The 57,671-nt window shown below is 29.5% G+C and carries 70 protein-coding genes and 1 other annotated feature (2 of these 71 cut by a window edge); of the genes, 68 read left to right on the forward strand and 2 right to left on the reverse strand.

Annotation, left to right across the window (positions count from 1 at the left end; all coding sequences use genetic code 11):
• The 7 genes from G594_RS0105370 to G594_RS0105400 form a co-directional block, all read left to right on the forward strand.
• A protein-coding gene (locus G594_RS0105370; protein ID WP_027097638.1) for an AEC family transporter crosses the window boundary here: on the forward strand, window positions 1-7 show its final stretch. Its footprint begins 902 nt before the window's first position; only the last 7 of its 909 coding nucleotides appear in the window; its start codon lies off the left edge, out of view; the stop codon is at window positions 5-7.
• A gap of 56 nt (window positions 8-63) precedes the next feature.
• Window positions 64-600, forward strand: coding sequence for a nitroreductase family protein (locus tag G594_RS0105375; protein ID WP_027097639.1), 537 nt, complete (start codon window positions 64-66; stop codon window positions 598-600).
• A 72-nt stretch (window positions 601-672) separates the two neighbouring features.
• A complete protein-coding gene (locus tag G594_RS0105380) occupies window positions 673-1,320 on the forward strand; it encodes a cyclodeaminase/cyclohydrolase family protein (RefSeq protein ID WP_027097640.1) in 648 nt (215 codons plus the stop codon).
• Window positions 1,321-1,470: 150 nt separating this feature from the next.
• Window positions 1,471-1,709 (forward strand) — a binding site (T-box leader).
• A 41-nt stretch (window positions 1,710-1,750) separates the two neighbouring features.
• Window positions 1,751-2,410, forward strand: a complete 660-nt coding sequence (locus G594_RS0105385; protein ID WP_027097641.1) for an amino acid ABC transporter permease — start codon at window positions 1,751-1,753, stop codon at window positions 2,408-2,410.
• The gene (locus G594_RS0105390) at window positions 2,391-3,068 is read left to right on the forward strand and encodes an amino acid ABC transporter permease (RefSeq protein ID WP_034865920.1); all 678 of its coding nucleotides are present in this window, start codon (window positions 2,391-2,393) and stop codon (window positions 3,066-3,068) included. Before G594_RS0105385 ends, G594_RS0105390 begins: the two co-directional genes overlap by 20 nt.
• 13 nt (window positions 3,069-3,081) lie before the next feature.
• On the forward strand, window positions 3,082-3,819 hold the full coding sequence (locus G594_RS0105395) for an amino acid ABC transporter ATP-binding protein (protein ID WP_027097643.1): 738 nt from the start codon (window positions 3,082-3,084) through the stop codon (window positions 3,817-3,819).
• Between the two features lie 15 nt (window positions 3,820-3,834).
• Window positions 3,835-4,668 (forward strand): cysteine ABC transporter substrate-binding protein, encoded by an 834-nt coding sequence (locus G594_RS0105400; protein WP_027097644.1) that lies wholly within the window; start codon window positions 3,835-3,837, stop codon window positions 4,666-4,668.
• A 102-nt stretch (window positions 4,669-4,770) separates the two neighbouring features.
• Here G594_RS0105400 and pdaA read toward each other — a convergent pair whose 3' ends face one another.
• Window positions 4,771-5,553, reverse strand: coding sequence for a delta-lactam-biosynthetic de-N-acetylase (gene pdaA / locus G594_RS0105405; protein WP_027097645.1), 783 nt, complete (start codon window positions 5,551-5,553; stop codon window positions 4,771-4,773).
• 122 nt (window positions 5,554-5,675) lie between these two features.
• Here pdaA and G594_RS0105410 point away from each other — a divergent pair, with 122 nt between their 5' ends.
• From G594_RS0105410 to G594_RS0105520, 23 genes are all read left to right on the forward strand, one after another.
• A complete protein-coding gene (locus G594_RS0105410; RefSeq protein ID WP_027097646.1) occupies window positions 5,676-5,999 on the forward strand; it encodes a PadR family transcriptional regulator in 324 nt (107 codons plus the stop codon).
• Window positions 5,989-7,323, forward strand: coding sequence for a DUF2812 domain-containing protein (locus tag G594_RS19540; protein ID WP_051195912.1), 1,335 nt, complete (start codon window positions 5,989-5,991; stop codon window positions 7,321-7,323). The genes G594_RS0105410 and G594_RS19540 overlap by 11 nt, the downstream gene beginning before the upstream one ends.
• 280 nt (window positions 7,324-7,603) lie before the next feature.
• The gene (ychF, locus tag G594_RS0105420) at window positions 7,604-8,701 is read left to right on the forward strand and encodes a redox-regulated ATPase YchF (protein WP_027097647.1); all 1,098 of its coding nucleotides are present in this window, start codon (window positions 7,604-7,606) and stop codon (window positions 8,699-8,701) included.
• Between the two features lie 198 nt (window positions 8,702-8,899).
• Window positions 8,900-9,328: a division/cell wall cluster transcriptional repressor MraZ gene (gene mraZ, locus G594_RS0105425; RefSeq protein ID WP_027097648.1), complete on the forward strand. Its 429-nt coding sequence runs from the start codon at window positions 8,900-8,902 to the stop codon at window positions 9,326-9,328.
• A gap of 12 nt (window positions 9,329-9,340) precedes the next feature.
• Window positions 9,341-10,273: a 16S rRNA (cytosine(1402)-N(4))-methyltransferase RsmH gene (gene rsmH / locus G594_RS0105430; protein WP_027097649.1), complete on the forward strand. Its 933-nt coding sequence runs from the start codon at window positions 9,341-9,343 to the stop codon at window positions 10,271-10,273.
• Between the two features lie 34 nt (window positions 10,274-10,307).
• Window positions 10,308-10,805: a hypothetical protein gene (locus tag G594_RS0105435; protein ID WP_027097650.1), complete on the forward strand. Its 498-nt coding sequence runs from the start codon at window positions 10,308-10,310 to the stop codon at window positions 10,803-10,805.
• Between the two features lie 63 nt (window positions 10,806-10,868).
• Entirely contained in the window at window positions 10,869-13,088 is a 2,220-nt protein-coding gene (locus G594_RS0105440; protein WP_027097651.1) for a stage V sporulation protein D, read from the forward strand.
• A 40-nt stretch (window positions 13,089-13,128) separates the two neighbouring features.
• On the forward strand, window positions 13,129-14,586 hold the full coding sequence (locus tag G594_RS0105445) for a UDP-N-acetylmuramoyl-L-alanyl-D-glutamate--2,6-diaminopimelate ligase (protein WP_027097652.1): 1,458 nt from the start codon (window positions 13,129-13,131) through the stop codon (window positions 14,584-14,586).
• Between the two features lie 92 nt (window positions 14,587-14,678).
• Window positions 14,679-16,043 (forward strand): UDP-N-acetylmuramoyl-tripeptide--D-alanyl-D-alanine ligase, encoded by a 1,365-nt coding sequence (locus G594_RS0105450; protein ID WP_027097653.1) that lies wholly within the window; start codon window positions 14,679-14,681, stop codon window positions 16,041-16,043.
• Between the two features lie 36 nt (window positions 16,044-16,079).
• On the forward strand, window positions 16,080-17,054 hold the full coding sequence (mraY, locus tag G594_RS0105455) for a phospho-N-acetylmuramoyl-pentapeptide-transferase (RefSeq protein ID WP_027097654.1): 975 nt from the start codon (window positions 16,080-16,082) through the stop codon (window positions 17,052-17,054).
• Between the two features lie 25 nt (window positions 17,055-17,079).
• Window positions 17,080-18,201, forward strand: coding sequence for a stage V sporulation protein E (gene spoVE, locus G594_RS0105460; protein WP_027097655.1), 1,122 nt, complete (start codon window positions 17,080-17,082; stop codon window positions 18,199-18,201).
• Window positions 18,202-18,467: 266 nt separating this feature from the next.
• Window positions 18,468-19,214 carry a cell division protein FtsQ/DivIB gene (locus tag G594_RS0105465; protein ID WP_034865923.1) on the forward strand — a complete coding sequence of 249 codons (747 nt, stop codon included), beginning with the start codon at window positions 18,468-18,470 and terminating at the stop codon, window positions 19,212-19,214.
• A gap of 11 nt (window positions 19,215-19,225) precedes the next feature.
• The gene (locus tag G594_RS0105470) at window positions 19,226-19,954 is read left to right on the forward strand and encodes a DUF881 domain-containing protein (protein ID WP_027097657.1); all 729 of its coding nucleotides are present in this window, start codon (window positions 19,226-19,228) and stop codon (window positions 19,952-19,954) included.
• A gap of 13 nt (window positions 19,955-19,967) precedes the next feature.
• Window positions 19,968-20,309, forward strand: a complete 342-nt coding sequence (locus G594_RS0105475) for a small basic family protein (RefSeq protein WP_027097658.1) — start codon at window positions 19,968-19,970, stop codon at window positions 20,307-20,309.
• 9 nt (window positions 20,310-20,318) lie between these two features.
• The gene (locus G594_RS0105480) at window positions 20,319-21,047 is read left to right on the forward strand and encodes a DUF881 domain-containing protein (protein ID WP_027097659.1); all 729 of its coding nucleotides are present in this window, start codon (window positions 20,319-20,321) and stop codon (window positions 21,045-21,047) included.
• A 91-nt stretch (window positions 21,048-21,138) separates the two neighbouring features.
• A complete protein-coding gene (locus G594_RS0105485) occupies window positions 21,139-21,813 on the forward strand; it encodes a YggS family pyridoxal phosphate-dependent enzyme (RefSeq protein ID WP_027097660.1) in 675 nt (224 codons plus the stop codon).
• The gene (locus G594_RS0105490; protein WP_027097661.1) at window positions 21,814-22,272 is read left to right on the forward strand and encodes a cell division protein SepF; all 459 of its coding nucleotides are present in this window, start codon (window positions 21,814-21,816) and stop codon (window positions 22,270-22,272) included.
• 9 nt (window positions 22,273-22,281) lie between these two features.
• The gene (locus tag G594_RS0105495; RefSeq protein WP_027097662.1) at window positions 22,282-22,542 is read left to right on the forward strand and encodes a YggT family protein; all 261 of its coding nucleotides are present in this window, start codon (window positions 22,282-22,284) and stop codon (window positions 22,540-22,542) included.
• Window positions 22,543-22,544: 2 nt separating this feature from the next.
• Window positions 22,545-23,312: a YlmH family RNA-binding protein gene (locus tag G594_RS0105500; protein ID WP_027097663.1), complete on the forward strand. Its 768-nt coding sequence runs from the start codon at window positions 22,545-22,547 to the stop codon at window positions 23,310-23,312.
• Window positions 23,313-23,327: 15 nt separating this feature from the next.
• A complete protein-coding gene (locus G594_RS0105505) occupies window positions 23,328-23,933 on the forward strand; it encodes a DivIVA domain-containing protein (protein ID WP_027097664.1) in 606 nt (201 codons plus the stop codon).
• Window positions 23,934-24,046: 113 nt separating this feature from the next.
• Complete coding sequence (locus G594_RS0105510; protein ID WP_027097665.1) at window positions 24,047-24,964, forward strand: RluA family pseudouridine synthase; 918 nt, start codon at window positions 24,047-24,049, stop codon at window positions 24,962-24,964.
• Window positions 24,965-24,976: 12 nt separating this feature from the next.
• Window positions 24,977-25,513, forward strand: coding sequence for a bifunctional pyr operon transcriptional regulator/uracil phosphoribosyltransferase PyrR (gene pyrR, locus G594_RS0105515; RefSeq protein WP_027097666.1), 537 nt, complete (start codon window positions 24,977-24,979; stop codon window positions 25,511-25,513).
• A gap of 12 nt (window positions 25,514-25,525) precedes the next feature.
• Complete coding sequence (locus G594_RS0105520; protein ID WP_027097667.1) at window positions 25,526-26,695, forward strand: THUMP domain-containing class I SAM-dependent RNA methyltransferase; 1,170 nt, start codon at window positions 25,526-25,528, stop codon at window positions 26,693-26,695.
• A gap of 33 nt (window positions 26,696-26,728) precedes the next feature.
• On the opposite strand, the gene G594_RS0105525 is transcribed toward G594_RS0105520, so the two are convergent.
• Window positions 26,729-28,471: an Rqc2 family fibronectin-binding protein gene (locus tag G594_RS0105525; RefSeq protein WP_027097668.1), complete on the reverse strand. Its 1,743-nt coding sequence runs from the start codon at window positions 28,469-28,471 to the stop codon at window positions 26,729-26,731.
• Window positions 28,472-28,718: 247 nt separating this feature from the next.
• Here G594_RS0105525 and G594_RS0105530 point away from each other — a divergent pair, with 247 nt between their 5' ends.
• From G594_RS0105530 to G594_RS0105715, 38 genes are all read left to right on the forward strand, one after another.
• Window positions 28,719-29,723 carry a hypothetical protein gene (locus G594_RS0105530; RefSeq protein WP_027097669.1) on the forward strand — a complete coding sequence of 335 codons (1,005 nt, stop codon included), beginning with the start codon at window positions 28,719-28,721 and terminating at the stop codon, window positions 29,721-29,723.
• Window positions 29,724-29,762: 39 nt separating this feature from the next.
• Window positions 29,763-31,175: a GspE/PulE family protein gene (locus G594_RS0105535; RefSeq protein WP_081663570.1), complete on the forward strand. Its 1,413-nt coding sequence runs from the start codon at window positions 29,763-29,765 to the stop codon at window positions 31,173-31,175.
• A complete protein-coding gene (locus G594_RS0105540) occupies window positions 31,165-32,196 on the forward strand; it encodes a type II secretion system F family protein (RefSeq protein ID WP_027097671.1) in 1,032 nt (343 codons plus the stop codon). The genes G594_RS0105535 and G594_RS0105540 overlap by 11 nt, the downstream gene beginning before the upstream one ends.
• Window positions 32,197-32,661 (forward strand): type II secretion system protein, encoded by a 465-nt coding sequence (locus G594_RS18400; RefSeq protein ID WP_034865928.1) that lies wholly within the window; start codon window positions 32,197-32,199, stop codon window positions 32,659-32,661.
• Entirely contained in the window at window positions 32,654-33,061 is a 408-nt protein-coding gene (locus G594_RS0105550) for a type II secretion system protein (RefSeq protein ID WP_034865929.1), read from the forward strand. Before G594_RS18400 ends, G594_RS0105550 begins: the two co-directional genes overlap by 8 nt.
• A gap of 47 nt (window positions 33,062-33,108) precedes the next feature.
• Window positions 33,109-33,510, forward strand: coding sequence for a hypothetical protein (locus tag G594_RS0105555; protein WP_027097673.1), 402 nt, complete (start codon window positions 33,109-33,111; stop codon window positions 33,508-33,510).
• Window positions 33,501-33,884, forward strand: a complete 384-nt coding sequence (locus G594_RS0105560; protein ID WP_027097674.1) for a hypothetical protein — start codon at window positions 33,501-33,503, stop codon at window positions 33,882-33,884. Before G594_RS0105555 ends, G594_RS0105560 begins: the two co-directional genes overlap by 10 nt.
• Window positions 33,885-33,898: 14 nt before the next feature.
• Window positions 33,899-34,540 carry a hypothetical protein gene (locus G594_RS0105565; protein WP_027097675.1) on the forward strand — a complete coding sequence of 214 codons (642 nt, stop codon included), beginning with the start codon at window positions 33,899-33,901 and terminating at the stop codon, window positions 34,538-34,540.
• Window positions 34,518-34,916, forward strand: coding sequence for a hypothetical protein (locus G594_RS0105570; protein WP_027097676.1), 399 nt, complete (start codon window positions 34,518-34,520; stop codon window positions 34,914-34,916). The genes G594_RS0105565 and G594_RS0105570 overlap by 23 nt, the downstream gene beginning before the upstream one ends.
• 4 nt (window positions 34,917-34,920) lie before the next feature.
• Window positions 34,921-35,265, forward strand: coding sequence for a hypothetical protein (locus G594_RS0105575; protein ID WP_027097677.1), 345 nt, complete (start codon window positions 34,921-34,923; stop codon window positions 35,263-35,265).
• Between the two features lie 160 nt (window positions 35,266-35,425).
• Complete coding sequence (efp, locus tag G594_RS0105580) at window positions 35,426-35,983, forward strand: elongation factor P (protein WP_027097678.1); 558 nt, start codon at window positions 35,426-35,428, stop codon at window positions 35,981-35,983.
• Between the two features lie 76 nt (window positions 35,984-36,059).
• Window positions 36,060-36,422, forward strand: coding sequence for a CD1247 N-terminal domain-containing protein (locus G594_RS0105585; RefSeq protein WP_027097679.1), 363 nt, complete (start codon window positions 36,060-36,062; stop codon window positions 36,420-36,422).
• 228 nt (window positions 36,423-36,650) lie between these two features.
• Complete coding sequence (gene spoIIIAA, locus G594_RS0105590) at window positions 36,651-37,565, forward strand: stage III sporulation protein AA (protein ID WP_465038229.1); 915 nt, start codon at window positions 36,651-36,653, stop codon at window positions 37,563-37,565.
• Window positions 37,547-38,065, forward strand: a complete 519-nt coding sequence (spoIIIAB, locus tag G594_RS0105595) for a stage III sporulation protein SpoIIIAB (protein ID WP_027097681.1) — start codon at window positions 37,547-37,549, stop codon at window positions 38,063-38,065. The genes spoIIIAA and spoIIIAB overlap by 19 nt, the downstream gene beginning before the upstream one ends.
• A gap of 15 nt (window positions 38,066-38,080) precedes the next feature.
• Window positions 38,081-38,278: a stage III sporulation protein AC gene (gene spoIIIAC / locus G594_RS0105600; protein ID WP_027097682.1), complete on the forward strand. Its 198-nt coding sequence runs from the start codon at window positions 38,081-38,083 to the stop codon at window positions 38,276-38,278.
• An 11-nt stretch (window positions 38,279-38,289) separates the two neighbouring features.
• Window positions 38,290-38,673 carry a stage III sporulation protein AD gene (gene spoIIIAD, locus G594_RS0105605; protein WP_027097683.1) on the forward strand — a complete coding sequence of 128 codons (384 nt, stop codon included), beginning with the start codon at window positions 38,290-38,292 and terminating at the stop codon, window positions 38,671-38,673.
• Between the two features lie 8 nt (window positions 38,674-38,681).
• Window positions 38,682-39,893, forward strand: coding sequence for a stage III sporulation protein AE (gene spoIIIAE, locus G594_RS0105610; protein ID WP_027097684.1), 1,212 nt, complete (start codon window positions 38,682-38,684; stop codon window positions 39,891-39,893).
• A 3-nt stretch (window positions 39,894-39,896) separates the two neighbouring features.
• Window positions 39,897-40,463, forward strand: coding sequence for a stage III sporulation protein AF (gene spoIIIAF, locus G594_RS0105615; protein WP_027097685.1), 567 nt, complete (start codon window positions 39,897-39,899; stop codon window positions 40,461-40,463).
• Between the two features lie 15 nt (window positions 40,464-40,478).
• Entirely contained in the window at window positions 40,479-41,066 is a 588-nt protein-coding gene (locus G594_RS0105620) for a stage III sporulation protein AG (RefSeq protein ID WP_027097686.1), read from the forward strand.
• Window positions 41,067-41,104: 38 nt separating this feature from the next.
• Window positions 41,105-41,626 carry a SpoIIIAH-like family protein gene (locus G594_RS0105625; RefSeq protein ID WP_027097687.1) on the forward strand — a complete coding sequence of 174 codons (522 nt, stop codon included), beginning with the start codon at window positions 41,105-41,107 and terminating at the stop codon, window positions 41,624-41,626.
• An 84-nt stretch (window positions 41,627-41,710) separates the two neighbouring features.
• Complete coding sequence (locus G594_RS0105630) at window positions 41,711-42,094, forward strand: Asp23/Gls24 family envelope stress response protein (RefSeq protein ID WP_027097688.1); 384 nt, start codon at window positions 41,711-41,713, stop codon at window positions 42,092-42,094.
• A gap of 70 nt (window positions 42,095-42,164) precedes the next feature.
• Entirely contained in the window at window positions 42,165-42,467 is a 303-nt protein-coding gene (locus tag G594_RS0105635) for a Dabb family protein (RefSeq protein WP_027097689.1), read from the forward strand.
• Window positions 42,468-42,479: 12 nt separating this feature from the next.
• Window positions 42,480-43,136: an HD domain-containing protein gene (locus G594_RS0105640; protein ID WP_027097690.1), complete on the forward strand. Its 657-nt coding sequence runs from the start codon at window positions 42,480-42,482 to the stop codon at window positions 43,134-43,136.
• Window positions 43,137-43,198: 62 nt separating this feature from the next.
• Window positions 43,199-43,708, forward strand: a complete 510-nt coding sequence (locus G594_RS0105645) for a DUF4825 domain-containing protein (RefSeq protein WP_027097691.1) — start codon at window positions 43,199-43,201, stop codon at window positions 43,706-43,708.
• Between the two features lie 193 nt (window positions 43,709-43,901).
• Window positions 43,902-44,354: a GNAT family N-acetyltransferase gene (locus G594_RS0105650; protein WP_027097692.1), complete on the forward strand. Its 453-nt coding sequence runs from the start codon at window positions 43,902-43,904 to the stop codon at window positions 44,352-44,354.
• Window positions 44,355-44,536: 182 nt separating this feature from the next.
• The gene (gene nusB, locus G594_RS0105655; protein ID WP_027097693.1) at window positions 44,537-44,941 is read left to right on the forward strand and encodes a transcription antitermination factor NusB; all 405 of its coding nucleotides are present in this window, start codon (window positions 44,537-44,539) and stop codon (window positions 44,939-44,941) included.
• Between the two features lie 11 nt (window positions 44,942-44,952).
• Window positions 44,953-45,801: a bifunctional methylenetetrahydrofolate dehydrogenase/methenyltetrahydrofolate cyclohydrolase gene (locus tag G594_RS0105660; RefSeq protein ID WP_027097694.1), complete on the forward strand. Its 849-nt coding sequence runs from the start codon at window positions 44,953-44,955 to the stop codon at window positions 45,799-45,801.
• Entirely contained in the window at window positions 45,791-46,987 is a 1,197-nt protein-coding gene (xseA, locus tag G594_RS0105665; RefSeq protein WP_027097695.1) for an exodeoxyribonuclease VII large subunit, read from the forward strand. Before G594_RS0105660 ends, xseA begins: the two co-directional genes overlap by 11 nt.
• Window positions 46,988-46,995: 8 nt before the next feature.
• Window positions 46,996-47,211: an exodeoxyribonuclease VII small subunit gene (locus tag G594_RS0105670; RefSeq protein WP_027097696.1), complete on the forward strand. Its 216-nt coding sequence runs from the start codon at window positions 46,996-46,998 to the stop codon at window positions 47,209-47,211.
• Window positions 47,207-48,079, forward strand: coding sequence for a polyprenyl synthetase family protein (locus tag G594_RS0105675; RefSeq protein WP_027097697.1), 873 nt, complete (start codon window positions 47,207-47,209; stop codon window positions 48,077-48,079). The genes G594_RS0105670 and G594_RS0105675 overlap by 5 nt, the downstream gene beginning before the upstream one ends.
• A gap of 18 nt (window positions 48,080-48,097) precedes the next feature.
• Window positions 48,098-49,954 carry a 1-deoxy-D-xylulose-5-phosphate synthase gene (dxs, locus tag G594_RS0105680; RefSeq protein ID WP_027097698.1) on the forward strand — a complete coding sequence of 619 codons (1,857 nt, stop codon included), beginning with the start codon at window positions 48,098-48,100 and terminating at the stop codon, window positions 49,952-49,954.
• A 15-nt stretch (window positions 49,955-49,969) separates the two neighbouring features.
• A complete protein-coding gene (locus G594_RS0105685; protein ID WP_027097699.1) occupies window positions 49,970-50,779 on the forward strand; it encodes a TlyA family RNA methyltransferase in 810 nt (269 codons plus the stop codon).
• Between the two features lie 17 nt (window positions 50,780-50,796).
• On the forward strand, window positions 50,797-51,636 hold the full coding sequence (locus G594_RS0105690; RefSeq protein ID WP_027097700.1) for an NAD(+)/NADH kinase: 840 nt from the start codon (window positions 50,797-50,799) through the stop codon (window positions 51,634-51,636).
• A 14-nt stretch (window positions 51,637-51,650) separates the two neighbouring features.
• On the forward strand, window positions 51,651-52,100 hold the full coding sequence (locus G594_RS0105695; protein ID WP_027097701.1) for an arginine repressor: 450 nt from the start codon (window positions 51,651-51,653) through the stop codon (window positions 52,098-52,100).
• Between the two features lie 21 nt (window positions 52,101-52,121).
• A complete protein-coding gene (gene recN, locus G594_RS0105700; RefSeq protein ID WP_027097702.1) occupies window positions 52,122-53,816 on the forward strand; it encodes a DNA repair protein RecN in 1,695 nt (564 codons plus the stop codon).
• 250 nt (window positions 53,817-54,066) lie between these two features.
• Window positions 54,067-55,257 carry a SpoIVB peptidase gene (spoIVB, locus tag G594_RS0105705; protein WP_027097703.1) on the forward strand — a complete coding sequence of 397 codons (1,191 nt, stop codon included), beginning with the start codon at window positions 54,067-54,069 and terminating at the stop codon, window positions 55,255-55,257.
• Window positions 55,258-55,704: 447 nt separating this feature from the next.
• The gene (gene spo0A, locus G594_RS0105710; RefSeq protein ID WP_027097704.1) at window positions 55,705-56,517 is read left to right on the forward strand and encodes a sporulation transcription factor Spo0A; all 813 of its coding nucleotides are present in this window, start codon (window positions 55,705-55,707) and stop codon (window positions 56,515-56,517) included.
• A gap of 436 nt (window positions 56,518-56,953) precedes the next feature.
• Window positions 56,954-57,671: the 5' portion of a M15 family metallopeptidase gene (locus G594_RS0105715; protein WP_027097705.1), read on the forward strand. The gene runs 143 nt beyond the window's last position; the window shows 718 of its 861 coding nt (coding positions 1-718); it begins with the start codon at window positions 56,954-56,956; its stop codon lies beyond the right edge, outside the window.

Genomic DNA, 57,671 nt, shown 5'->3' on the forward strand with positions numbered 1-57,671 from the left:
AGTATAAAAATACGAAAGTGAGAAATTCTAATACTGAATAATTTTATAGGATGGTGTTTAGTAATGGAATTTTTTGATGTTATAAAAAAGAGGACTAGTATATCTAAATACAAGGATAGCAAAATCTCTAAAGAATCTATAGATAAAATGATAGAAGCGGCTATGAGAGCTCCTTCATGGAAAAATAGGAGCGCATTTAGAATTGTAATAGTTGATGATAAAGATAAGAAGGATGAGATTGCAGAATCCATAAGAAATAAAGATGATAAGGCATGTAATGCTGTAAAAGAGGCACCAATAGCTATGGTTATTATTGCAAAACCTGATGATTCTGGTGAGGTTGAAGGTAAGGATTTTTATCTTGTAGATGGTGCTATTGCTATGGAACATATAATTCTTGCAGCAACAGCAGAAGGATATGGAACATTGTGGATTGGTGCCATAGATGAAGGTGAGGTAAAAGATATATTAAAGATACCTGATGAATACAAAATTATAGGTATAACACCAGTAGGTGAGATAGCAGAAGAAAAAGAGCATTATAAAGCAAAGGATATTAAAGAGTTTGCTTTTAGAAATGAATATAATAACCCATATTAAAAGCTAAGGGTAACTTGTAAAAAGTTACTCTTTTTTTTATAATTAGATAAAAACTAGAAGGTAGGTAATAGTATGAGGTTTAAGGATTATAAAATAGATGAATTTTTAGAAGACTTGTCATCTTCATCACCATCTCCAGGTGGAGGAAGTGTAGCAGGGCTTGTAGCTGCTCTTTCCGGAAGCCTAAATTCAATGGTTTATTCATTGACTGTAAATAAAAAGTCCTTTGAAAGTTTAGATGGAGAAACAAAAAAGACAGTACTAGACTTTAAAGAAGCAAGTGGTAAGTTTATAAAAAAATCAATGGAACTAATGGAGTTGGATAGAGAGTATTTTAATAAACTTATGGATTGTTATAAGCTTCCTAAAGATTCTGATGAAGAAAAGAAAATTAGAAGTGCAGCTATAGTTCAAGGAACAGTTAAGGCTATGAAGGCTCCTTTGGAACTTGCTAAGGAGTGTTATAATTTTTATGATAATATAGATGTAGCTGTAAAGTATGGAAATAGAATGCTTATATCAGATGCAGGATGTGCAGCTATTCTTTTACATGCAGCTATTGAAAGTGCAATTGTAAATGTTAAAGTTAATTTAAATTCACTAAGAGATAAGCCTTTTGCAAAAAGTGTTGAGTTAGAGTTAGTTGAATTAGAAGAGAAATCAATTAAGAGAAAAGACAGTATTGTAAAGAAAATGAATAATGAAATATATCCATCTTAATATTTTAGCCATAAAGTAGTTAATCACACTTTATGGTTTTTTTTATATAATAATATTACAAAATTAAACGAAAGAAAAATAAAGATAAGAGATAAAAGTAGATTTAGTATTTATAGGTTATTAATACCATATAAATTTTAGAAAACATTTTTAAATGCGTAGAAAGAGAAAAGTAGCTATTTTGCAATTATCACAGAGAAGAGGTGTTTGGTGAGAACTTCTATAATGAGAATAGTGAAGTGCCCTCTAGAGCAGATAGTTTGAAGAATTATAGTAGGACTATCACGGTGCGCCGGTTATAGCGTAAGTGTATGAAAGTACATAGTTAAGTGGGATTTTATAGAATCTAATTAGGGTGGAACCGCGGAGCAAAAAGCCTCGTCTCTTATGTATTAAGAGATGAGGCTTATTTTCATAGGAGGGAAGTTATATGAATTGGGAGTTTATAATTGAGGCTTTACCAAGGTATGTAGATGCAACAATTTTAACATTGGAATTAGGGGCTATTGGAATAATTCTTTCAGTAGTTGTTGGCTTGATCTGTAGTAATCTGATTTTCTATAAGGTTAGAATTTTAAAGACTATTTCTAAGGCTTATATAGAGATGTCTAGAAATACTCCTTTATTAATCCAATTATTTTTCTTATTTTATGGGTTGCCCAAAATTGGGATAAAACTAAGTGGGTTTACTTGTGGAGTTATAGGATTAACCTTTTTAGGGGGCAGTTATATGGCTGAAGCAATAAGAGGAGGTTTAGAGGCAGTTTCCAAAGGACAGATTGAATCTGGATTAAGCATAGGGCTAACTAGATTTCAAACATTGAGATATATTGTTCTACCACAAGCTATATCTATTGCAATACCATCAATAGGAGCTAATTGTTTATTCTTGTTAAAGGAAACTTCCATTGTTGGGGCGATAGCCGTGGCAGATTTAATGTTTTTAGCTAAAGACATTATTGGTATGGAATATAAAACTATAGAAGCATTATTTTTATTGGTTATTTTTTATTTGATAATATTACTTCCAATATCTGTATTGATTAGTTGTTTAGAGAAGAAAGGAAGGTCTGCAAAGTATGGGGATTGATGTTATTTTTCAAGGGAAAAATCTTGAGAGACTTCTTGGTGGTTTATTAGTTACCTGTAAAATAGCTTTTATTTCAGTAATACTAGCAACTATTCTAGGTGTAATTTTAGGAGTAATAATGACTAGTAAAAATAAGGTTATAAAAGCGTTGTGTAGATTATATCTTGAAGCAGTTAGAATAATACCAATTTTAGTATGGTTATTTATTGTATATTTTGGAGTTGCGACTGCTTTAAATACTCATATTGATGGAGTGCTTGTATCTATAATTGTTTTCGTTATATGGGGAACTGCAGAAATGGGAGATATAGTTAGAGGTGCTTTAACATCAATAGAAAAACATCAGTGGGAGTCATCTTATGCCTTAGGGCTAAGCAATGGACAAACATTTAGATATATATTGATTCCACAAGCATTAAGAAGAATAACTCCAGGTGCAATAAACTTAGCCACTAGGATGATTAAAACAAGCTCTTTAGTAGTTTTAATTGGTGTTGTTGAAGTAATTAAAATTGGACAGCAAATAATAGAATCCTCAATTTTAACAAATCCTTCAGCATCATTTTGGATATATGGAACAATATTTATTCTATACTTTATTATTTGTTATCCACTTTCTCTATTATCAAAATATTTAGAGGGAAAATGGATAAGTTAGGAGGTAAAGAGATATGGCAGATGAGTTTTTAAAAATACAAAGACTAAGAAAAAGTTTTGGCAATATAGAGGTTTTAAAAGGAGTGGACTTAGATCTTCATAAAGGTGAGGTTTTAGTTTTATTAGGCCCTTCAGGTTGTGGCAAAAGTACTCTATTAAGATGTATTAATGGGCTTGAGAATATAAATGATGGAGTAATTACCTTAGATGGTTTGGGTGAACTTGGGAAAGATATTTCTTGGACTAAAGTAAGAGGAAAAATAGGAATGGTATTTCAAAGCTATGAATTATTTTCTCACATGAATGTAATAGATAATATTCTTTTAGGACCTTTAAAGGTTCAGAAGAGAAAAAGAGAAGAAGTAGAAGCTAAGGCTGATAAATTATTAGAAAAGGTTGGACTTCTAGATAGGAAAAAATCTTTTCCTAGGGAGTTATCAGGAGGGCAAAAACAGAGAATTGCTATAGTTAGAGCCTTATGTATGAATCCAGATATAATGCTTTTTGATGAAGTAACAGCTGCATTAGACCCAGAGATGGTAAGAGAAGTATTAGAAGTTATACAAGCCTTAGCAAAGGATGGTATGACTATGATAGTTGTAACTCATGAAATGTCTTTTGCTAGAAAAGTGGCTAATAAGATAGCTTTTATGGATGAAGGGAAGATAGTAGAGATAACTAGTCCAGAAGAGTTCTTTACAAATCCTAAAACAGAGAGGGCAAGATCATTTTTAAATATTTTAAATTATTAAAAGGGGGCATATTTTATGAAAAAGAAATTTAAAGTTATTGGAGTATTACTTTCTGCTGTGCTGTTAGTTTTGAGCCTAATTGGATGTGGTGGCAAGAATGAAAATGAATCTTCTATAGAGTCAATAAAAAAACGTGGAACTATAAAAATTGGTGTCTTTAGTGATAAGCCACCTTTTGGATATGTAGATTCCAATGGTATAAACCAAGGTTATGATGTAGAAATTGCAAAGGAAATAGCAAAGGATTTGTTTGGGGATGAAACAAAGGTAGAGTTTGTTTTAGTTGAGGCAGCTAGTAGAGTTGAATTTTTGCAGGCAAATAAAGTTGATATTATCTTAGCTAATTTTACAGTTACAAATGAGAGAAAAGAGAAGGTGGATTTTGCAAATCCATATATGAAAGTTGCTTTAGGGGTTGTTTCAAAAGATGGAACAGTAATTACTGATGTTAATGAGTTAAAAGGTAAAAAGTTAATTGTAAACAAGGGAACAACAGCTGATGCTTATTTCTCAAAAAATTATCCTGATATGGAATTGTTAAAGTTTGATCAGAACACAGAAGCTTTTGAAGCTTTGAAGGATGGAAGAGGAGCTGCTTTAGCTCATGACAATACTTTATTATTTGCATGGGCTGTAGAGAATAAAGGTTACACTGTAGGAATTAAAAATCTTGGTGATGAAGATGTAATAGCACCTGCTGTTAAGAAAGGGGACACTGAACTTTTAAACTGGTTAAATGATGAAATCAATAAGCTTTCTAAAGAAGGAAAAATAAAAGAGGCTTATGATAAAACTTTGAAGCCAGCTTATGGGGATACAGTTGATCAAAAAGATATAATTATAGAGTAATGCCTTTCATTAATTCTTATAAATATAACAATATATATTTATATAAATAAATATTAAAAAAGTATAGGAAAAAACATTCCTATACTTTTTCTTTGTGAAATTTTATTCTGGCAACTCATCAAGAGATTTAAATACATAGCCTTCAGCTTGTAAATCACTTAACACTTGCTTCATAACTTTTGTGTTTGTACTTGATACAGCGTGCAATAATAAAATTCCTCCAGGATGAGCACCTTTTTTAATTTTTTCTATAGCAAAACTTTCGCTAGGTTGATCATCAACTAACCAATCTTTATAAGCAAAGCTCCAGAAGATAGATTTATATCCTAAAGCTTTAGTCATCTCTAAAGATTTTTTGGAATATTTACCCATTGGGGGTCTAAAGTATTTTGGCATATCTTTTCCTGTTAGCTCTTTAAATGCAGCTTCAACGTCAGTTAATTCCTTTTTGAATTTTTCAGGATCAGTAATTGAAGCCATAGATGGATGATGGTTAGAATGATTACAAACTAAGTGACCTTCATCAACCATTCTCTTTATTAATTCAGGTTCGCTATCTATGTATGGCTTGACAACAAAAAAGGCAGCAGGTATTTTAAGCTCCTTAAGTGTATCAAGTATTGCACTAGTATACCCTTTCTCATATCCTTCATCAAAAGTTAAATATAAAACTTTTTGAGAAGTGTCACCTACATAATATCCTCCACATTCTTTTAGAAATGATGCAGATTCTTTTGCGGGTTCAGGTGTTTCTCCTTTTACTCTTGCAACGTAATACCAATTAAGTTCTGTAGTGTCACTAGCTGTGAGAGCCATAACATTCATAGGAATTATAGAAACAATTAAAGCTATTAAAAGAGCAAATACAAATAATTTTTTCTTCATATAATCACCTAATTTCTTTTTGAATTTCAAGGTTATTATTTGTATTATGTCCACCTAAAATACTGGAATGATTTACAAGGAGAGTTGACAATATCGATTATCGATATAAGGACGGTGATAATTTGGCTAGAGAACAATTTCAAAATTTAACTGAACCTATGTATTATGTTTTAATATCTCTTCTTAATGAAAAATGTGGAGTAGATATAATGAAGAATGTTTTAGATATTTCAAATGGAAGGGTTAAAGTTGGACCTGGAACTTTATATGTTCTTTTAGGAAAGTTTGAGGAAGAGCATATGATTATTGAAACCTCTAGGGTAGGAAGAAAACGAATGTATAAGATTACTGGTAAGGGCAAAGAAATCTTAGAATGTGAATATAAAAGGTTAAAAACTTTGGTTGCAGAAGGAAGAGAATTTTTGGAGGAGAGATATGAAGAATAAAAATAAAAAAAGAGTTTTATTTAATTTTATGCCATATGAGTGTGCAGCTGTAGAAGAGTTTTTAGAAGAAGAGGCAAGTAAAGGATGGTTATTAACTTCTATTAGTGGCAACATATTTAAATTTGAAAAGATTAAAGCAAGAAAATTAAAATTTACAGTTGATATACTTGGAGATGTTACTTTCTTCCATGCTGAAGATAATGAAGAAACATTAAGATATAGAGATTATTGTGAAGAAGCTGGTTGGAAATATGTTTGTAGCAAAGGTAAGATTCAAATTTTTTATACTGAAGATAATTTAGAGTTAATCCCAATACACACTGATGAGAAAGAAAAATTTAAACAAATAATAAAGGCATCTATGTGGAATGTCTTGGGATATGCAGTTATTGTTGCTTTATGGATGATTGTTTTTTACCAATGGTTTGCTAGCTTTGGTATGGTAAAGACTATTTTCTCAAGTAATGTAATGATATTATGTTCATTTATATATAGTGCAGCCATACTTTATTATTCTATAGAACTAATTTTATTTATTCAGTGGATTATAAAAAGTAGAATAAGTTTAAAAGAAAATAAATTCATACCATATAACTCGTATAAATCATTAAAAAGAAAAAATAAACTTTATATAATAGGAATAATACTTGCACTAGTATTTATTATTGTTACTCCTGCAATGGATAGTAGTTTTTCTAGAGTCGAAATAGTATCTGTTTTATCTTTCTTTTTAGTTTTTATGCTTCTTTTTTATATGATAATAAAATTTTTAAAGAAAAAGAATTTTAAGAGAAGAACTAATATAATTATTACTATTTTAAGTTGTATAGTGATGTATATTCTTTTTATTAATCTAACAGTATTTAATGTATTAGGAGGCACATTCTCCAATGATATTAAGAAAAATTATGAGTATATATCAAATTTAATATTAAATGATTTTGGATATGAAGAAACATGTAATAAGGTATATAGTTCTAAAAGTATAATAGCAGAAAATAGAAGCTATTTTAGTGAAGGAGAAAATGAATTATTTTTTTATGATACTTTTATATGTGATAGTAATTGGCTTTTTGAGTTATGTGTAAATAAAAAAATTAAAAGCTTTTGTAAATTATCATATGAATATGATGATGCTGATTTAATATTAGAAATTATAGAAACCAATCTACCTAAAGATGTTTGTGTTTATGCAAACAATAATAAACTAGGGAAAAAGTATATTGTCATTGGTGAAAATAAATATATAAGTATTTCTAATAACTTTAAAGATTTAGATGAAGAGGAATTTTTAAATATTATATATAATGAATGTTTTGCTTAGCAAGATTATTCAAATTGAGAATAAAAAGGACTTAATTCGTCCTTTTTATTTTATTTAATATAAAGGAAATCTAAAACATGGTCAAAGGTATTGAAAAAAATCAAATAAATACATATAATTAGACTTATGATGTAAACAGTGGATGCATTTAAGTTAAGTAACATTGCATATTTAGGAAAAGCAATGGTTTAAAAGTTGGAAGTTTAAAACACTAATAGCTTTTAAACCATTTTTTACGACATTAGGTGGAATGTTTTTAGGAAGAAAGGAATGTAAGAATATGAAATTAGGAATAGTAGGTTTACCAAACGTAGGGAAAAGTACCTTATTTAACGCAATTACAAAGGCAGGAGCAGAATCAGCTAACTATCCATTCTGTACTATAGAACCAAACGTTGGTGTTGTATCAGTACCAGATAAGAGATTAGATGTACTAGAAAAAATGTATAATACTAAAAGAAAAGTTTATACAGCAATAGAATTCTATGATATTGCAGGACTAGTTAAAGGAGCGTCTAAAGGAGAAGGTCTAGGAAATAAGTTCCTTTCTCATATAAGAGAAGTAGCTTCAATAGTACATGTTGTTAGATGTTTTGATGATGAAAATGTTGTTCACGTAGAAGGAAGCGTTGATCCAATAAGAGATATAGAAACTATAAATTTAGAGCTTATATTCTCAGATTTAGAAATTCTAGAAAGAAGAATGGAAAAATCATTAAAGCTTGTTAGATCTGGTGACAAAGCAGCTAAGGCAGAATATGCAATAATGGAAAAAATAAAGGCTCAATTAGAAAAGAATTTACCAGCTAGATCATTAGATTTTACTGAAGAAGAAATGGTATTTGTAAAAAGTTTATTCTTAATAACTTCGAAGCCAGTTTTATATGCATGTAACATATCTGAAGATGATTTAATGAGTGGAAATTTAGAAAATGATTATGTAAAGAAAGTCCAAGAATATGCTAAGGCTGAAAAGGCAGAAGTTATGATAGTATGTGCTAGTCTTGAAGAACAATTATCAGGACTTGATGAAGAAGAAAAGGCAGAAATGCTATCAGAATATGGATTAGATGAATCAGGATTAGATAAGCTTATAAGAGCTTCTTATAAATTATTAGGACTTATGAGTTTCTTAACAGCTGGTGTTCAAGAAGTAAGAGCTTGGACGATTAAAGCTGGAACAAAAGCTCCACAAGCAGCAGGAAAGATTCACTCAGATATTGAAAGAGGATTTATAAGAGCAGAAGTTGTTGCTTACGATGATTTAGTTGAATGTGGTTCAGAAGCAAAAGCTAAAGAAAAAGGTCTTTATAGATTAGAAGGAAAAGACTATATAATGGAAGATGGAGATGTAGTTAACTTTAGATTTAATGTATAAAGTAAATTACAGCTTTAAAGAAGAGATATCTTTTTAGATGTCTCTTCTATTTTTTTTTGAAAAAAATTCAAATTATTTTCCAATTATAGAAGGGATTTAGAAAGTTTTCTCGAATATTTATAAAAAAGTGGGTAAAAGTGGTGTAAAGTGGTTGAAAGTAGAGTAAAATCACTATAAAGTATATAGAGGAGTACAAAAATGTTTATTGGTGAATATCAACATGCCTTAGATAGTAAAAACAGAATGATTGTACCCTCCAAGTTAAGGGAGGAGCTAGGTAATAAGTTTGTTATTACAAAGGGGCTAGATGGATGCCTATATGCTTACCCACAAGATGAATGGAAAAATTTAGAAGAAAAGATGAAAACTCTACCTCTTACCAATAGAGATGCTCGATCTTTTGTAAGGTTTTTCTTTGCAGGAGCATGTGAAATAGAGATGGACAAGCAAGGAAGAGGGTTGATTCCACAAAATCTTAAAGAATATGCAGGAATAGAAAAGGAAATAGTAAGTATAGGAGTATTAACTAGAGTAGAAATATGGAGTAAAGAAAAGTGGCAAGAATACAATGATTCTAATGTTGATTTTGAATCAATTGCAGAAAAAATGAGTGACTTAGGAATATAAGGAGTTTTGACAATGGAATTTAAACACGTTTCAGTTTTATTAAATGAATGTCTTGATGCCTTAAATATAAAAGATGATGGAATTTATGTAGACTGTACCCTAGGGGGAGCAGGTCATTCATCTCATATATTACAAAGGTTATCAAAGGATGGTTTATTGGTAGGAATAGACCAGGATACAGATGCTTTAAAAGCAGCTGGTGAAAGATTAAAAGAATATGAAAATAAGAAGTTAGTCCATAATAATTTTCATAATATAGATAGTATTTTAGAAGAATTAGAAATACCAAAAGTTGATGGAATATTAATGGATCTTGGGGTGTCCTCTTATCAATTAGATGAGGGAGAAAGAGGATTTAGTTATATGAAAGATGCTCCTTTAGATATGAGAATGAACAGAGATAGAGAGTTCTCTGCTTATGACGTAGTTAATAGTTACTCCATGGAGGATCTTTGGAGAATTATAAGAGATTATGGTGAGGAAAAGTTTGCAAAAAGAGTAGCGGAATTTATAGTTAATAAAAGAGAAGAAAAGCCAATAGAAACTACTCTAGAGCTTGTTGACATAATAAAGGCAGCAATACCTGCAAAAGCTAGAAGAGAAGGTCCTCATCCGGCTAAAAGAACCTTTCAAGCTATTAGAATAGAAGTTAATGGGGAGCTGGAAATTCTAAATAAAGCTATTGAAGATGGGGTGAATAGACTAAATAAAGGTGGAAGAATGGCAATTATAACCTTCCATTCCTTAGAAGATAGGATTGTAAAGTTAAAGTTTAGAGAACTTGCAAATCCATGTACTTGTCCAAAGGAGTTCCCAATCTGTGTATGCGGGAAGAAACCTTTAGTTAAGCTTATATCAAGAAAAGCTATTGAACCATCAAAAGAAGAAGTAGAAGAAAATCCAAGAAGTAGAAGTGCTAAGTTAAGAGTTATAGAGAGATTTTAGAGATTAGTTATAAAAAAATGGGGATGTGAATAAAATGATAGTAAAAGAGTATGAATATATAAGAGGGAATACAGCAACTCAGCCAAGAAGAAGTAGTGAACCTGACAGAAAAAGATATGAGGAACTACAAAAGGCAAAGAGAGAAAGAAAGAGAAGAAAACTTGAAGAGGAAAGACGTAAGAGAAAAGGTGCACGTCAAATAGCCGCTGCAATTGCAATACTAGGTGTTATAACAATAGCAAGAGATACTAAGGTATATTCAATGCAAAGTGATTTGGCAAAACTTAATAGCGAAATTAAAAGCGTTGATGATGAAAATGAAGCATTAAGAGTTGAACTCCTAAAAGTAGCATCATTAGATAATATCAAAACTAATGCTGAGGAGAAATTAGGGATGGTAGTAGCTACAAAGGATGAAATGTTACAGATGGATTTATCGGGAAACTATTTTGAAGATTTAGAAAATGATGAAACTAATGCAAAAGATAATAAGAGTGGATTGTTTTCTAAAATAATGGATGCACTAGATTAATAGTAGCATCCCTTATATTTTATATGACTTAGCTACGGAACAATGATAGATGGAGGAATATGAGTGAAGAATAGTAGATTCAGAGACAAAGCTTCAATGAAGAAGAGAATGAGTTTGGCTCTAGTAGGGTTGACATTTCTATTCTTTGTTTTGAGTGTAAGACTAGCTTACATAATGATTGGAAAACATGCTGAATATTCTGCAATGGCAAAGGAACAGTGGACAAGCGAAGTAAAAATTGATGCTAGAAGAGGGAGAATATTAGATAGAAATGGTGTAGAATTAGCTGTTTCTGCTAATGTTTATAGAGTTGATTTTGACTTGAATGCAATTAGAGCATACTATAAAAAAAGTATAGAAAATAATAAAGGGTATAAGTCTAGTGCAGAGCTTGCACCTTTAATTGCTGAAGCAGTAGGTATGGAAACTAAAGATGTTCAAAAAAAGTTGGATACAAAACTTCCAAGTGGTAAAGATGCAGGTGCAGCTACTTTAATAAGAAGAATAGAAAAACAACAAGCTGATAATTTAAAGAAATTAATAGAAGAAAAAAAATTGTCTGGAATAATTGTTTCGCCAGATACAAAAAGATATTATCCTAATGGATCTTTTTTATCTCATGTTTTAGGGTCAACTAATAGTGATGGTAAAGGTCTTACAGGAGTAGAATTACAATATGATAGTGCACTTTCTGGCGTTCCAGGAAGAAAGATAACTGAGTTAGAAAGTCAAAGTGGAGGATTTCCTTACACAATTTCACAATTTACTAATCCAGTTGATGGAAAAGATGTAACTTTAACTATAGACGAAAATATACAATTTTTTGCTGAAAGTGTAGCATCCCAAGCATTAATTGATCATAAGGCTAAGGCAGTTTCTGTTTTAGTAATGGACCCCAAAACAGGAGAAATACTTGCTATGGTAAATAAACCTGACTTTGATCCTAATAATCCTTATGATGGAATAGAAAATTTTGTGGGAGAAACTGATGGAGAAAAACTTCAAAAAATGTGGAGAAATAGGCTAGTAAATGATACCTTTGAACCAGGATCTATATTTAAGGTAATTACTGCTATTACTGCTATGGAAGAAGGTTTAGTTTCGGAAAATGATACATTCACCTGTAATGGAAGTCTAACATATGGTAATAGAAGAATAAAGTGTTGGAAGTCTGGAGGACATGGTACTCAAACATTTGGAGAAATAATTCAAAATTCATGTAACGTTGGATTTATGCAACTTGGTGAAAAAATAGGTAGCGAAACTTTAGTTGAGTATATTAAGAAGTTTGGTTTTGGACAAATTTCTGGTGTGGATTTACCAGGTGAAGCAAAGGGAATTATAAAGAAGGCTGCAAATATGTCTATTACAGACTTAGTTACAATAGCTTTTGGACAAACTAACACAGTAAATTCTGTTCAATATATGGCTGCATTTAATACTGTAGCTAATGGAGGTACATGGATTCAACCTCATATAATGAAAGAAATTACTCATAAAGATGAAAATGGAACAAGAGTAATGGACGAATCTTTTGAAGCTACAACTAAGAAATTAGCATCTGAAGAGAATACAGCTCAATTAAGACAATACCTTGAAAGAGTTGTTACTTCAGGATCAGGAAAAGGTACTTTCATGGAGGGATATCATATTGGAGGTAAAACAGGTACTGCACAAAAAGTTGAAAATGGTACTTATTCATCTTCCAAATATTTATCAACTTTTGTAGGTATGGCGCCTGTAGATGATCCAAAGGTAACTATAATGGTATCTGTTGATGAACCAGGAACTGGTGTGTATTATGCAGGTCCTGTATGTACACCATATGCTAAAACTTTATTTACAAATATATTCAATTACATGGAAGGTAAGTTCTCATCAGAAAATGCTGTTTCAATAGTAAAAGAAGTTACAGTTCCAGAAGTAAGAGGAAAGAATATAGAAGAAGCTAAAAAAATTATAAAAGAACAAAAGTTAGAGTGTGAAGTTGTTGGAAATGGATCATATGTAAAATCAATGACACCATTCCCAGGATATGCAGTAAAAGAAGGATCAAAAATAACACTTTATACTGAGGGAGAAGCAGAAAACTTAACAAGAGTTATAATGCCTGATATTAGAGGATATTCTTTAGAGAAAGCATCAGCTCTATTAGGCTCACTAGGACTTAAGTATTCGGTAGATGGTGAAGGAATGGTTCAAAGTCAAAGTATTCCTTATGGTGAATTAATTGAAAAAGGAACAACAGTTAAACTAGAATTAAACAATGAGTATGGAGATTAATGAGTAAGAACTTCTTTTAATAATTAATAGAGGTAAAAAAATGATTCTTCAAAAGCTTTTAGAAAAAAGCAATTATACAATAATTCAAGGTAACTTAAATGTAGATATAAATGGCATTAGTTATGATAGCAGACGTATAAAAAGTGGAGATATCTTCTTTTGTATAAGAGGTTTAAAGAATGAAGGACACAAGTATGCTAACGAAGCTGTTAAAAAGGGTGCAAAAGTAATTGTATGTGAAGAAGATATACAATTAGAAAATAAAGAAATAACTATAGTAAAGGTGGAGGAGACTAGGAAAGCATTAGCTATAGTCTCTGCCACCTTCTATAATAATCCTCATAAAAAAATGAAAATGATTGGAGTTACAGGCACCAACGGGAAAACAACAACAACCTTTATGATAAAAAGCATTTTAGAAAAAGAAGGACATAAGGTAGGACTTGTAGGAACAATATCAAATCATATAGGAAATATAATAGTACCTTCAGAAAGAACAACGCCGGAATCACTAGAACTTTACAAATTGTTTCATGAGATGGTAGAGAAAAAATGTGAATATTGCGTAATGGAAGTATCATCACATTCTCTAGCCCTTGATAGGGTGTATGGAATTAATTTTGATGTTGGTATATTTACAAATCTTACTCGTGATCATCTTGATTTTCATAAAACCTTTGAAAATTATTACGAGGCTAAATTGAAGCTTTTTAAAGAAAGTGGTATAAGTATTGTAAATGTTGACGATAATTATGGAAAGAGAATAATAGATGAAATATCTGGAGAATCACTATCTTATTCTGTAAAAAGCGAATCAGATTATAAAGCCTTTAATGAAAAGTGTGAAAGTGAATTTTCAACTTATGATATTAACCTTAAAGGAAAAAAAGAAACTATAAAGGTTGGATTGCCAGGTGAGTTTAATATTTATAATTCTCTTGGTGCTATAGGGGCCTCCCTTGCTCTTAATGTGTCTATTGAATCAATAAAAAAGGGCATAAAAGATGTTGTTGTTACTGGAAGGTGTGAAAAAGTAGGAAAAGAATATAAGTTACCTTATACAATAATAATCGACTATGCACATACACCAGATGGATTAGATAATATTTTAACTACAGTGAATGGATTTAAAAAAAATAGACTAATATCTGTATTTGGATGTGGGGGAGACAGGGATAAAGTTAAAAGGCCTCAAATGGGGAAAATAGGAACAGAACTCTCTGAAATTTCAATAATAACCTCTGACAACCCAAGAACTGAAGAACCTATAAGAATTATAGACGATATTATTAAAGGGATAAATAAAAATAACTATGAAGTTATAGAAAATAGAAAAGAAGCCATTAAAAGAGCAATTGATTTAGCACAAGCTGGAGATGTAATTGTAATTGCTGGTAAAGGTCATGAAACTTATCAAGAATTAAAAAGTGGTAAAATACACTTTGACGAAAGAGAAATTGTTGATAAAATATTAAAGGAAAAAGAAAAGGAATATTAGTTTAATATTTATATTATAATTAATTATGTGGAATATTGCATAAGCAGTATTCCACATATTGTTGAATGTTATAGGAAGAAGAGGTAGATAACGTGGAATTAAGCTTTGATGAATTAGTACTAGCAGTAAAAGGTGAAATTCTAGTAGATAATGAAAACAGAAATTTCAATAATGTAAATACTGATACTAGAAAGATTGAAAAAGACAATGTTTTTATAGCATTAAAAGGTGAAAACTTTAATGGTAATGTCTATGCAAAAGATGCATTAGAAAAAGGTGCATCCATAGCTATAATTGATGAAGTTGTAGGTAGTCTAGAGGATATTCAAGGTTTAGGAATAATTATTAAAGTCAAAAATACATATGATGCTCTATTAGATCTTGCACACTATTATAGAAATAAACTAGGAATAAAGGTAATTGGAGTAACTGGATCTACAGGAAAGACATCTACAAAAGATTTAGTTGCAGCCTTTTTAAGTAATAAGTATAAGGTGTTTAAAACTAAAGGAAATTTTAATAATGAAGTTGGTTTACCTCTTATGGTATTTCAATTAGATTCTACATATGATGTAGCTGTTCTAGAATTAGGAATGAGTGATTTAGGAGAGATACATAAGCTTGCAGAATGTTCAAGACCTAATATTGGACTTATAACAAACATTGGATTATCACATCTTGAAAATTTAAAAACAAGAGAAAATATCTTGAAAGCAAAGATGGAAATTACAGATTTCTTTACAAAGGATAATGTTTTAATAGTTAATGGAGAAGATGAGTATCTTCCAAATGTAGAAAGTGATTTCTATAAACTTATAAAAACAGGATATGATGAAAGTTTTAACTTTAGAGCAAAAGATATTGAACTAACAGATAAAGAAACATCCTTTACTGTAGTAAGCCAAGAAGGTGAATATAGATTTAATCTTCCTATGGTAGGAGCACATAACGTATTAAATGCTTTGCTTGGTATAGCTGCTTGTAGAGAACTTAATGTAAGCTATGAAGATATGATAAAGGGGTTAGACAACTTAGAAGCTACTTCTATGAGATTACAATTTATTAATAAAGATAAGGTTACAATTATTAATGATTGTTATAATGCTAGTCCTGATTCAATGAAAGCTGCTCTAGATGTATTAGAAAATACAAAGGGTAAAAGAAAGATAGCTATTTTAGGAAATATGAATGAACTTGGTAATGAGTCAGAGAAGGCACACAAAGAAGTTGGTGAGTATGCCACTAATAAGGCAGACCTACTGATTTCAACAGGTGAAGAAAAAGAAAACTATAAAATGGGGTTTAAAAAGGATAGTGTTAAGCTTTATAACACAAAAGAAGACTTAATAGAAGATTTAAGAAATGTAATAAAAGAAGGAGATGCTATAATAATTAAGGCATCTAGGGGAGTTAAGTTTGAAGAAATAGTAAAAGCCCTAGAAAATTTAGATATATAACGAAGGAGGTGAGCTGCTTACAAAGCAGCAGAAAAGATGGGGGAATTATTTAGTGGATTTTTTAATAGAACAGTATTAGTAGCATTTGGGTTAGGACTAGTTTTTTCATTAATACTAGGGCCTATAATAATTCCAATGCTTCATAAACTTAAGTTTGGTCAAAATATAAGAAAAGATGGGCCACAAAGCCATATGAAGAAAGCTGGAACACCTACTATTGGGGGATTAATATTTCTAATTTCTATTACTTTGGTAATGATAATAATGAGATATAAGTTTACTAGTGAAGGTATGATAGTTTTATATGGAACTCTAGCTTTTGGACTTATAGGTTTTTTAGATGATATTTTAAAGATTATTCATAAAGAAAATGAAGGATTAAAATCAGGACAAAAGTTTATACTTCAAATAATATTTTCTGTAGCTTTAGCTTACTATGGTTATAAGTTTGTAGGAACATCAATATCAATACCATTTGCAGATTTTGCTATAGATTTGAAGTGGATATACATACCTTTTGTAATTTTCTATTATGCAGCTATTACTAATGCAGTTAATTTAACTGATGGATTAGATGGTTTAGCTACATCAGTAAGTGTTTTAGTTTTTACTTTCTTTAGTATTTTAGCCTTTAATATGGGGCATTACAGCGTAGCAGTATTTGCTATAGCTTTAGTGGGAGCATTAATAGGATTTTTAAAATTCAATGCATATAAAGCAAGGGTGTTTATGGGTGATACAGGATCTTTAGCATTAGGTGGAGCATTAGCCACAATTATGATGGTATTAAAAACTCCACTAGTAGTTTTAATAGTTGGAGGAATTTATGTTGCTGAGACACTTTCAGTAGTTATTCAGGTTACTTCATTTAAGTTAACAGGAAAGAGAGTGTTTAAGATGGCTCCATTACATCACCATTTTGAACAATGTGGATGGTCAGAAGTAAAGATAGTAACAGTATTCTCTATAATAACTTTAATATTATGCATTATAGGTTTTGTTTCACTTTAGTAATAGATAGGTGGAGGATTTATGTATGATGAAAGGTAGACCCAAAAAAAGAAAAATGGGGACTATAGATTATGGCATTTTTTATACAGTACTTATTTTAGTTGCTATAGGAACTGTAATGATATATTCGGCAAGTTCTTATTTTGCAATGTTTAAGCAACATGATAGTACTGCCTTCTTAAAAAAACAGTTGATTGCTTGTGCTTTAGGAGCAATAGCCTTATTTGTTTTTATGGCTATTGACTATCATAAGTTAAAGAGAGTAACAGGAATATTAATGGTAGTTACTGTTCCATTACTTTTTGCTGTTTACTTATTTGAGCCAACAAATGGTGCATATAGATGGATAAAGCTAGGACCATTATCCTTTCAGCCCTCTGAGTTGGCAAAATATGTAGTTGTCCTCTTTTTAGCTTGGCATTTAACTAAAAAAGGTGATGGAATAAAAGATTTTTGGCATGGAGTTATTCCACCATTATGTGTAGGTGGTCTTTATGCAGGTATGGTTCTTGCTCAAAAGAATCTTAGTGTTGCAGCTCTTATTATGATAGTAACCTTTGTTTTGCTATTTGTAGCAGGTGGTCAGAATAAGCATATGTTTGGTGTTGTAGCTCCAACCCTTGTGGCAGCAGCCTTGGTTTTTGCCTTAGGAGAGGAGTATAGAAGAGATAGAATGCTAAATTTCTTAGATCCTTGGAAAGATGCAGCTGATAAAGGATATCAGCTTATCCAGTCCTTTTATGCCTTAGGGGCAGGGGGACTTACAGGATTAGGTTTAGGACAATCAAGACAAAAGACAATATATATGCCAGAGCCACATAATGACTTTATATTCTCTATAATTGGTGAAGAATTAGGGCTAATAGGGTGCTTAGTAATAATATCTCTATTTGTATTTTTAATTTGGAGAGGTGTTAAGGTGGCAATGGAAGCAAGAGATACTTACGGTTCATTGCTAGCTATGGGGATTACAAGTATAATTGGATTCCAAGCAATAATAAATATAGCTGTTGTAACTGGTTCAATGCCTGTAACTGGAGTTCCCCTTCCTTTTATAAGTTATGGTGGAACATCATTAGCTATAACCATGACGGCAATGGGCGTGTTATTAAATATATCTAGACAGCGTGTAGGTAAAGAAGATTAATAAGATACTACTGTACAAAATGTGCAGTAGTATTTTTTATATATAAAAGTGTAAAACTTTAAGTACGAAAGGAAAAAATAAATATTTACCACACCTTTTTTATACAATTATTTATAAAAAAGTAAAGGGAGATTAAATAGATAATTATAAAAAATATCTTAATTATCATATTTTTTTAATGAAATAGGTAATATAAAGTGGTATGATATAAGAAGGAAAAGTGTATATTATGTTAATTTATAAAAAGTTTGGAATAGGGATGGATTATGGTAAAAAGCAACAATATTTATATAAGAAAAAAGAGAAAAAAAAGATTAATTAAGAAATGCATATTACTCCTTATATTATTATTAGGAATAGGAACTTTTCTAGCTTACAAAACGGAGTTTTTTACGGTAAATAAAATAGTGTATAAAGGAGATTCTTTAATAACAGGAGAGTTTGTTAAAACAAATGCAGAAGAAGTTAAGGGTAGTAATATAATTACTTTTAATAAAGATGAACTAATAAAAAAGTTAATGCAAAATCCATATGTAAATACAGTTACAATATCCAAAAAGTTACCAAAAACCTTAGAGGTTAATGTAAACGAAAAGAAAGGTATATATTATCAAAAGAATGGAAATAGCTTTGATATAATTTCTGAAGATTTACATTTATTAGAAAGAACAAATTCTTTAGATGGGAAAAACTTAATTGAAATAAAAGGACTAAATATTAAAGATAAAGAAGTTGGGATGAAAATAGAGGAAAATACAAGGTTAGAAAAAGTATTAAATTTACTATATAAAGCTGAAGAGAAAATGCAAAAAGATAATAAGGGTGTTAGTATTACATCCTTGGATGTTAATGATATGGCAAATATGAAAATTTATTTTGGTGATATCCAAGTATTATTAGGAAATGATGAAAACTTAACAAAAAAGTTAAGTGATGCTATGAATATATATATTCATGCAAAACCAAAGGAATATATAAAAGTTGGCCATGAAGGCTCACCAGATTATAAATAAGGAGGAGTAAGATGAAAAAGCAAACATCACAAATATTTGTTGCAGTAGTATGTGCATTATTAGGATTCTTACTTGCATATCAGTTTAAAATGCTTGCTAAAAAGGATGGTACTGATGGCAACATAAATAATACTGATATAATAAGTGAAGTTGAAAGTTTAAAGAAAGAAAAAGAAGAGTTAGCATCTACAAACTCAAAACTTACAGAGGAAATAAAAAAATTAGAAGAGAGTGCTACAGAAAATGGTAAGGTTGACTTAGAAGTAAAGAAAGCACTTGATAATGCAAGAATACAGCTTGGAACAGTGGATGTTAAAGGGCCAGGGATTATAGTTACTATAAAACCTAAGACACCGATATTTAGCAATGCTACTGATACAAGTGTGGATTTAGGAAGTGCTGAACTTGTACATTTAGTAAATACCTTATGGTATGCTAGAGCAGAGGCTATATCTATTAACGATTATAGAGTAACTGCTCAAACTGGTATAATGAACTCTTCTGGAACTAGTATAATATGGATAGGAACATCGGGAAGAAAGGTAAGTCCTAAAGAAACTATTGTTATAAAAGCCATAGGAGATAAAACTAAGCTAAATGTAGCATTAGATTTTCCTGGAGCTTTAAAGTTTGGTGCTTTGGATAATTATGATGTTACCTATAAGGTTGTAGATGATATATTTATTGAAAAAACTACAGAGTCATATAGAACCGATTTTATTACACCAGTAAAGGAGTAAGGAGGAAGAATTAATGATAGCAATCATAGGACTTTTATTTGGAATTATATTAGGGGTTGTTTTTGATGTAAATATACCAGAAAGATTTTCACCATATATGTCAGTAGCTATTCTTGCCTGCTTAGATTCAGTTTTTGGTGCAGTAAGAGCTAATTTGTCAAAGAATTTTCAAGCAGATATATTTATATCTGGATTTTTTGGAAATGCAGTGTTAGCAGCAGCATTAGCTTATTTGGGGGATAAATTAGGAATTCCTATATATATAGCAGCAGTTATTGTTTTTGGTGGAAGAATATTTGATAACTTTGCTATTATAAGAAGATTAATCATAGAAAAATATAAAAGTAGGCAATGAGGTGATTAAATGAAAAATAAGAGCGCAAAGATTGCTCTTTTCATTGGAACACTGATAGTAGGTATATTAATTGCAATTAACTTCAATTTTGACGGGATAGCTTCAAAGCAATTAACAGCAAAGGAATATCAAGATGCTATTGAAGAGAGAACACAGCTATATAAGCAAATAAGTTTATTACAAAAAAGCAATAGAGAATTTCAAGAGAAGATAGATAAGTATAAAAATGATGATAAAATGAATGGAAAAGTATTAGAAGATATGAGAAATCAGTTAGGTGATTATGGGATGTTAACAGGGCTCAATGAGGTAAAAGGGCCTGGACTTATAATTACAATTAATGATGCTATTATTAACTATGATGAAGATACAGATTATGAAGTAATGAATAAGATATTGCATGATAGTGATATGGCTTTATTAATAAATGAGCTAAGAGGTAGTGGTGCAGAGGCTATTTCGGTAAACAACCATAGAGTAACACCTAATACTGCTGTTGTATGTAATAGTGCCTTTTTAGGATTTGATGATGGAGATAGAGAGGCAGCACCTTTTAAAATTTATGTAATAGGAAATGCAGAGTTAATGGAAGAATCCCTAAATTCAGAGGGAAGCCATTTAAGAGTATTGAAGCAATTTAGAGGTTTGGACGTTACAGTTGAAAAAAGTGATGAAATTATAATGCCAGCAGCTAGCAATCATGCTGTAGAATATGCTGAAGAAGACATTAATAAATAATATTTTTATAATATTATGAAGGATATTTAACTTTTATGCAGAATTACTTTATAGTAAAGTATTAGTTACTCTTGTTAGGAGGGAAACGGCTATGGATATAAAGAATAATATAGAAAGTTTGAGATGTAATATACCAAATGAAGTTACGCTATTAGCGGTTTCTAAGACTAAACCTCTAAATGAACTAGAGGAAGCATATAATGCAGGAATTAGGGATTTTGGAGAAAATAAAGTCCAAGAACTTAAAGATAAGTTTGAAAATTTTTATAAAGATGTAAGATGGCATTTTATTGGAAACCTTCAAACTAATAAAGTGAAATATTTGGTGGGGAAAACTTTTCTTATTCATTCCCTTTCTAGTATTAAGTTATTAGAAGTTATAGAAAAGGAATTTGGTAAAAAGAATATTATAGCTGATACTTTAATTCAGATAAATATTGGTCGTGAAGAAAGTAAGGGTGGTCTACTTGAGGAAGACTTAGATACTTTAATAGAAGCGATTGAAAAATGTAAATTTGTTAAAGTAAAAGGGATAATGGCTGTTATACCAAAGGGAAATGAAGAGAGCAATAGGTATTATTTTAAAAAGGTAAAGGATATTTTTGATTCATTAAAAAATAAGGAATTTAAAAATATACAAATGGAAATTTTGTCTATGGGAATGACACATGATTATCATATTGCTATAGAAGAAGGATCAAATTTAATTAGAATTGGAGAGGGAATCTTCGGAAAGAGAAATTATAATTTACAGGAGGAAAAGTAAATGAGTGACATGAAAACAAAATTAAAATCATTTTTAGGGTTTGGAGAATACGATGAGTATGATGAGGAGTTCGACGATTTAGACGAATTAGAAGATGAAGATGGATTAGAGGAAGCTATTGAACCTGTTATCCAAAATAAAAAGAATAATAAAGTTGTAAATATTCATACTTCATCATCTGCAAAAGTTACTATAACTAAACCGGTAGCATATGAAGAAGCTACAGAAATATGTGATGCATTAAAAAATAGAAGAATAGTTCTTGTAAATACAACAGCTCTTGAAATTAGAATAGCTCAAAGATTATTAGATTTCATTAGTGGATCTTGCTATGCTTTAGGTGGAGAACTTCAGGAAATTGAAAAGGGTGTATATATACTTTCACCATCAAATGTAGAAGTAACGAATGAATTAAAGAGTGAATTAAGCTCAAAAGCATTATTTAGTTGGACAAAGTAGGTGGGTATAATGGGAATGTTACTAAATCTAATTTCTACTTTTTTTAGAGTACTAGAAGTAATAATAGTTATAGAATGCCTAGGATCATGGATTATTCAAGATAGAGGCAATGAAATAATGAGATTTTTAAATAGTATAACTTCCCCAGTGTTAGAACCTTTTAGGCAAATACAATATAAGTTTTTAGGAAACTTACCTATTGACTTATCACCAATATTTGCAATATTTGCGATTCAAATAGTTGAAAGACTATTGTATATGATATTTTAACAATGGATAAGAAGACTCTATTACAAAGTTTCAATGAAGAGGATAGGTTAGAAGTTTTAAACTTATATGAAAAATATGAGTTGTCCTATGAAAAGGATATACCCTTGTTTGGTAATAACTTTTATCCACCTAACATATGGAAGTTTTTTGAGAAGTTTACAAGCACTAATGATTTTAAAGTAACATCATCTGGATTTTTTGAAGATGCAGAGAGAAGAATGATATCTTTCAATAATATTTATGAAATTCCATTTCCTATGAAAATATTAAAAATAATAAATACATCTAAGTTTACAACACCTAGTCATAGAGATTATTTAGGATCAATTTTAGCTTTGGGGATAAAGAGAAATAAACTTGGAGATTTAATTATAAAAAGTGGTGAATGCTATTTACCTGTATGTGAAGAAATTGCTGATTATATAATAAGTAATTTAGAAACAGTAGGTAAATCACCTTGTAAGGTTATTCTTTTAGAAGAGGATTTTATTCCTTTTACACCTGAATTTAAGGAAGAGATTATTTTAATACCATCTTTAAGGCTAGATTCTATAGTATCTAAGGTAATGAAGTTATCTAGAAGCAAAGCACAAGATGTAATAGAAGCAGGTAAAGTTTTAATTGATTATAATACCATTAGAGATAAAAGCAAAGAGGTATTAAGTGGTGAGAGAATAACTATAAGAGGAGTTGGAAAGTTTATTTTGGGAGATATAGTTGGGAATAGTAAAAGTGGTAAATATAAAGTAATTATAAAAAAATATACATAATAGAGGTGGGATTTTATGAAACTTACGCCAATGGACATTAATAATAAGGAATTTAAAAGAGGATTAAGAGGGTATAATCCAGAGGAAGTTGATGAATTTTTAGATGAAGTAGTAGAAAACTATGAAGAATTATACAAAGATAATTCCAAATTAAGAGAGAAGGTTACCACATTAACAGAGCAAATAGAACATTACTCTAAAATCGAAAGTACTATTCAAAATACTTTAGTTTTAGCACAAAATGCTGCGGATCAAGCAAAGAGTTCAGCAGAAAAAGAGGCAGAACTAGTAGTTAAGAATGCAAATGAAACTGCACAAAGAATAGTTGATAAAGCTCATGCAGATGTTATTCAAATAAATGATGAATATGATAGAGTAAAACAAGAATTTATTAAATTTAGAGCTAAGTTTAGAAACTTTATAAATACTCAGTTAGAAACCTTTGATGATTTAGAAAAGGACGTAACTAAGAATTATAATATTTCAACTCCTGTAGAGGATGAAGCTGCAATTGATAGCGAAGTTCAATTTAATGAAGAATCATTTAAAACAATAGAAGAAGATATTCTAACTGACAATATAGACGAAATAAAGAGTTTCTTTGCTTCTAAAGAAGATTAGTATTATACATATAACACCACAACAAATGTTGTGGTGTTTTTAATGTCATAAGTTGACCGGCTAAACATAGGTATATTATAATGTTATGGAATAGAAACAGAGGAGTTTAACGAATGGAAGAAACTATTTTTAATATTAGTGCTGACTTTGAAGGAGAAAGAATTGATAAATACTTATCACAAATTTTTAAGGATAAGTCAAGATCGTTTATACAGGGCTTAATTGAAAAAGGAAATATATTAGTTAATGACAATAATATAAAAAGTAATTATAAATTAAAGGCTTTTGATGAAGTGAAAGTTATTATGCCAGAACCTGTACATTTAAAAGTAGAAGCAGAAAACATACCATTAGATATACTATATGAAGATAAGGATGTAATAGTTGTTAATAAACCTCAAGGAATGGTTGTACATCCTGCTCCAGGTAACTATAATGGAACTTTAGTAAATGCTTTGTTATATCATTGTAATGATTTATCTTCTATAAACGGAGTTATAAGACCTGGTATTGTTCATAGAATTGATAAGGATACCACAGGCGTTTTAATTGTTGCTAAGAATGATGAGGCTCATAACTTTTTATCAGATCAATTAAGAGATCATTCTATGAAAAGAGAGTATTATGCCTTAGTTGAGGGTAGAATTAAAGAGGATGAAGGTACTATTGATAAGCCTTTAGCAAGAAGTAAGAAGGATAGATTGAAAATTGGAATTGTAGAAGGTGGAAGAAGAGCTGTAACTCATTATACAGTAGTAGAAAGATATAAGAATACTACATTAGTAAAATGTGTTTTGGAAACAGGAAGAACTCATCAAATTAGAGTTCATATGTCTTCTATAGGTCATCCTCTAGTTGGAGATCCATTATATGGATTTAAGAAGAGTAAATATAGACAGGATGGTCAGATGCTACATGCTAAAACATTAGGATTTATTCATCCAAGAACAAAAGAATATATGGAATTCTCATCTGAATTACCATTATATTTTGAAAAAATGTTGGAAAAACTAAGAAGTGAAGTTGTATAGGGAGGGTAAGCTATGAATTTAAAAGCTAACTTGCTTGATGATAAAGCTATAAAAAGAAGTTTAATAAGAATATCTCATGAAATTATTGAAAGAAACAAAGGTGTTGAAGATATAGTTTTAGTAGGGATAAAAAGAAGGGGATATCCTTTAGCTCAAAGAATTGCTGTAGAAATTAATAATATTGAAGGAATAAATGTACCAGTAGGAAGTGTAGACATAACTTTCTACAGAGATGATTTAACATTAACTGGAGAGTCTCCAAAAGTAAAAAATATAGACCTAGGTGTAAATATTCATAATAAAAAAGTAGTATTAGTAGATGATGTGTTATATACATGTAGAACAGTTAGAGCTGCAATTGATGCAGTTATTGATACAGGAAGACCTCAAGGAATACAATTAGCAGTATTAATAGATAGAGGACATAAGGAACTTCCAATAAGAGCTGATTATGTTGGTAAAAATATTCCTACGTCAAAGAATGAGAAAATTGCAGTAAGTATAAAAGAAATAGACAACGAAGATTCAGTAAAGATTTATGAAGACTAAGGAGAATAACATATGGATTTTGATTTAATTGCTACCACTACTTTTGGTATAGAAGGTATAACAGCTAAAGAATTAAGAGCTTTAGGATATGATGATGTTAAGGTTGATACAAGTAAGGTGCATTTTAAAGGAGATGAGATGGATATTGCTATTGCTAATATTCATTTAAGAACCGCTGATAGAGTTTTAATTAAAATGGCAGAGTTTGAAGCTAGAAGCTTTGAAGAATTATTCCAAGGAACAAAGAAGGTAAATTGGAGTAAATTAATACCTAAGAACGGTAAGATGCATGTTGTAGGAAAGTCAGTGAAGTCAACTTTATATAGTGTTCCTGATTGTCAATCAATTGTTAAAAAAGCTATTATAACTAGCATGAGTGAAGCTTACGGTATAACAGAATTTAAAGAAGATGGGCCTGTATATAAAATAGAGGTTGCCATATTAAAAGATAAGGTAACCTTAACAATAGATACATCTGGTTCAGGGTTACATAAGAGAGGATATAGAGAAAATTCAGGAGCTGCACCTTTAAAAGAAACTTTAGCAGCAGCCATGATACTTCAATCAAGATGGCAAGATTCTTATGAACTTATAGATCCTTTCTGTGGTTCAGGGACAATCTTAATTGAGGCTGCTATGATTGCTCAAAATATAGCACCAGGATTAAATAGAGAATTTGTATGTGAAACATGGCCAACTATGCCTATGTACATTTTTAATGGAGTTAGAGATGGAGCAAGAAAATCTATAAAAAATAAAGATATTAAGCTTGTTGGGTATGATATTGATACATGGGTTTTAAGAACAGCAGAAAATAATGCAGCTAAAGCAGGAGTAAGTCAGTGGATAGAATTTCATAAGAGAGATTTTAGAGAGTTTTCTAATAAGAGAAAATATGGATTTATAATTTCTAATCCACCATATGGTGAAAGATTAAGTGATAAGAGAGAAGTTGAAGAGCTTTATAGAAAGTTTGGAAAGTATAAGGAAGATTATAAAAATTGGGAATTTAATATTCTTACATCATATGAAGGTTTTGAGAAGCCATTTGGAAGAAAGGCAACAAAGAACAGAAAATTATTCAATGGTAAATTAAAATGTTATTACTATCAATACTTTGATAATGATTTAATTAAGAATGAAGGTAGTACTGTAATACAAGAAATGATTAGAAATAGCTAAAAAAGAACCAGAGGATTTTCTCTGGTTCTTTTATTATAGTTTTTGTATTTTTAAACTTTCATAGTCCTTAGGATCTACAAACATAGTTTTATTAGTATAATATATAACCATACCTGGTTTAGCCCCATTTGGTTTCTTTAAGTTTTTAACTTCTGTATAATCAACTGATACTTTAGAATCATTTTTACCTTTACTATAATAGGCAGCTATAATTCCAGCTTCCTCTAAAGTAATTTCATCTACAGGATTTGCTTGTATAATTACATGTGATCCAGGAATGTTTTTTGTGTGAAGCCACATATCATTTCTATTTGCAAACTTAAGGCTTAGGTAATCATTTTGTAAGTTATTTTTACCTACATAAATATCTATGCCTTGAGATGATAAGAAGTGTAGAGGCTTGCTATCCTTTACTTTTTTATTACCTTTAGATGTATTTTTAAATTTAATATATCCTGTTTCCATTAATTCCTTTTTAATTTGTTCAATTTCATCATATGATTCTACATTTAATATATTTGTTAAAACAGAATTTAAATAATTTAATTCATCTTCGTTCTTTTCAAGCTGCTCTAAGGCCCATTCCTCAGATTTTTTTAATTTATTATATTTTTTATAGTACTTTTGAATATTTTCAGAAGGACTTTTATTAGGATCAAGGGAAATAGTTAAATATTCTTCTTCCTTATCGTTATAAAAGTTTAGTAAGGAGATTTTATCATCTCCAGGCTTTATCATATAAATATAAGAAGTAAGTAAATCACCCTTTATTTTATAGCCATCTTTCTTTCCACCTTCTTCAATATTTCCATTTAATATTTTAGACTTTTTATTACATCTATCTATATTAGTATGTATTAATTTTTGAAGGGAAATGGATCTATTATTTAATCTATCTTGTTTATCTTTAGTTCTAAAGAAATCATCAAGAATAATAGATGGATTTTCATATTTTATATTTTTATAACCATTATAGTATGAATTTAAATTAGCACAATAAAAGTCTTTATATATACCATCAGAATCCGTAATAATATTAAAGGAAGGATGGTTACAAATATCATTTATTGAACTTGTTGTATATTTATATAATGATGAAATATTACTAGTAGATATATTTTCTTTTAAAGAATTTTCATAAAGCTCTTTTGAAAGTGGTTTTGAAACTCCTGTTAAAAGCTTAGAGAAAAATAAATCATTATATTCTAAGTTATTTTCCTTAATAAAATTAGTCATTTCATTTATATCTAGGCTAAAAGGATTTAGTTTTGTAGACTTGGGTGGTTCAACATAAGTAGCTCCAGGATATAATACTCTATAACTATTAATATCTGGTGTTATATGTTTTATAGATTCCATTATTTTATTATCTCTATTTCTAACTAAAGTAATGTTAGAGTGTCTACCCATTATTTCAACTATAAGAGAATATTCACTATCAAATCCAAGTTCATCCCTTGATTCTACTTTAATTATTACAATTCTATCTCCATCTTTTTGATACACGTCAACAATTCTACCAGATGTAAGATACTTTCTTAAAACCATAAGATACATTGGTGCTTTAAGAGGATTTTCTTTAGAAGTTTCAGTAAAATGAATCCTTGGAAATTTTGATGAAGCAGATATAAGAAGTTTATAATTCTTTCTATCTTTTCTAATAGTTAATATTACCTCATCTTTTTCAGGTTGATTAATTTTATCTATTTTACTGTCTATTAATACATCTTTAAGATTATTAATTAAACTGTTTAAAAATATTCCGTCTAGTGCCATATTATTCTTCCTTTCAATATAATAAACTTAGTATACCATTAAAAATATGGTAAGTTAAGTGTAATGAATTTGTAATATTTTTATTGGCAAAATAAGAAGGAATTATTAATGAAAAGATAGAAGTAAATATATTAATAAAATATATTGTAATTGGTCATATTAAAGAGTATTATGTAATACGGAAATAGTGCTTTTATATATAGAAATGTATAGAATATAATACTGAATGTGATTTGAGGGAGAAGAGATGAAGATTAGTAGAAGTAGGAGAGTTGGGACAATAGGTATTTTATTCTGTTCTTTATTTTTAATGTCATGTAGTAAACCTAGTGATGATGTTGAAATGGTGGAAGGGATTAAGTTAAATAAGGGAGCAATTATAGAAAATGACGGGGGAAATTATTCAAATTATAACTATAGACAAGGGAAGTATGAGAAGGTTAATGATGATGAAGTAATAGGATTATATGAGCATAATAGCGATAATTATATTGCACAAAAAGATGGTAAGTATATTGCTTTTTATAGTGGTAAAATAATTGAGCTTTCAAATATTGAAATTGGAGATGATGGACTAAAAATGTCTCCAAGTGGTGAATATCTATCATTATATAGAAATATAGATGGGGTTACTACCTATAAGGTAATTAGGTTATCAAATGGTGAATATGTAGATTTTAATACTGATACAGGTATATCAGGTCATTATTTAGATTGGATAGATTCTAATACTTTAGTTTACTATGGAGTAAATAATGAAGGAGTTAATGGCATTTTTACATATAATCTAGAAAGTAGTGAAGAAAAGTTACTTTATAATATTGATGGGGGTATAGTTCAGTATTTAAGTACAGATTCTGAAGGTATAGTTATATTACAGGAAACGATTAATGATGAGAAAATACTTCAAGTTATTAATAGTAAAACTAGTGAAGTGAAAACTATATCTAAAGATATAACTAGATTGTATGATATAGTTAATGTTGATGGAAATTATTATGTTTTAGGTGAATTTAATGATGGAATATTATCTATATATAAGTTACAAGATGGTAAGCATTATAGGCTAATCTTTGATTTTCCTAGTAGTATTAAAGCAACTAGATATGGATTGGCAGTAGATGAAGATGGAAATATTTTATTCATTGGAAGTAATTCAGATCCTGAACTAGAAGAAATATATAGTATAAGCAAAGATGGAACAATAAGAAAAGTTTCAGAATCTAAAAATGAATATTCTTTTGTAAAATAGGTAAGAGAAATCTTACCTATTTTTATTTTTTTGTATATTATGTGGCCAAGATGGCAAGGTTCTAGAAGTGGAGGTGTAAAGTTGTCAAATAATGATAGATTAATAGATAAAATAGATATAAGAGTAGCAAGAAAATTGTCTATAAATCAAGCAAAAGAGTATGGAATCTTACCTATTTATGAAGATGAAAAAAATGTTTATATTGCAGCAACAGAAACACCCAATAATGAAATAATTGATATATTAAGTTTTTTGTTTAACAAGAAAATAAAACTTATTTATAGAGAAAAAGATGAAATTTTAGAGCTAATTCAGAATATGTTGAATTTTAAAATGGAAGATATAGAAGCAGTGATATTTGAAGAAGCTATAGCATGTAATGCAAGTGATATACACTATGAACCAGAAGAAAATGGGTTAAATATTAGATTTAGAATAAATGGCTCATTAACATTAGTAAGAAAATTAAGTTTAGAGGATTATCAAAAAATATCATCTAGATTAAAAATTAAGGCTGACATGGATATTACGGAAAAAAGAAGACCCCAGGATGGGAAGCTTTTTATGTGGTGTAAGGATAAAAAATATAATTGTAGATTATCTACAGTGCCAGTTATATATGGAGAGAAAATTGTTCTTAGAATTCTTTATAGTGATAGATTTTTAACCCCTATAGAAGATTTACAGTTTACTAGGGAACAGCAAGAAACATTAAGCAGAATTATTAGACTTAAAAATGGACTTGTGCTAGTTAATGGACCAACAGGAAGTGGTAAATCAACAACACTTTATACAATTCTAAATGAAATAAAGGATGACGATATAAATATATCAACCCTCGAAGACCCAGTTGAGGTAACAATGAAGGGGATAAATCAAGTGAATTTAAATTATAAAATTGGACTTACCTTTGTTGAAGGTTTGCGTAGTCTATTAAGACAGGATCCTAATGTGATAATGGTTGGAGAAATTAGAGACGAAGAAACTGCGAAAATGGCTGTTAGATCTGCAATAACAGGGCATAAGGTGTATTCTACAATACATACGAAATCACCAAGAGAAGTGTATTTAAGGCTTGAAGAAATGGGAGTAAAGGGCTACCTAATAAAAGATGCTTTAGTAGGTATTATTTCTCAAAGGTTAATAAAGCTATTATGTAAATGTAAAGAGGAAATTGGAGTTATAGACCTTAATGGAGAAAGTATAGAAATATACAAAAAGTGTGGCTGCAATATTTGCAATAATAGTGGATATATTGGTAGGCAACTAATTGCATCTGTTTATCATATAGATAAGAAGTTAAAAGGTGAGCTTAGTAAAATATATGAAAAGGAAGATTTACTTTCCAACTGTCAGATGGTAAGTAGCTTAAGAGATTTACTTTTAAAAGGGGTAATTGATTATTACGATTATTTAAGTATTTTAGAAGGGGAAGAATTAAATGAAGATTAGCTATGGTGATTTAACAATAATAGCTGAAAACTTGGGGAGCTTGTATGAAGATGGTATAGCTATAGGTGATGGACTAGAGCTATTAAATGAATTACCCTTAAGTAAAAATTATAAAAATAGTATAACTTATATTCGTAACGATATTTTACTAGGAAAAAGCTTAAGTGAAGCTTTTAGTAAGTTTGATGAACTATATCCAGGACTTTTTATTGGAATATTAAAGGTAGGAGAAAACAGTGGCCAGCTAGGAAGAACCTTTAATAAGCTTGAAATGTTCTACTCTAAACTAGGTAACATAAAAAAAGAAATAAAAAATGCTTTAATATATCCCAGCTTTTTAATAGGTACTTTAATTTTATTAGGAGTTTTTTTAGCATTTGTACTTATTCCATCTTTTTATGAGAGTTATAAAAATGCAGGAAGTGAGGCGCCAAAAGTTGCCGAATTCTTATATAATTTAAAACTAAGTTTTAATGATAGTCCTATTTTGTCTATAGTAAGCGTTATATGCTATCTACCTATAATTCCATTAATAATTTTTCAAGTTTCAAAATACTTTAAAGGAAGATTTAAGTTCATTAGAAAAGTAAAAATTGTGAAAGAGTTAGAAGAATTTATATTTATGTTGATTTTGTCATTAATTTTAGATAGTGGTGTATCTTTGCCAATAGGTTTTAGTTACTGCTCAGATTCAAATGATATAAAATTTCTAAGCGACATTTTAAAGGGAATAAATGAAGAGATATTAAAGGGAAAAGAACTTAGTGAGTGCATAAGTAATTTAAGTTTCCTATCTAAGTATTCAATATCAATGATAAAGCTTGGTGAGAATAGTGGGTCACTTACAGTAAGGGTAAAAAAGGCAGAAGAGAGATTGGAAAAGAGAACAAAAGAGAGTATTTCAAAGCTCTTATCATTAATTCAACCAACTTTAATCATAACTATGGCTCTTGGGGTTTTGGTATTTATATGGGTATTTGTATTACCTATGTTCGATATGATTTATGGAGGAGTTATGTAGTTGAAGAAGGGATATACGCTTATAGAATTGGTAGTAGTAATGCTAATACTTGGGATTATACTTTCATTTAGCTTTAGTGGTTATAATCTTTATAAAAGTTTTGAGGAAAATATAAAAGTAGAGAATTTTTTATATGAGTTAGAGGACACTTTTTGTTATGGAAGAGATTATTGCAAGAACAATGGTGTTATTGGGACTATAAAATTAAGAGAATATGAAGATAAGTTTATTATTTTATTTAGTAGCGGAGGTGACACTAAGATTAAAAGGGAATTGGAAAAGAGTATAATGATTGATAATGATTATGTTTTATCTTATCCGATAGTTGATAGCTATGATATTAGTAAATACGGAATAGTACAATCTAAAACTACACTTCTTAAAGATAGCAGAAACAATAAATATCAGCTCTCTATTAATCCAACAGTGAATAATATTTATGTGGGTAAAAGAAAAAATGGTTAGAAAAGAAAAGGGAAATATACTTTTAGAATTAGTAGCTGGTCTTTTTATATTAAGTATAATTGGACTTCTAGCTTTTAATTTAGCAATTTCAGCAAATAAATATCTACAAAAGGAAAAAGAAGATAGAGAAACTTATGAATGCTTTCATGCAATAGTAAATGAAATAAGATACAACTTAGATAAAGATAAATTTAAAAATAAGGCTGTTAGCAATAAGGTTAAGATTCCATATGATAAAAATTTACTTGAAGAGTTAAAAAGTAAGGACTTGTTAGATATTGCATATAGTGAGGAAAGTAATTTTTTGCTGATAGAATTTAGTGATGAAAGAAAAGAGTTTGTCATAAGGTTAGAGGGTGGTGAAAAGGTATTAGAGCAAAAGGTAAGGGGAAGCTTATAAATACTAATTCTAATAAAGGATTCACTTTACTAGAAACAACAATTTATTTGAGCATATCATTAATAATAATTTCCATTGCAGTAAGTACAGCTATAGAAGCTTATAACTACACCAGAAATTTAATTATTAAAAGTAGAGAAATGAATCAAGTTTATAATGCTTTTAGTACAATTGATTACTTTTCATCTAAAGAGGATGTGTTTAAAGTAGATAAAAGTGAAGATACAGTTGAAATATATGAAAGTATAGGATATGAAAACTATAAGATAAAAAGGGTTTTAAAGAGAGGAAATAATTTAAGTATTGTTCATTACAATGAAACTAATGTTCAAGAGGTAAGCAATAATCCAATAATAGAAAGCATAGAGGATTTTAAGGTTTATAAAAAAGGAAATCTAGTATATGCAGAAATAACTAAAGGGGGAGAGAGGTACGTTAAATGTATTTAAGAAAAGAAAAAGGTTATGTATTAATTAATCTCATTTATATATTAATGTTAATATCTTTCTTTTCTACAGTATTAGTGACAATGATAATAAATGGACTAAAGAGGGAAAAATTTGATCAGTATTATAGCAAAGATATGAAAAGTTATAATTTAGAATGTGAAATAGAAGAGTTAGATAATTATTTAATAGTTAATAACACTGCTATAAATTACTTGAAAAATAATAGTGATGACAAGGTATATATAAGAGAAAATGTTTTTTTGAAATATGACATAAATAAAAAGGTTTTTATTTTAGGTAATGATGAAAATTATACATTTTTAAAAGAAGATGGTAGTGGAAAAAGTTTAATACCTTATAGTTATAGGTATTAAAATGGAGGTGTTTAGTGGAAAATAATTTAATAGAAATATGTAATGAAAAAATTTTCTATAAAAATAATACATACAATTTTTCTTTGGAAATCCTAAGGGGAATTAAATTAGGTAAAAAGAGAAAAGTAATAATTTTAGGAGAGGATTTATATACAAAAAAGATAAAGCTAAATAGAAAAGTTAAAGTTAAGGAAGAAGAAATTCAGACTGTAATAGAAAGAGCTTTTGGAAGTAGTGAAGATTTTTTGTTTCATTATGAATTTTCTAGAAGAAAAGGTGAACTTATAATATATGCTGTTAAAGGTGGAATGAAAATACGTGAATTATGCCAAGGAGCAGCATCTATTACAGTAGAGCCTATTCAGATGTGTTTTTTTAAAAAGTTTAAAAAGAATGTAAGGGAAAAGAACTGGGAAACTTTATTTAGTTATAAGGGAAACTACTATTATATTTCATGTGATAATAATTTTATAGCTAGAAGTTTTGTAGACACTAGCCTTTCAAGGTTTATTGAGAAATATCTAGAAGTGGAAAGAGAGAAAAATCTAAAAACATACATTGAAGAGGGCATTTCAAAAGAGTTTCCAGAGAGTTATAACACTTTTGTCATAAAGGATTTTGGAGAGGTATTAAATGCAAAAAAAGTTTATAAATAAAAATTTTCTACCAATAGAATATGTAAATGATAAGGTGAGGAAAGATTCAAAGGATGAAAAAAGAGGATTATATATTTTAATAATCACAGCACTTATCTTATTACCGTTTTTATTAAGAAGTATAAATACTAAAGAAGAGGTTAAAATAGAAAATGTAGAATATGCGAGTGCAAATTGTATAAAAAAGGATGAAGTTATATTTTGGCTTAGTTTAAATAAGAATGGCGTAAAAGGAAATATAGTTAAAAATAATGCCTCACTAGAAGTAATCAACAATGAAACTTTAGAGCAATTAAGTAAAGATGATAAGGTATCTATAAATAATATATATTATCTTGGCGATGATAAATATAAAATAGAACTAATAAAGAGGTAATAGTATGAAAAATAAAATACTAGCTATAGTTTTATTGATTTTTATAGGTATTGAATCCTACTTTATATTTTATTCTAAAAAAGAAGAGGCAAAGCCTACACTGACAGAAAAAGTTATAGTAAAAAAATACTCGCTTACAGAAGTTTTAGAATACTTAAATGATAACACAATAGAAGTGAAAAATATTTATAAATCAGGAGAAGATTATATTATTAATGGCGTAATAAGCGGAGAAAATGGGGAGTTTTTGAAGAAAATAAATTCTCTAGATAAGTTAAATATTTTAGATTATTCGTTAGAATTACACTCAGATACTATATATGGAAATTTTACATTTAAATATTCATAATAGGAGAATTTTAGGTAGAAGTGACTAAAATAATTGCAATTCTAGTTTTCTTCTGATAAAATAAATTTGTTGTGTATACGGAAATTGTTAGATGCAATAAGAGTATCGTATATTTTAGGTATTTATATTTGAAACTTATACATTTTGGAGGGATATTTAAATGATATCAGCAGGAGATTTAAGAAAAGGTACGACTTTTGAACATGAAGGACAAGTTTACACAGTTGTAGACTTCTTACACGTTAAACCAGGTAAGGGAGCAGCTTTCGTTAGAACAAAGTTAAGAAATGTTATATCTGGTGGTGTTACAGATACAACTTTCAACCCAACTGCAAAGTTCCAAGAAGCAGTTATTGAAAGAAAAGAAATGCAATACCTTTATAGCGATGGAGAATTATACTACTTCATGGATCAAGAAACATATGAGCAAATTCCACTAAACTATGAAAAAGTAGAAGATGCTATAAAGTTCTTAAAGGAAAATATGTTTGCAATAATTAAGTTCTATAAGGGAGAAGCTTTCTCAGTAGAAGCTCCAAACTTCGTAGAATTACAAATCACTCACTGTGAACCAGGTGTAAAGGGTAATACTGCTACAAATGCATTAAAGCCTGCTACAGTTGAAACAGGTGCAGTAGTTAATGTTCCAATGTTCGTTAATGAAGGAGATACTATAAGAGTAGATACAAGAACTGGCGATTACATGGAAAGAGTTTAATATTAAGAAAGTTGCTAAGTTCAATTTGCTTAGCAACTTTTTGCTATCTATGAAATACATACAAGGAAGTGTTTGTATGAAGGAAATAAGAAATAATATAGAAAAATTAAAAGAAGAAATTTCAACTATAGATAAATCAGAGTATAAAAGCGTTTTTAACAATATTTCATCAATTTTAGATGGATTAAGTAATAAAATTGAAGAAATTATGGTGAATGAAGCTGTTCTTTCTGAAAACTTAAAGTATATGGATGATGATATATCAGAAATTCAAGAAGAATTGTTTGAGGAAGTATCATTAGAAGATTTAGATGAATTTGAATCAGAGTATACAGAAGTTAGCTGTAGTAAATGTGCAAAACCTATCTTTATTGAAGCCTCTGCATTAGAAGAAGATAATATACCATGTCCATATTGTGGAGAAAATATAGTGAAATAATTTTTAAGAATCCTTTTTAGGATTCTTTTTTTTATTCCTTACCTTTAGTAGGAGCGGGGGGATATTTATTTTTCTGTGACTTGGAGCTTGCGACGGAAGGAGAAAAATAAATATCCACCCCAATTTTTTTATGCAAAATAATTAGTTCACATATTTTTATAAAATAAGGTTATAATTTTTAAATTACGTAAATAGAAATTATATAGGAATCAAACTAGGGAGGAGGAAGTGATGGATATTTTGGATGAGGGAATAGTAAAATTATTTCCACCTAGAGTCGTAGAGGCTTTAGGAGAATATTTGAAAGATAATGCTTTACAAGAGATAAGGTTAAAAATAGAGAAACCAATAATAATTACATCATCTAAAGGTGAGGTGGTACTTAGCTATATATTGGGAAGAGAAGACATAAAGTACATACTTCAAAGAATTTCTAACTATTCATTATATGCCTATGAAGAAGAAATAAGACAAGGATTCATAACTATACGAGGAGGGCACAGAGTTGGACTAGCAGGTGAGTGTGTTATGGATAATGGAAAAGTAAAAACTATAAGAAATATTTCTTCATTAAATATAAGAATTTGTAGGGAGATACTTGGGTGTTCAAAAAAAGTTATGAAATATATAGTGGAAGATAAAAAGGTATTAAATACCTTGATTATTTCACCACCTAAGTGTGGTAAAACAACTATTCTAAGAGATATTGCAAGGAACCTATCTGATGGGGGCAAAAAGATATCAATTATAGATGAAAGAAGTGAAATTGCAGCTAGTTATCTTGGAGTACCTCAAATGAAAGTTGGAATAAGGACTGATGTTCTTGATAATTGTTTAAAAAGTGAAGGGTTAATTATGGCCATAAGAAGTTTATCACCAGAGATTATTATATGTGATGAAATAGGAACATTAAAGGATATTGAAGCACTTATTATGGCTTTTAATTCAGGAGTAAACATTATTGTAACCTTACATGGAGAAAGTATTGATGATTTAACAAACAGAAGTGTTTTTAAAGAGCTATTGGAAAATAACGTTGTAGAAAGAGTTATTTTGCTGAGCAATAGAGAGGGTGTTGGGACAGTAGAGAATGTTTATTCATTAAGCAAAGGAGGAGAAAAAAAGTGGTCAAGATTATATTGATAATTAGTATTTTCTCTATATTTACTTTTGCAGGGTATATTTATGGTGAGAGTTTTAGAAAAAGGTTATTAAATCTTAACGAATGCTATAAAGGGGTATTACTATTACAAAATGAAGTTGTATTTAATACAACACCATTACCAGAAGCCTTGTATGAAATATCAAAAAAAAGCAAGGAGCCATTTAATAAACTAATATCAAACGTTTCAGATGACTTGAAAAATGGGGAAATAGGAGATGTTTATATAGCCTTTAAAGAAAATTATGAAGATGTTAAAGAAGAGGTTTATTTGAATAAAGAAGATAAGGATATCTTAGGAGATTTTCTAAAATCCTTAGGTTACTCTGGGGTTTATGGGCAAGAGAAGATTTTTAATCTAGCATTAGAAAACTTAAAGATAAATATAAAAGAAGCTGGAGAAGAATCTAAAAAGAATACAAAGCTTTATAGATATTTAGGAATGTGTTTTGGGGCAATGATATCCATATTTTTATTGTAGATTAGGAGGAAGATTATGCTGGATTTAAGTATACTTTTTAAAATAGGTGGGGCAGGAATTATTTTGGTGATATTGGACAAGGTTTTAACTAGTAGTGGAAAAAGTGAAATAGCAGCTATCACTAACATAGCAGGAATAGTAATTATATTAATTATGATAATTTCATTAATTAGTAATTTGTTTAATACAGTAAAGACAATGTTTATGTTCTAGGTGATAGTAAGATGATGATTTTAAAGGTTATTTCCTTTGCGCTTGTTGCCCTATTTTTATATTTACTTTTTAAAGATAAAAGAGGAGACCTAGCAGCCTTAATTCTTTTAGCTGCTGGTGTAGTGATTTTTATATATTGTATTTCACAAGTTAGTGAAGTAGTTAATTTCCTGAAGAACATAGCTGATAGAGCAGGTATAGATACAGTTTATATACAGATAGTACTTAAGATATTAGCTATAGCATATCTGGCCAGTTTTGCAAGTGAAATATGCAAGGATTCAGGGGCTGGAAGTTTAGCATCCAAGGTTGAGTTTTCAGGGAAGATGTTCATACTAGTTTTAGCAATTCCAATATTGATGGCTGTATTAGACTCTATATTACAAATTTTGTAGGTGTAAATATGAAGAGATTTAAGAGACTTATGATTTTATTAGTGATAAACATATGTATTTTTTCTATCATATCTCCAACAGCTATAGTTAATGCAGAAGAAGAAGAAAATAAATCGGCTATTGAGACAATAGTAGATGAGGGAATGATAGATCCTGAAACAAATAAAGATTTAATGGGACTTTATGATTATATCAATAAGATGAAGGTAGATGTTGAGCTTATGAATGATCTTGACCCTGTTGAATATGTAAAAAGCTATATAACAAATGGAAAGGGTAACCTATCCTTTTCACAGTTAGGCAAGGCTGTAGTTTCTCTTCTATTTAAAGAAGTTGGTAGTGTATTAAAGCTTGCTATTTCAATGATAGTAATAGCTATATTATGTACCTTGTTAAAAAATCTACAGGATGCTTTTAGTACAAAAAGTATATCTCAGATAGCTTTTTATGCATGTTATGCAGTTATGGTTATGCTTCTTTCAAAAAGCTTTTTAATATCAATATCTGTAGCAAAAGATGTTATTAATGGTGTAGCAGATTTTATGGCAGCAATTTTACCTGTTTTGGTTACAATGATAGCTTTAGCAGGAGGTGTTACTCAAGCAGCAACCATAGACCCAATTGTAATGGCAGCAGTTGTAATAATACCAAGGATATATGTAACTGTAATAATTCCATTAATTATGGTAGGTTTTGTTCTACAATTTGCTAATAATCTTTCGGAAGAGCATAAAATAGATAACCTGTGTAAATTATTAAAGCAGTGGACAGTATGGATCCAAGGAATAATAATTACCTCTTTTATAGCTCTTTTAACAATAAGAGGTATAACTAGTACAACGATAGATGCTGTTGCTTTAAAAACAACAAAATTTGCAGTAGATAATTTTATACCTATAGTAGGTAAAGCTTTTTCAGATGCAATTACATCAGTTGCTGGATATTCCTTAATTATAAAAAATGCAATAAGTGGAATTGGACTTATGGTTATAATACTTATCATTCTATATCCAATAATAAAAATGGTTCTTATGACATTTATATATAAAATGTCAGCAGCACTTGTAGAGCCAATAAGTGATAAAAGAATAACAAGTACAATTGCAGCAACAGGGGATTCATTGGTATTATTGTTATCATGCGTTTTAAGCGTAAGTTTAATGTTCTTTGTTTTGTTAGCAATTATGGCCTCTGCTGGAAAGTTTATTGTGGGGGGATAAGAGATGGAGTTAATTAAAGGTTTTATAACAACACTTGTTACTACATTAATATTTATTACAGCTATAGAGCTTGTTGGACCAGATAACAGCATGAAAAAATATTTGAAGTTTGTAATGGGTCTAATACTGGTAGCTGTATTATTAAATCCAATTGTAAAGTTCTTTTCACAGGGGGAAACAGCCTTAACATCTATTATTGATCAATATGATAAAGAGATAGAAGAAGGCATAAGTAAAGAGGATACTACTATAGCAACACAGCAACTTAGAGAGGACAGTTTTAAGGATAACTTTAATAAAAACTGCATTAATAAGTTATTAAAAGAATTTAAAGATATGAATTTTGAAAGCGACCTTGATTGCATAGTAGATTTTGATAATATGACTTGTCAGATTAATGAATTACGTATAGGAATAAGCGAAAAAGGGATTAAGAAAGTAAAGGAAGTTAAGATTGGGGAAGAGGAAAAAGATGTTAAGGAAGAGGATAGCATTCAAAAAGAGGTGAAGGATTTTCTTTCAGATGAATTAGAAATAAGTAAGGATAAGATAGTAGTGTATTATTTGTAAAAAGGAGGGATATCAATGGATTTTAAGAAGCTAAAGAATGAGGTTAGTAAATTATTTAAAAACAAGTATATGGGTAATATTCTTGCGGTGCTTTTAGTTATTGGTTTTATATTAATAGCCATTACCATTTTAGCGCCAGGACTTTTAAATGGTAAGAATGAAGTTCTCACTGAAGAAAATAATACAAAAGTAAACACTACTGCCTCTACTTATGAAGATAAACAAAAGATTGAACTTACAAACATTCTAAGAAAAATAGATGGAGTTGGAGAAGTTGATGTAATGATTAACTTTGAGAGTGGAGAAGAGAAGGTAGCAGCATATGATAGTACAAACCAAACAACAAAAACAGAAGAAACAGATACAAATGGTGGAAAGAGAGTTAGCGATCAGCAAAATGACACAACTAAGGTTGTAATGAGTAGTGAGTCTGGTGGAAATTCACCAGTAATTTTAAAAACATATAAGCCTAAGGTAATAGGCGTTGTTATTGCTGCAGAGGGTGCAGAAAGTAGCAAGGTTAGATATGACATAGAAAAAGCTGTATCTAGTTTATATGGGATATCAGTTGAAAAGGTTAATGTATATCCTATGGGGATTTAGCATATAATTCAATAGAAAGTTGATGGGAGGAATAAAAAATGACAAAAAAACAAGTTGGGATTATCTTTACTTTATTAGCATTAATAGTATGTACTGCTATTTTAGGAGCAAAATTAAATAATGGTGGTTTAAATGATGCTAGCGATTTAGCAGGGGCATTGGTTGAAGGGGAGAAAGATGAAGACAAGGATAAGGAAACAATCAGTCAAACAGATTTCTTTATAGATGCAAGAAGCACAAGAGAAAACAATGATGCCTCAGCTATACAAGGACTAAAAGATGTAGTTGAAAATGAGAAGACTTCACAATCACAAAAAGATGCTGCATCTGCACAGATTACAAAAATAACATTAAGACAAAGTCAACAAAAAACAATAGAAACAAATATAAAGAATAAAGGTTATAGTGATGCTATTTGTGAAATTTCTGATGATAGTAAAAAAGCTGACATAATAGTTAAGTCAGATAATCAGCTTACTGAAAAAGAAGGAGCTATAATCCAAGAGATAGTTCAAAGCGCTTGTGGAATTAGTGATGTTAATATTTCTGTGAAAAAATAATACATTGTAATATATTTTCTATTTTGATATAATTAACGTAAGATAATTTAGTTTTGTTTTACAAAGCTTAGGAGGGCGAACAAAATGCAAGATTTCAACAATGAAGAAAATGTTGGGGTTGTAAAAATATCCGACGAAGTTGTAAGTGTAATAGCTGGTATAGCAGCTGAAGAGATACAAGGAGTTGTAGGATTCCAACATACTGGAGTTTCTAATAATATAACTCAAATTTTTAAAGGAAAAAAAGCAGTAGGTAAAGCTGTAAAGGTTACTTTAGAAGAAGATAGAGCTACTATTGAACTTGAAGTTTCAGTTGAATATGGTGTAAGAATAATGGATGTCGTAGGCCAAGTTCAAGAGAACGTTAAGAAAACAGTAGAAGCTATGACAGGTTTAACTGTTAGTGGTGTAAATGTTTATGTACAAAATATTTACTTACCAAAGGAAGAAGAAAAAGTAGAAGAATAGTTTATAAAAGGAGTTATGCTTTATAGTATAATTCCTTTTTTTCGGTTTTATAAAAAATGGAGGTGGAGAAATGATAAAGCATATAGTTATGTGGAAATTAAAAGAAGAAGCAGAGGGGCACTCTAAAGAAGAAAATGCTAAATTAATAAAGAATATGTTAGAAGGATTAAAGGATAAAATTAAGGAAATAGTAAAAATTGAGGTTGGTATAGATTTTAATAAATCTGAACAAGCCTATGATATAGTTTTATATTCAGAATTTAACTGTAAGGAAGATTTAGATAGTTACCAAATAAATCCTAAACATGTAGAGGTTGCTTCTTATGTTAAAAAGGTTACTAATTCAAGAATTGTTGCAGACTATATAGTTTAAGTTAGGAGAACTATGGATAAGAAAGATATTATAAAACAAACGAAGAGATATGTAAAAGATAAACTTATAAATGAAGGGAGTGGACATGATTGGTTCCATATAGAAAGGGTATATAATACCTCAAAAGCTATTTATAAAAAAGAAGGGGGAGACATATTTATTATTGAAATGTGCGCTCTACTTCATGATATTAGAGACTGGAAATTTTCTAATGATAATAAAACAGAAACTGAGGAAATAGAAGCTTTATTAGAGAATCTTCAAGTTAAGAAAAGTGATAGGGATAGGATTATAAAAATAATAAAAAAAATTTCATTTAAAGGAGGCATTGTTGATTCTTCTCAAGAGTGTATAGAAGGGAAGATTGTTCAAGATGCTGATAGATTAGATGCAATTGGAGCTATTGGTATAGCAAGAACCTTTACCTATGGAGGATATAAAAATAATCCTATATATGATCCAGATATAAGTATTAATAGTTATAATTCTCTAGAAGAAGTGAAAAATAAAAAAAGTACAACAATAAATCATTTCTATGAAAAATTATTAAAGCTTAAAGATAAGATGAACACAACCGAAGGAAAAAGAATAGCAGAAGAAAGACATAAGTTTATGGAGAATTATTTAAATGAATTCTTTCTAGAGTGGAATTTTGCTAAAGATAAATAAAAAAGACATATTATATGTAAAAATATGGTAATATAATAATGGGATTATATGTGGGAGGTATATTGTATGAGAAAAAGATTTCCATAATTATATTATTGTGTTTACTTATGATTACTGTTACAGGGTGTAGTACTAAGAAAGATAATGTGTTATCAACTGCAGAAGTAAAAATTGAATCATTAAAGAAATATGAGAATTCTAAATTAGAAGATAATAAAGCATATGATATATTAAAGAAGCTACCAGGTGAACTCTATGTAGATAAAGTTCAAAGGGTAAAAGATTCAAATGATATTGAAGTTGAATATGCTATTAGAGCTAATGATAAGGATGAGTATGCTAGCTTTTGGGAGAATCCACAAAATGTGCTTCAAAAGAATAGCGCAATTTTATTTACATTAATAGAGGACGTTGATAATATATCTTTTAAAGTAGGGGACATAGAGAAAAAAAGTTATAATTATTCAAGATCGTATATAGAAGCAGTATTAGGACAGTATATGGATAAGATGCTTGAAGATGAAGAGACGTGGAATAAATTTAATGAGTTAAAAGTTATTGTAGCAAAATAAAATTGGTGGAGAAACTACAGAGATGTAGTTTCTTTTTTTGAAATAAAATTAAGTTATAAATATGTATTTAAGTATTTATATAAATATAAGAAGTTAAAAATATATAAATATGTTGAATAGAAATTATGCTGTAAAGAATTGGATAAGTGATTTATAATTTATTGTATTAGAAGTGGTTTAGGGGGATTGTTATATGAAAATTAATTTAAGAGATATTAATGAAGAGAATTGGTTAGAGTGTATAGCTTTAACAACAGACAAAAGCAATCAGCATTTTGTATTTGAAGAATTTATTCCATCTAATACTTTATCCCTAGCTCAATCTAAAATAGAAAATGGATGGATTACAAAAGGAATATATGATGAAGATAAAATCATTGGATTTACTATGTATGGATATTGCTATGAGGATAATTTTTATGAGTTATGTAGATTAATGATCCATCATAAATATCAAGGAAGAGGTTATGGTAAAGAAGCAATTAAAATAATAATAGAAGAAATGAAAAAGCTTAAAGAATGCAAGGAAATATTTTTATCATTCTATCCAGAAAATATAAAAGCTAAAAATCTTTATGAAGATGTTGGGTTTAAAAATACAGGAGAAATTATAAATGGAGAGCTGTTATATTCCTTAAAGCTTTAAAGAATAATTTGTAATAAATATAACTATATGGTTTCGAGATGATAAAATAGTTAATAATGGGTGATTTTTTGTGGAAAGCTTAGTTCCCTTGTGATAAAATAATAAAAGTCGTTTATTATATTTTTATAAAGTCTATAATAAAGGTAATAAATATTTATATAGATTTAAATTTGGAGGAAATAATGAGTAGAAAAGATTCAAGAGAAAAAGCATTAGAATTAGTATTTGGAATGACATTAAGTAAAGATACACCACAAGAAGTTATAGAAATGTTCAAAGAGAACAGTGAAGAAGGTCTAGATGGTATAGATTTTGGTTACATAAATAATATATTAGAAGGAATTAATGAAAAGAGAGCTGAGTTAGATTCAATAATAGAAAAGAATTTACAAAACTGGAAGCTTGACAGAATTTCTAAAATTAATCTTTGCATTTTAGAAATGGGAATATATGAAATGCTTTATGTAGAAGATGTTCCAGAAAAGGTTGCTTTAAATGAAGCACTAGAATTAACAAAGAGATATTCAGATGAAAAGTCAGTTTCATTTGTTAACGGAGTTTTAGATAAGGTTCTAAAAAATATATAGGGGGAAATAAAATGGGGCAAATTATAAATGGTAGAGAAATTGCAACTAATATAAAAGAAGAAATAAAGAGCTATGTAGACAAAAGAATAAAAGAAGGAAAAGATATTCCTCAAATAGCATCAATTCTTGTAGGAAATGATGGCGGTTCTATTTATTACATGAATAGTCAAGAGAAGGTTGCTACATCTTTAGGAATTCTTTTTAAGAGAGTTGAACTTCCAGAGGATACATCCAAAGAAGAATTGTTAAATACTATTGATAAATTAAATGAAGACAAGAAAGTTCATGGTATTATAATTCAACTTCCTCTACCAAAAGGTATTGATGAAAAGGAAGCAGTAGCTAGAATATCTCCTAAAAAAGATATTGACTGCTTAACTTTTGAATCACAAGGTAAGTTATATATGGGCGAAGATGGTTTCTTACCTTGTACCCCGAATTCAGTTGTCACCCTAATTAAAAGTTTAGGTATTAATTTGAGCGGAAAAGAAGCAGTTGTTATTGGTAGAAGTAATATAGTTGGAAAGCCTGTAGCGCAACTGTTACTAAAGGAGAATGCTACAGTAACTATATGTCATTCAAGAACTAAGGATTTAAAAGAGGTTTGTAAAAGAGCTGATATTTTAGTTGTAGCAATAGGTAAACCTAAATTCTTAGATGAGACTTATGTAAAAGAAGGTGCAGTAGTTATAGATGTTGGAACTTCATCCTTTGAAGGTAAAATAACAGGGGATGTAGATTTTGACAAAGTTATAGATAAGGCTTCATATTTAACTCCAGTACCAGGAGGAGTAGGAGCATTAACTACAACACTTTTAATAAAAAATGCTTGCAAGGCGGCAGAAGAGTATGAAGATTAAGACTTTAACTGTTAGTGAGGTTAATAATTATTTAAAACGAATAATAGATAATGATTTTATACTTAATAATCTCTCTGTAAAAGGAGAGATTTCTAATTTAAAGTACCATTCTAGTGGACATATTTATTTTTCTCTTAAGGATGAAGGGGGGAAAATAAACTGTGTTATGTTTAGAAGTAAGGCAATTATGCTTAAGCTTACTTTAGAAGAAGGAATGGGAGTAGTAATTGGAGGAAGAGCTTCTATTTACCCTCAAAATGGTAGTATACAGCTTTATTGCGATACTATTGAACAGGAAGGTAGAGGGGAACTTTACATAAAGTTTGAAAGATTAAAAGAAAAACTTAGTAAAGAAGGATACTTTGATGAAGAATTAAAAAAAGAAGTACCTAAGTTTCCTAGTAGAGTAGGAATAGTTACATCTCCAACTGGTGCTGCAATTAGAGATATTATAAATGTTTCTAGAAGAAGAAATAGATTAGTAGATTTAGTGCTTTATCCAGCTAAGGTTCAAGGGATTGGAGCTTACAAGGAAGTTATTGATGGTATAAAATACTTTAATAGAACTAAATCAGTAGATGTAATAATAATAGGTAGAGGTGGAGGTTCTATAGAAGAACTATGGAACTTTAATGAAGAAGAATTAGCAAAGGCTATATTTAAATCGAAAATACCTATAATATCAGCTGTTGGACATGAAGTGGATTTTACTATTTCTGATTTTGTGAGTGATGTAAGAGCAGCTACTCCATCACAAGGAGCTGAAATAGCTGTACCTTTGCAATCAGATATAGAAGATGCAATAGAATATATGAATAATAGAATGGGAAGTATTATAGCTAACAAGCTTCAATTAGAAAAAAATAAGGTGGATTCATTAAGCAGAATACTTAAGTTAAACTCACCTATGACTAGGATTGTTAATAATTATATGATAGTAGAAAAGCTTAAAGAAAGGCTCAATTCTAACATAGTTAACAAGATTAATCTTGAAAAAGAAAAATTATCTGGACTAAATAATCTTTTAATGGCACAAAATCCATGTAACCTACTTAATAAAGGTTATGCTATAATAGAGGATGAAAGTGGTGTTATAAATACCGTAAAAAGAATGTCAGAGGAGAAAGAAATAAATGTTTTCTTAGCTGATGGCCTAGTAAAAGGTAAGTTTAGCCCTAATAAATAGGAGGATTTATGGCAAAAAAAGAGAGTTATGAAGAAATGCTTCAAAAGCTTCAAGGAGTTTTAGGAGAATTAGAAAATGGGGAACTTTCTCTAGAGGAATCTATGAAATCCTATGAAGAGGGAGTAAAAATAGTTAATAAATTATATAAAACTTTAAATACACTAGAAGGCAAAATTTCTATTATAAAAGAAGAAAAAGAAGTGGAGTTTGAAGATGGTAATTAAGATTGACCAGTGTAAAAGGGATATAGAAGAATATTTAAGTAATTATTTTTTGGAAAAAGGAAGTTATAATAAGAAAATTTATGATGCAGCAAGTTATAGTTTAAATATTGGTGGAAAAAGAATAAGACCAATATTACTTTTATTAACATATAGTTTATATAAAGTATCCTATAAAGAAGTATTGCCTATGGCAGCTGCAATAGAAATGATTCACACTTATTCTTTAATTCATGATGATCTTCCAGCAATGGATAATGATGATTTAAGAAGAGGCAAACCAACAAACCATAAAGTTTTTGGAGAGTCTATAGCAATATTAGCTGGAGATGCATTATTAAATGAAGCTATGATTTTAATGATGGATTATTCACTAAAATCAGGAAAGAATGCATTAAGAGCTTCAAAAGAAATAGCTAATGCAGCTGGTGCTGATGGTATGATTGGTGGTCAAGTTGTAGATATATTAAGTGAAGAAAAGGAAACACTATCAGAAGAAGAGTTAAAATATATGCATTTAAAGAAAACAGGTGAACTTATAAGAAGTTCTATTGTTGCAGGTGCAATATTAGGGGAGGCTAACGAAAGTGATATTGAAAAGTTTGATATTTTTGGTCAAAAACTAGGGTTAGCTTTTCAAATTAAAGATGATTTATTAGATGTTTTAGGTTCAGTAGATAAGTTAGGCAAAAACACTAATAAGGATGAGGATAAAAATAAGAGCAACTTTGTTACAATGTATGGTATAGACAGATGCGAATATCTTTGCAAAGAGTTAACAGAAGAATGTATTTCTATACTAAATGATTTGACAGTAGATGCTAAATATCTAAAGGAGTTAACTTACAATCTTTTAGAGAGAGAATATTAGTATAAAGGAAATGATAATATGACAAAGTTTTTAGATAATATGAAGTTTCCTGAAGATATTAAAATTCTAAATAATAATGAATTAGGATCTTTAGGGGAAGAAATAAGAGAGTTTCTTATAAATAGTGTATCTAAAACTGGAGGGCACTTAGCATCTAACTTAGGTGTAGTTGAATTAACACTTAGTCTTTTCAAGAGTTTTAATTTAGAAAAAGATAAAATAATATGGGATGTTGGACATCAAAGCTATGTTCATAAAATTTTAACTGGAAGAAAAGAAGGATTTAAGGTTCTTAGAAAGAAAGATGGAATGAGCGGATTTCCTAAGAGGAATGAAAGTAAATATGATGCATTTGATACAGGGCATAGTAGTACATCAATATCTGCAGCCTTAGGTATGGCAAGAGCTAGAGATCTAAAAAAAGAAGATTATAAAGTAGTTGCAGTAATAGGTGATGGAGCTTTAACTGGTGGAATGGCCATTGAAGCATTAAATGATGTTGGTTTCAATAAGACAGATATGATTATAGTTTTAAATGATAATCAAATGTCTATATCTCCAAATGTAGGAGGTATATCATCGTATCTTAATAAATTAAGAATGGAACCAGGATATAATAAACTTAAGATGGATATTAATTCAAGCTTAGGCAATAGCTCTGTAGGAAAAGCAGTTATTCATTCATTATCAAAATTAAAAGATAGTGTTAAACAATTAGTTGTCCCTTCAATGTTGTTTGAAGATATGGGAATAAAATATATAGGGCCTATAGATGGTCATGATATACCAACAATGGTTGAAATGTTTAATAAAGCAAAAGAGATAAATGGACCTGTAATTATACATACCATAACTAAAAAAGGTAAAGGATATGATTTTGCAGAAAAAAGTCCATGGAAATATCATGGTGTTTCTCCTTTTGATTTAGAGAGTGGGGAACCTAATATATCTCCATCAAATAGCTATTCAAAAGCCTTTGGAAAATCTTTAATAGGAATTGCAAAAGAGGATAAAGACGTTGTAGCAATAACAGCAGCGATGCCAGATGGTACAGGTCTTAGATGCTTCTATAAGGAGTTCCCTGATAGATTATTTGATGTAGGAATAGCAGAACAACATGCAGTTACTTTAGCTGCAGGAATGGCTTGTAGTGGCTTAAAACCTGTGTTTGCAGTATACTCAACTTTCTTGCAAAGAGCATTTGACCAAGTTATACATGATGTATGCATACAAAACCTACCTGTTGTTTTTTGCATAGATAGAGCAGGTATTGTTGGAGATGATGGTGAAACTCATCAAGGAATTATGGATATATCATTTTTATCAATGATTCCTAACATGACTATTATGGCACCAAAGTGTTTAGAAGAAGTTGATGTGTTACTTAGATGGGCCTTAGCTAAAGGAACACCAGTTGCTATAAGATATCCTAGAGGTGGAGATGAAGTAAATGGCTTGTTTCCTATAAGTAAAGTAGAACTAGGTAAGTGGGAAACATTAAATAAAGGTGAAAAAGTAGCAATAATAGCTACTGGAAAAATGGTTCAACATGCTTTAAAAGCAAAAAAAATATTAGAAGAAAAAAATGTTAACCCAAGTATAATTAATGCTACCTTTATTAAGCCAATAGATACAGATTTAATAAGAGAACTATCTAAAGAAGGTTACCACATAGTAACTGTAGAAGATAATATGAAAAATGGCGGTTTAGGTACTCTAGTATTAAAAGAGTTAACTAACTGTGGACATAAAGGTAAATTTGTAAACTTAGGATACGATGATAAATTTATAAATCAAGGTAATGTAGATCTTCTATATGAGGATAATGGTTTAGATGGAAAAGGAATAGCAGATACTGTGCTTAAACTTATATAATATAAGGAGAAGATTATGGCAGATAAGAAAGAAAGACTAGATATTCTATTAGTTGATAGAGGAATAATTACATCTAGAGAAAGAGCTAAAACATCAATAATGGCTGGTAAGGTTTTTGTAGATGGAAGAAGAGTTGATAAGGCAGGAGAAAAGGTTCCAGTAACAGCTAATATTGAATATAAAGGTGAAAAATTACCTTATGTAAGTAGAGGGGGATTAAAGCTTGAGAAGGCAATGAAAAACTTTCCTATTACATTAGAAGGTAAAGTATGTATGGATATTGGTGCATCAACAGGTGGCTTTACAGACTGTATGCTACAAAATGGTGCAAGTAAGGTCTTTTCTATAGATGTTGGATATGGTCAGTTTGCATGGAAGCTTAGAACTGATGAAAGAGTTGTTTGTATGGAAAGAACAAACATAAGATATGTTAAACCTGAAGACTTAGGAGAACTTGTAGATTTTACTTCTATAGATGTATCATTTATATCATTAAAAAAGATAATGCCTGCAACTATAGAACTTTTAAAGGATAAAGGTGAAGTTGTAGCTTTAATTAAGCCACAATTTGAAGCAGGTAAAGAAAAAGTAGGAAAAAAAGGTGTTGTAAGAGACATTGAAGTACATAAAGAAGTAGTATTTGGAATTATTGATTATTTAATTGAACATAATCTTAATGTATTAGGAGTTAGTTATTCTCCTATAAAGGGACCTGAAGGAAACATAGAGTTTTTAGTTTATTTTACTAAGGATATGGAAAGAGAAAGTACTTTTGTTAGGGAAGATGTGGATAAGGTTGTAGAAGCATCTCATACTGAAATATAATTTTCTTGGGGGAAAGTATGAAAAGAATAGGGATAGCCATAAATCCTACTAAAGATAAAAATGATGAGATATTAAATATGGTTAAAAAGAAGTTTGAAATGAATTTCGATTTAGAGGAGATAAGAATTTTTAATTCATTCCAGATTAAAGATGAAGAGTTTAAAACCCCTTTAGATTTACTTGTTGTCTTAGGGGGAGATGGCACACTCCTAAATGTAGCAAGAGAAATTAGTAAAAAAACTTCATTACCTATTTTCGGTATCAATATTGGAAATCTAGGTTTTCTGTCTAGTACAGAAATTTCAGATATAGATAGAGCAATAGAAAAATTAAAAAAAGATGAATATAATCTTGATGATAGAATGCTTCTTAAATATGAAACCATGAAAGATGGAGAAGTTATTGAAGAACATGCATTAAATGATGTAGTTGTAGCAAGAGGCACACTTTCAAGAATGGTAAAGTTTCAAGTCTTTGTAGATGGAAAGCTTTATTCGACTTTTAAGGGTGATGGATTAATTGTTGCAACTCCAACTGGATCAACAGCATATTCATTTTCTGCAGGGGGGCCTTTTATTTATCCAAATCTTGATTTAATAACCTTAACTCCAATTTGTCCTCATACCAAAAGTATGCCTACAATGGTTTTAAGTGGAGAAAGTAAAATTGAGATTATACCTGAAAATGGGGAAGAAGAAATTTATTTAACAGTGGATGGTCAAAAAGCTACAAAGGTTGAACAAAGAACTAAGATAAAGGTTGAAAGAGCAGAAAAAAGTGTTCAAGTTCTTTTGTTTAAGGATTATGATTATTTTAAAGTGTTAAGGACAAAAATCTTAAATAATTCTAAGGAATGAGATGGTGAGAAAATTTGAAATCAAAAAGACATTTAAAGATTTTGGAAATAATAGCCCAAAGAGATATTGAGACACAAGAAGATTTAGCAGAAACGTTAAAATCTGAAGGTTTTGATGTGACTCAAGCTACAGTATCTAGAGATATAAAAAACTTAAAGCTTATAAAAATGCAAGGGCCTTCAGGAAAGTATAAATATGCTGTTCCAAAGACAAATGAAAATAATATGTCAGATAAATTAACTAACGTTTTAGCTAATTTAACTACTTCAGTTGAAAATATAGATAAAATGGTAGTTGTAAAGACTGTATCTGCAGGCGCAGCTCCAGTTGCAGAAGCTATTGATAGTTTTGGATTTGATGAGATTGCTGGAACAATTGCAGGTGAAAATACAATATTTATAATGCTTAGAACTACTGAAGGCGCAGAAGAATTAGTAGTTAAAATAAGAAATTTAATATCTTAAGGGTTAAAAAGGTGGGGTAGAATGTTAATTAGATTAAACATTAAAAATTTTGCTCTAATTGAAGAAATAACTGTTGAGTTTAGTGAAGGATTCAATATACTATCAGGAGAAACTGGTGCAGGTAAATCTATTCTTATTGATGCTATTGATTATGTTTTAGGTGGAAAGTTCTCAAAGGATCTAATAAGAACAGGAGAAGAAAGAACCTTCGTTGAAGCAATTTTTTCAATAGACAATGACAATGTTAACCATGTATTAGATGAGTTAGGTATCGAGTATGATGATATGCTAATAATATCAAGAGAAACTTTATTATCTGGTAAGAGCATAATAAAAGTAAATGGAAGAAGTTTAATTATAACTCAGCTTAAAAGAATAAGAGAAAAGATATTAGATATTCATGGACAGCATCAAAATCAAAGTTTACTACAAAGAAGTAGTCATATTTTATACTTAGATAATTATATTGGAGAAGATATAGAAGAGCCTTTAAATAAATTTTTAAATTTAAAAGAAGAACTATCAAAAATTAAAGAAAAAATTAATAAAATTAAAGGTGCTGAGGACAGAGATAAGCTAATTGACTATACTAAATTCCAAATTGAAGATATAGAAAAAGGTAAATTAAAAATTGGTGAAGAGGAAGATCTAAAAGAAGAGTACAATGTTTTAAATAATGCAGAAAAAATAAACAATGCTCTTAGAATAAGTTATGGACTTTTAAGCCAAAGAGAAGATGGAAATTCAATTTTAGAATCTCTTTCGAAGGTAATAAGTGAAGTTTCTTTGGTGGAAAATCATCTTGAAGCTTTAAAAGAAAAGAGAGAATTATTAGAAGGTGCATATTTTAGCTTAGAAGAGGCTACAAGAGATATTAGAGATCTTGGTGATGAAATAGTCTATGATGATGTTAGACTTGGTAAAATCAACGAGAGAATCTATGAAATTAATACATATAAGAAGAAGTATGGCGGTTCAGTAGAAGAAGTGCTAGCTTATCATAAAAAATTAAAAGAAAAATATGATGAGTTAATTAATGCTGAAGAAATACTAAATGAATTAACTGAAAAAGAAAGCCAAATTTTAAGTGACATGAAAAATGTAGGTGAAAAGCTACATGAAATAAGACAAAAATACAGTCCTTCATTAGAAGAAAAAATTCTTAGAGAACTATCTTATGTTGGATTGGATAAGTCAAGAATGAAGATAGAAATAACCTTAGAGGATAATTATAATGAAAGAGGCTTTGATGATGTTAGCTTTATGATATCTACAAATCCAGGAGAACCTTTAAAACCTCTTGAAAGAGTTTTATCAGGTGGAGAATTATCAAGAATAATGCTTGCACTTAAATGTGTATTTGCTGATAAGGATGAAATTTCAACTCTAATTTTTGATGAAATAGATACTGGAATTAGTGGAGCAGTTGGACAACGTGTTGGAGAAAAGATGTATCAAGTATCATTAGGACATCAAGTTTTATGTATAACACATCTTCCTCAAATAGCTATACTTTCAGATCATCACTATTTTGTTTCAAAGGAAGTAGTAAATGATAAAACTTATACAAGAATTAGAATGTTATCTATAGAAGATAAAATAAATCAAGTAGCATCAATGATGGGTGGTAATGGAGTAACAGAAGCTACCATTCAAAACGTAAAAGAGATGCTAAAGTTTGCAGAGTCTAAAAAAGATGAAATTAAAAATCTTTAATATACATAAGTTATAATATATTGGTAAAAATAAAATCACAAGAGTTTGTGGTTTTATTTTTTTTGTTTTCCATAAAAAGAAACATAATTTTATGAAACCTTGTAACTAGGTATCAATTTTTTTCAAAAAGAGATATTTAAAAATTTTATATTTAATATTTGTCTATAATAGAAAAGTTCCTATAGAATATAATGCATGTCCAATGGGTAACTTAAAAACAGAAGCAAAGGAGGAGAAGGAGGAGAAGGACATGAATAGAAAACTATTAAAAATAGTAAGCGTAGTAATTACTCCAATCTTGATTTTGGCTCTGTCCACATGCATTATGCTAAAAGATGTACCAGATCATCTTTATACAAGTAGTGAAGTGGAAGTAATGTCGGCACTTCCAAATGTGGGACCTTTTAATAAGGTAGAATATAAAGAAGAAAAGTTAAAGGTGAACTTACTTGGACTAATACCAATAAAACAGGTTTCAGTACATAAAGTGAAAAATATTGAAGTTATACCTGGTGGAAATTGTATTGGTGTAAGACTTTCATCACAAGGAGTCTTAGTAGTAGGGTTTTCTGAAATAGCAATAGCTAATGATAGAAAGATTAGCCCTGCTGGTGAAGCTGGTATAGAAGTAGGGGATGTAATTTTAAAAATTGATGGAGAGGCTATTGAAACATCGCATGACTTAATAAAAAAAGTTAGTTCAATTAATAAAGAAAAAATTAATATTGAACTATTAAGAGATGGCAAAAGTTTAAACAAGGAAGTAACTCTTGTTAAGGAAGGCAATAGTGGATATAAATTAGGTCTTTGGGTAAGGGATTCAACAGCAGGAGTTGGTACAATGACTTTCTATGATGAAAAGACAGGAAAGTTTGCTGCATTAGGTCATCCTGTAACTGATGGAGATACAAATAAACCTTTCACAATAAAGAAGGGTGATCTTCTACAATCATCAATAATAAGTGTAAGAAAAGGTGAAAAGGGTGCGCCTGGGGAACTTAAGGGTATTTTTGTGAATGATGATAAACCAATAGGGAATATAGTGAAAAATACTCAATGTGGTATTTTTGGAGAGGGTAAAAAAGCAGAATGTAATCCAATGAGGTCATCACCTATGAAGGTTGCTTTCAGAGATGAAATAAAATTAGGAAAAGCTACAATAATAACAACTATAGATGAAGAAGGACCTAAGGAATATGAAATAGAAATAGTAAAATTGCTTCAACAAGATTCACCTGGTCCTAAAAGTATGTTAATAAGGGTTACTGATGAAGCCTTATTAAGTAAAACTGGAGGGATTGTTCAAGGTATGAGTGGAAGCCCAATAATACAAAATGGAAAATTGGTTGGAGCTGTTACTCATGTATTAATTAATAAACCAGATGTTGGTTATGGAATTTATATTGATTGGATGCTTGAAGATGCAGGAATTTTGAAGTAAAATACTAAGGATATCTAAATTGTTAGATATCCTTAATTTTTTGACGAAATCCTGTTAATGGAGTGTAAATAGGAAGTAAAGAACAGAAATAATTACCAATAAATGTAAAAATATTTATTTATTTTAGATAAAAGTATTTACGAAGATGCAAATATGGTGTATAATTTACAAATAGTGGAAGATATAATTATAATATTTAAAAACAAAGAAGAATATTATATACTAAAGTAATATTAATAAACCGTATATACTAAGATTAAAAAATCTTATAATTTAGATAATACATTTTAGAGTTAAAAAGGAATTTTTTAAGTAATGTCGAATTTATATTATAATAATGCAATTATAAAGTCTTAGTGAAATCTTTCTTGGTGAAAGAAGGAATTAATAAATAAATGGCGAATTAATAATTACGTTGGTAAAAATTGGATAAAAGGGGAGAAAAGCATGGAAGATTCAAAAATATCAGTATTAATCGCTGACGATAACAAAGAATTCTGCAGCATACTTAATGATTATTTATTAAACCAAAAGGATATAGTGGTAACAGGAATAGCGAAAGATGGAAGGGAAGCATTGGAGTTAATCCAACAAAAGCAACCTGATTTAGTAGTTTTAGATATTATAATGCCACATCTTGATGGATTAGGAGTTCTAGAAAAATTAAATGGAATGGATTTAGATAAAATGCCAAGAGTAATCGTATTATCTGCAGTTGGACAAGATAAAATTACTCAACAAGCAATAACTTTAGGTGCTGATTATTATGTGGTAAAACCATTTGACATGGATATATTTACAAAGAGAATAAGAGAAATGTTTAGCACACAAGATGTTGAAACTAAGAGAAGATCTGTTTCAACTCAAGTTGTTCAAAGAGAAGCTGCTGCAACTAGCAGAGGACCTATTGATCTTGAAACTGAAATTACAAGCATAATTCATGAAATTGGTGTGCCAGCACATATTAAAGGATATATGTATTTAAGAGAAGCAATCACTATGGTTGTTAACGATATGGAATTATTATCAGCTGTTACTAAGGAATTATACCCATCAATAGCTAAGAAGTATAACACAACTGCTTCGAGAGTTGAAAGAGCTATAAGACATGCAATTGAAGTAGCTTGGGGTAGAGGACAAGTTGATGCTATAAATAAATTATTTGGATACACTGTCCATAATGAAAAGGGAAAACCTACCAATTCAGAATTTATAGCAATTATAGCTGATAAATTAAGATTAAAGAATAAGGTAAGCTAATAGCTCTATGACAAGTTTTAAAGGAATATAACCTTTATAATGTCATAGCAATAAATATAAATTTATATGATTAATAAAGACATCAACTAATCGGTTGTTAAAAACTGATTAGAGGTGTCTTTTTTTATTGTCTAGAAAATATAAAACTCTAATTAGCTATAAATTAAAGGGAGCATTACATTTTCATATTAAAAGATATAATCAATGATAATAATTTTATAATTTCCTTACCTTAAGTGCTAAGGGGATAGATATTTATTTTTCTGTCACTTAGAACTTGCCACGGAAGGCGAAAAATAAATATCCACTTCGTCTTTTTTAACTAAAAATTTTAAGAAAATCCTAAGATATTGCTAAGATTAATATAAGTTTCCATAAATTAATAATAAGAATTTATTGATAAAGTTAAATAGTAGTTAATTTGTTGGAGGTTTATATGAAAAAAATTAAATATATAATATTAATTACACTAGCAATAATAATTATTATGATAGCTTATACAGCTATAAAAAGACCTGATATTAAATATGGAATTATAACTTTATTTGATAAAAGAGAAAGTATTACACTAGAAGAAGTTGATATTGGAACACAGAAGGTAGGTATATCAGATATAGAAGAAGGCAAATATAATAATATAAAATATACCAATAATATGTGGCTTGTAAATAATGATAATAAGCTAGATTATAATAATAATTTGAACTTGGTAGAATTTAGAGATACAGATCTTTTTGTAAATAGAGAAGTGGTGGAGCCATTAGAATCCTTACTTAAGGCTTCAAAAGAGTATACTGAGGACAAGCTTTTAATTATGTCTACTTATAGAGATAAGAGAGAACAAGAAGATTTATATAAGGAGGATAGTTCTCTTGCTGCAAAGGTTGGATATAGTGAGCATGAGACTGGACTGGCTTTAGATTTATATGTACATACACTAGCACAAAAGAACTTTATAAAATCACAAGTAGGTAAGTGGGTTAATAGTAATGCTTACAAATATGGTTTTATAATAAGGTATCCTTTTTTAGGAAAGAGCAAGACAGGCTTTAATTATGAACCATGGCATATAAGGTATGTTGGATTACCTCATTCTAATATTATTTATAATAATAGACTAACTCTAGAAGAATATTACCATCTTTATGAAAAAG

The organism is Clostridium paraputrificum AGR2156 (genome assembly GCF_000424025.1).
GTDB classification, from domain to species: Bacteria; Bacillota; Clostridia; order Clostridiales; family Clostridiaceae; genus Clostridium; species Clostridium paraputrificum.

Bases quoted from the DNA above. Each gene is read 5' to 3' on its own strand.
- G594_RS0105375 (WP_027097639.1), top strand. From the start codon at position 64: ATGGAATTTTTTGATGTTATAAAAAAGAGGACTAGTATATCTAAATAC.
- G594_RS0105380 (WP_027097640.1), top strand. From the start codon at position 673: ATGAGGTTTAAGGATTATAAAATAGATGAATTTTTAGAAGACTTGTCA.
- G594_RS0105385 (WP_027097641.1), top strand. From the start codon at position 1,751: ATGAATTGGGAGTTTATAATTGAGGCTTTACCAAGGTATGTAGATGCA.
- G594_RS0105395 (WP_027097643.1), top strand. From the start codon at position 3,082: ATGGCAGATGAGTTTTTAAAAATACAAAGACTAAGAAAAAGTTTTGGC.
- G594_RS0105400 (WP_027097644.1), top strand. From the start codon at position 3,835: ATGAAAAAGAAATTTAAAGTTATTGGAGTATTACTTTCTGCTGTGCTG.
- pdaA (WP_027097645.1), bottom strand. From the start codon at position 5,553: ATGAAGAAAAAATTATTTGTATTTGCTCTTTTAATAGCTTTAATTGTT.
- G594_RS19540 (WP_051195912.1), top strand. From the start codon at position 5,989: ATGAAGAATAAAAATAAAAAAAGAGTTTTATTTAATTTTATGCCATAT.
- ychF (WP_027097647.1), top strand. From the start codon at position 7,604: ATGAAATTAGGAATAGTAGGTTTACCAAACGTAGGGAAAAGTACCTTA.
- mraZ (WP_027097648.1), top strand. From the start codon at position 8,900: ATGTTTATTGGTGAATATCAACATGCCTTAGATAGTAAAAACAGAATG.
- rsmH (WP_027097649.1), top strand. From the start codon at position 9,341: ATGGAATTTAAACACGTTTCAGTTTTATTAAATGAATGTCTTGATGCC.
- G594_RS0105435 (WP_027097650.1), top strand. From the start codon at position 10,308: ATGATAGTAAAAGAGTATGAATATATAAGAGGGAATACAGCAACTCAG.
- G594_RS0105445 (WP_027097652.1), top strand. From the start codon at position 13,129: ATGATTCTTCAAAAGCTTTTAGAAAAAAGCAATTATACAATAATTCAA.
- mraY (WP_027097654.1), top strand. From the start codon at position 16,080: ATGGGGGAATTATTTAGTGGATTTTTTAATAGAACAGTATTAGTAGCA.
- spoVE (WP_027097655.1), top strand. From the start codon at position 17,080: ATGATGAAAGGTAGACCCAAAAAAAGAAAAATGGGGACTATAGATTAT.
- G594_RS0105465 (WP_034865923.1), top strand. From the start codon at position 18,468: ATGGTAAAAAGCAACAATATTTATATAAGAAAAAAGAGAAAAAAAAGA.
- G594_RS0105470 (WP_027097657.1), top strand. From the start codon at position 19,226: ATGAAAAAGCAAACATCACAAATATTTGTTGCAGTAGTATGTGCATTA.
- G594_RS0105475 (WP_027097658.1), top strand. From the start codon at position 19,968: ATGATAGCAATCATAGGACTTTTATTTGGAATTATATTAGGGGTTGTT.
- G594_RS0105480 (WP_027097659.1), top strand. From the start codon at position 20,319: ATGAAAAATAAGAGCGCAAAGATTGCTCTTTTCATTGGAACACTGATA.
- G594_RS0105485 (WP_027097660.1), top strand. From the start codon at position 21,139: ATGGATATAAAGAATAATATAGAAAGTTTGAGATGTAATATACCAAAT.
- G594_RS0105490 (WP_027097661.1), top strand. From the start codon at position 21,814: ATGAGTGACATGAAAACAAAATTAAAATCATTTTTAGGGTTTGGAGAA.
- G594_RS0105495 (WP_027097662.1), top strand. From the start codon at position 22,282: ATGGGAATGTTACTAAATCTAATTTCTACTTTTTTTAGAGTACTAGAA.
- G594_RS0105500 (WP_027097663.1), top strand. From the start codon at position 22,545: ATGGATAAGAAGACTCTATTACAAAGTTTCAATGAAGAGGATAGGTTA.
- G594_RS0105505 (WP_027097664.1), top strand. From the start codon at position 23,328: ATGAAACTTACGCCAATGGACATTAATAATAAGGAATTTAAAAGAGGA.
- G594_RS0105510 (WP_027097665.1), top strand. From the start codon at position 24,047: ATGGAAGAAACTATTTTTAATATTAGTGCTGACTTTGAAGGAGAAAGA.
- pyrR (WP_027097666.1), top strand. From the start codon at position 24,977: ATGAATTTAAAAGCTAACTTGCTTGATGATAAAGCTATAAAAAGAAGT.
- G594_RS0105520 (WP_027097667.1), top strand. From the start codon at position 25,526: ATGGATTTTGATTTAATTGCTACCACTACTTTTGGTATAGAAGGTATA.
- G594_RS0105525 (WP_027097668.1), bottom strand. From the start codon at position 28,471: ATGGCACTAGACGGAATATTTTTAAACAGTTTAATTAATAATCTTAAA.
- G594_RS0105530 (WP_027097669.1), top strand. From the start codon at position 28,719: ATGAAGATTAGTAGAAGTAGGAGAGTTGGGACAATAGGTATTTTATTC.
- G594_RS0105535 (WP_081663570.1), top strand. From the start codon at position 29,763: ATGTGGCCAAGATGGCAAGGTTCTAGAAGTGGAGGTGTAAAGTTGTCA.
- G594_RS0105540 (WP_027097671.1), top strand. From the start codon at position 31,165: ATGAAGATTAGCTATGGTGATTTAACAATAATAGCTGAAAACTTGGGG.
- G594_RS0105550 (WP_034865929.1), top strand. From the start codon at position 32,654: ATGGTTAGAAAAGAAAAGGGAAATATACTTTTAGAATTAGTAGCTGGT.
- G594_RS0105560 (WP_027097674.1), top strand. From the start codon at position 33,501: ATGTATTTAAGAAAAGAAAAAGGTTATGTATTAATTAATCTCATTTAT.
- G594_RS0105570 (WP_027097676.1), top strand. From the start codon at position 34,518: ATGCAAAAAAAGTTTATAAATAAAAATTTTCTACCAATAGAATATGTA.
- G594_RS0105575 (WP_027097677.1), top strand. From the start codon at position 34,921: ATGAAAAATAAAATACTAGCTATAGTTTTATTGATTTTTATAGGTATT.
- efp (WP_027097678.1), top strand. From the start codon at position 35,426: ATGATATCAGCAGGAGATTTAAGAAAAGGTACGACTTTTGAACATGAA.
- G594_RS0105585 (WP_027097679.1), top strand. From the start codon at position 36,060: ATGAAGGAAATAAGAAATAATATAGAAAAATTAAAAGAAGAAATTTCA.
- spoIIIAC (WP_027097682.1), top strand. From the start codon at position 38,081: ATGCTGGATTTAAGTATACTTTTTAAAATAGGTGGGGCAGGAATTATT.
- spoIIIAD (WP_027097683.1), top strand. From the start codon at position 38,290: ATGATGATTTTAAAGGTTATTTCCTTTGCGCTTGTTGCCCTATTTTTA.
- spoIIIAE (WP_027097684.1), top strand. From the start codon at position 38,682: ATGAAGAGATTTAAGAGACTTATGATTTTATTAGTGATAAACATATGT.
- spoIIIAF (WP_027097685.1), top strand. From the start codon at position 39,897: ATGGAGTTAATTAAAGGTTTTATAACAACACTTGTTACTACATTAATA.
- G594_RS0105620 (WP_027097686.1), top strand. From the start codon at position 40,479: ATGGATTTTAAGAAGCTAAAGAATGAGGTTAGTAAATTATTTAAAAAC.
- G594_RS0105625 (WP_027097687.1), top strand. From the start codon at position 41,105: ATGACAAAAAAACAAGTTGGGATTATCTTTACTTTATTAGCATTAATA.
- G594_RS0105630 (WP_027097688.1), top strand. From the start codon at position 41,711: ATGCAAGATTTCAACAATGAAGAAAATGTTGGGGTTGTAAAAATATCC.
- G594_RS0105635 (WP_027097689.1), top strand. From the start codon at position 42,165: ATGATAAAGCATATAGTTATGTGGAAATTAAAAGAAGAAGCAGAGGGG.
- G594_RS0105640 (WP_027097690.1), top strand. From the start codon at position 42,480: ATGGATAAGAAAGATATTATAAAACAAACGAAGAGATATGTAAAAGAT.
- G594_RS0105650 (WP_027097692.1), top strand. From the start codon at position 43,902: ATGAAAATTAATTTAAGAGATATTAATGAAGAGAATTGGTTAGAGTGT.
- nusB (WP_027097693.1), top strand. From the start codon at position 44,537: ATGAGTAGAAAAGATTCAAGAGAAAAAGCATTAGAATTAGTATTTGGA.
- G594_RS0105660 (WP_027097694.1), top strand. From the start codon at position 44,953: ATGGGGCAAATTATAAATGGTAGAGAAATTGCAACTAATATAAAAGAA.
- xseA (WP_027097695.1), top strand. From the start codon at position 45,791: ATGAAGATTAAGACTTTAACTGTTAGTGAGGTTAATAATTATTTAAAA.
- G594_RS0105670 (WP_027097696.1), top strand. From the start codon at position 46,996: ATGGCAAAAAAAGAGAGTTATGAAGAAATGCTTCAAAAGCTTCAAGGA.
- dxs (WP_027097698.1), top strand. From the start codon at position 48,098: ATGACAAAGTTTTTAGATAATATGAAGTTTCCTGAAGATATTAAAATT.
- G594_RS0105685 (WP_027097699.1), top strand. From the start codon at position 49,970: ATGGCAGATAAGAAAGAAAGACTAGATATTCTATTAGTTGATAGAGGA.
- G594_RS0105690 (WP_027097700.1), top strand. From the start codon at position 50,797: ATGAAAAGAATAGGGATAGCCATAAATCCTACTAAAGATAAAAATGAT.
- recN (WP_027097702.1), top strand. From the start codon at position 52,122: ATGTTAATTAGATTAAACATTAAAAATTTTGCTCTAATTGAAGAAATA.
- spoIVB (WP_027097703.1), top strand. From the start codon at position 54,067: ATGAATAGAAAACTATTAAAAATAGTAAGCGTAGTAATTACTCCAATC.
- spo0A (WP_027097704.1), top strand. From the start codon at position 55,705: ATGGAAGATTCAAAAATATCAGTATTAATCGCTGACGATAACAAAGAA.